The organism is Massilia aquatica, assembly GCF_011682045.1.
In the GTDB taxonomy this organism is placed as follows: domain Bacteria; phylum Pseudomonadota; class Gammaproteobacteria; order Burkholderiales; family Burkholderiaceae_D; genus Telluria_A; species Telluria_A aquatica.
In genome coordinates, this window is record NZ_VVIW01000003.1 from 114315 (window position 1) to 171985 (window position 57671).

Annotated in this window: 48 protein-coding genes (2 of these 48 cut by a window edge); 28 read left to right on the top strand and 20 right to left on the bottom strand. The window is 63.5% G+C overall.

What is annotated here, in order from left to right:
* The 4 genes in view from argJ to F1609_RS06585 are tightly spaced (at most 41 nt apart) and all read left to right on the top strand, a layout consistent with a single transcriptional unit that may run on beyond the window.
* Nucleotides 1-1021 carry the 3' portion of a bifunctional glutamate N-acetyltransferase/amino-acid acetyltransferase ArgJ gene (argJ, locus tag F1609_RS06570; RefSeq protein ID WP_167075694.1) on the top strand. It extends 218 nt beyond the left edge of the window, so the window shows 1021 of its 1239 coding nt (coding positions 219-1239); its start codon lies off the left edge, out of view; the stop codon is at nt 1019-1021.
* 8 nt (nt 1022-1029) lie between these two features.
* Nucleotides 1030-1908 carry an ATP-binding protein gene (locus F1609_RS06575; RefSeq protein ID WP_167075695.1) on the top strand — a complete coding sequence of 293 codons (879 nt, stop codon included), beginning with the start codon at nt 1030-1032 and terminating at the stop codon, nt 1906-1908.
* Nucleotides 1905-2315: an NUDIX domain-containing protein gene (locus F1609_RS06580; RefSeq protein ID WP_167075696.1), complete on the top strand. Its 411-nt coding sequence runs from the start codon at nt 1905-1907 to the stop codon at nt 2313-2315. Before F1609_RS06575 ends, F1609_RS06580 begins: the two co-directional genes overlap by 4 nt.
* A gap of 41 nt (nt 2316-2356) precedes the next feature.
* Nucleotides 2357-3613, top strand: coding sequence for a D-amino acid dehydrogenase (locus tag F1609_RS06585; protein ID WP_167075697.1), 1257 nt, complete (start codon nt 2357-2359; stop codon nt 3611-3613).
* A gap of 13 nt (nt 3614-3626) precedes the next feature.
* On the opposite strand, the gene F1609_RS06590 is transcribed toward F1609_RS06585, so the two are convergent.
* The 5 genes from F1609_RS06590 to F1609_RS06610 all read right to left on the bottom strand — a co-directional run bounded on the left by F1609_RS06590 (nt 3627) and on the right by F1609_RS06610 (nt 7457).
* A complete protein-coding gene (locus F1609_RS06590; protein WP_167075698.1) occupies nt 3627-4778 on the bottom strand; it encodes a sensor histidine kinase in 1152 nt (383 codons plus the stop codon).
* A 103-nt stretch (nt 4779-4881) separates the two neighbouring features.
* On the bottom strand, nt 4882-5067 hold the full coding sequence (yacG, locus tag F1609_RS06595) for a DNA gyrase inhibitor YacG (RefSeq protein WP_167075699.1): 186 nt from the start codon (nt 5065-5067) through the stop codon (nt 4882-4884).
* Nucleotides 5068-5095: 28 nt separating this feature from the next.
* The gene (gene zapD / locus F1609_RS06600) at nt 5096-5851 is read right to left on the bottom strand and encodes a cell division protein ZapD (RefSeq protein ID WP_166870635.1); all 756 of its coding nucleotides are present in this window, start codon (nt 5849-5851) and stop codon (nt 5096-5098) included.
* A gap of 79 nt (nt 5852-5930) precedes the next feature.
* A complete protein-coding gene (gene coaE / locus F1609_RS06605) occupies nt 5931-6563 on the bottom strand; it encodes a dephospho-CoA kinase (protein WP_167075700.1) in 633 nt (210 codons plus the stop codon).
* Nucleotides 6564-7457 (bottom strand): prepilin peptidase, encoded by an 894-nt coding sequence (locus tag F1609_RS06610; protein WP_167075701.1) that lies wholly within the window; start codon nt 7455-7457, stop codon nt 6564-6566.
* Nucleotides 7458-7641: 184 nt separating this feature from the next.
* On the opposite strand from F1609_RS06610, the gene F1609_RS06615 reads away from it, so the two are divergent.
* Nucleotides 7642-8733, top strand: coding sequence for an acyltransferase family protein (locus F1609_RS06615; RefSeq protein ID WP_167075702.1), 1092 nt, complete (start codon nt 7642-7644; stop codon nt 8731-8733).
* Between the two features lie 65 nt (nt 8734-8798).
* Here F1609_RS06615 and F1609_RS06620 read toward each other — a convergent pair whose 3' ends face one another.
* The 5 genes from F1609_RS06620 to uraH all read right to left on the bottom strand — a co-directional run bounded on the left by F1609_RS06620 (nt 8799) and on the right by uraH (nt 14599).
* Complete coding sequence (locus F1609_RS06620; RefSeq protein ID WP_167075703.1) at nt 8799-10025, bottom strand: type II secretion system F family protein; 1227 nt, start codon at nt 10023-10025, stop codon at nt 8799-8801.
* Nucleotides 10026-10036: 11 nt separating this feature from the next.
* On the bottom strand, nt 10037-11764 hold the full coding sequence (pilB, locus tag F1609_RS06625; protein WP_167075704.1) for a type IV-A pilus assembly ATPase PilB: 1728 nt from the start codon (nt 11762-11764) through the stop codon (nt 10037-10039).
* 223 nt (nt 11765-11987) lie between these two features.
* Complete coding sequence (locus tag F1609_RS06630) at nt 11988-13268, bottom strand: HlyC/CorC family transporter (RefSeq protein WP_167075705.1); 1281 nt, start codon at nt 13266-13268, stop codon at nt 11988-11990.
* A 176-nt stretch (nt 13269-13444) separates the two neighbouring features.
* Complete coding sequence (locus F1609_RS06635) at nt 13445-14005, bottom strand: ATP-dependent Clp protease proteolytic subunit (RefSeq protein ID WP_167075706.1); 561 nt, start codon at nt 14003-14005, stop codon at nt 13445-13447.
* Nucleotides 14006-14245: 240 nt separating this feature from the next.
* Complete coding sequence (gene uraH / locus F1609_RS06640; protein ID WP_167075707.1) at nt 14246-14599, bottom strand: hydroxyisourate hydrolase; 354 nt, start codon at nt 14597-14599, stop codon at nt 14246-14248.
* 121 nt (nt 14600-14720) lie between these two features.
* Between uraH and puuE the strand changes: the two genes are divergently transcribed.
* The 12 genes from puuE (at nt 14721) to F1609_RS06700 (ending at nt 34440) form a co-directional block, all read left to right on the top strand.
* Nucleotides 14721-15653, top strand: a complete 933-nt coding sequence (puuE, locus tag F1609_RS06645; RefSeq protein ID WP_167075708.1) for an allantoinase PuuE — start codon at nt 14721-14723, stop codon at nt 15651-15653.
* A gap of 92 nt (nt 15654-15745) precedes the next feature.
* Nucleotides 15746-17215, top strand: coding sequence for a xanthine dehydrogenase small subunit (gene xdhA / locus F1609_RS06650; protein ID WP_167075709.1), 1470 nt, complete (start codon nt 15746-15748; stop codon nt 17213-17215).
* A gap of 10 nt (nt 17216-17225) precedes the next feature.
* Nucleotides 17226-19562, top strand: coding sequence for a xanthine dehydrogenase molybdopterin binding subunit (gene xdhB, locus F1609_RS06655; RefSeq protein ID WP_167075710.1), 2337 nt, complete (start codon nt 17226-17228; stop codon nt 19560-19562).
* A complete protein-coding gene (gene xdhC / locus F1609_RS06660) occupies nt 19562-20575 on the top strand; it encodes a xanthine dehydrogenase accessory protein XdhC (protein WP_167075711.1) in 1014 nt (337 codons plus the stop codon). Before xdhB ends, xdhC begins: the two co-directional genes overlap by 1 nt.
* Nucleotides 20575-21900 (top strand): guanine deaminase, encoded by a 1326-nt coding sequence (gene guaD / locus F1609_RS06665; protein WP_167075712.1) that lies wholly within the window; start codon nt 20575-20577, stop codon nt 21898-21900. The genes xdhC and guaD overlap by 1 nt, the downstream gene beginning before the upstream one ends.
* A 173-nt stretch (nt 21901-22073) precedes the next feature.
* Entirely contained in the window at nt 22074-23573 is a 1500-nt protein-coding gene (locus tag F1609_RS06670) for an amidohydrolase family protein (RefSeq protein WP_167075713.1), read from the top strand.
* Nucleotides 23574-24235: 662 nt separating this feature from the next.
* Nucleotides 24236-27658 (top strand): TonB-dependent receptor, encoded by a 3423-nt coding sequence (locus F1609_RS06675; RefSeq protein WP_167075714.1) that lies wholly within the window; start codon nt 24236-24238, stop codon nt 27656-27658.
* 136 nt (nt 27659-27794) lie between these two features.
* Nucleotides 27795-29483: a bifunctional metallophosphatase/5'-nucleotidase gene (locus F1609_RS06680; RefSeq protein ID WP_167075715.1), complete on the top strand. Its 1689-nt coding sequence runs from the start codon at nt 27795-27797 to the stop codon at nt 29481-29483.
* Nucleotides 29480-30694, top strand: a complete 1215-nt coding sequence (locus F1609_RS06685) for a phospholipase D-like domain-containing protein (RefSeq protein ID WP_167075716.1) — start codon at nt 29480-29482, stop codon at nt 30692-30694. The genes F1609_RS06680 and F1609_RS06685 overlap by 4 nt, the downstream gene beginning before the upstream one ends.
* A complete protein-coding gene (locus F1609_RS06690) occupies nt 30694-31746 on the top strand; it encodes a S1/P1 nuclease (protein ID WP_167076035.1) in 1053 nt (350 codons plus the stop codon). Before F1609_RS06685 ends, F1609_RS06690 begins: the two co-directional genes overlap by 1 nt.
* A gap of 90 nt (nt 31747-31836) precedes the next feature.
* Nucleotides 31837-32667, top strand: coding sequence for a MipA/OmpV family protein (locus F1609_RS06695; RefSeq protein ID WP_167075717.1), 831 nt, complete (start codon nt 31837-31839; stop codon nt 32665-32667).
* Between the two features lie 909 nt (nt 32668-33576).
* Nucleotides 33577-34440 carry a CPBP family intramembrane glutamic endopeptidase gene (locus tag F1609_RS06700; protein ID WP_167075718.1) on the top strand — a complete coding sequence of 288 codons (864 nt, stop codon included), beginning with the start codon at nt 33577-33579 and terminating at the stop codon, nt 34438-34440.
* A 150-nt stretch (nt 34441-34590) separates the two neighbouring features.
* On the opposite strand, the gene F1609_RS06705 is transcribed toward F1609_RS06700, so the two are convergent.
* The 7 genes from F1609_RS06705 to F1609_RS06735 all read right to left on the bottom strand — a co-directional run bounded on the left by F1609_RS06705 (nt 34591) and on the right by F1609_RS06735 (nt 41620).
* Nucleotides 34591-35442 (bottom strand): alpha/beta hydrolase, encoded by an 852-nt coding sequence (locus tag F1609_RS06705; protein ID WP_167075719.1) that lies wholly within the window; start codon nt 35440-35442, stop codon nt 34591-34593.
* A 31-nt stretch (nt 35443-35473) separates the two neighbouring features.
* Entirely contained in the window at nt 35474-36442 is a 969-nt protein-coding gene (locus F1609_RS06710; RefSeq protein WP_167075720.1) for an ABC transporter permease, read from the bottom strand.
* 3 nt (nt 36443-36445) lie between these two features.
* On the bottom strand, nt 36446-37528 hold the full coding sequence (locus F1609_RS06715) for an ABC transporter permease (protein WP_167075721.1): 1083 nt from the start codon (nt 37526-37528) through the stop codon (nt 36446-36448).
* Complete coding sequence (locus F1609_RS06720) at nt 37525-39054, bottom strand: ABC transporter ATP-binding protein (RefSeq protein ID WP_167075722.1); 1530 nt, start codon at nt 39052-39054, stop codon at nt 37525-37527. Before F1609_RS06720 ends, F1609_RS06715 begins: the two co-directional genes overlap by 4 nt.
* A gap of 95 nt (nt 39055-39149) precedes the next feature.
* The gene (locus F1609_RS06725; RefSeq protein ID WP_167075723.1) at nt 39150-40145 is read right to left on the bottom strand and encodes a BMP family lipoprotein; all 996 of its coding nucleotides are present in this window, start codon (nt 40143-40145) and stop codon (nt 39150-39152) included.
* A gap of 79 nt (nt 40146-40224) precedes the next feature.
* A complete protein-coding gene (tal, locus tag F1609_RS06730; protein ID WP_167075724.1) occupies nt 40225-41304 on the bottom strand; it encodes a transaldolase in 1080 nt (359 codons plus the stop codon).
* Nucleotides 41291-41620 (bottom strand): hypothetical protein, encoded by a 330-nt coding sequence (locus F1609_RS06735; RefSeq protein ID WP_167075725.1) that lies wholly within the window; start codon nt 41618-41620, stop codon nt 41291-41293. Before F1609_RS06735 ends, tal begins: the two co-directional genes overlap by 14 nt.
* Nucleotides 41621-41787: 167 nt before the next feature.
* On the opposite strand from F1609_RS06735, the gene F1609_RS06740 reads away from it, so the two are divergent.
* The 5 genes from F1609_RS06740 to pcp all read left to right on the top strand — a co-directional run bounded on the left by F1609_RS06740 (nt 41788) and on the right by pcp (nt 46976).
* The gene (locus F1609_RS06740) at nt 41788-44079 is read left to right on the top strand and encodes a TonB-dependent receptor (RefSeq protein WP_167075726.1); all 2292 of its coding nucleotides are present in this window, start codon (nt 41788-41790) and stop codon (nt 44077-44079) included.
* A gap of 70 nt (nt 44080-44149) precedes the next feature.
* Nucleotides 44150-44626, top strand: coding sequence for a hypothetical protein (locus F1609_RS06745; RefSeq protein ID WP_167075727.1), 477 nt, complete (start codon nt 44150-44152; stop codon nt 44624-44626).
* A 60-nt stretch (nt 44627-44686) separates the two neighbouring features.
* Entirely contained in the window at nt 44687-45379 is a 693-nt protein-coding gene (locus F1609_RS06750) for a DUF969 domain-containing protein (protein ID WP_167075728.1), read from the top strand.
* A complete protein-coding gene (locus tag F1609_RS06755; RefSeq protein WP_167075729.1) occupies nt 45376-46335 on the top strand; it encodes a DUF979 domain-containing protein in 960 nt (319 codons plus the stop codon). The genes F1609_RS06750 and F1609_RS06755 overlap by 4 nt, the downstream gene beginning before the upstream one ends.
* Entirely contained in the window at nt 46332-46976 is a 645-nt protein-coding gene (gene pcp, locus F1609_RS06760) for a pyroglutamyl-peptidase I (RefSeq protein WP_167075730.1), read from the top strand. Before F1609_RS06755 ends, pcp begins: the two co-directional genes overlap by 4 nt.
* On the opposite strand, the gene F1609_RS06765 is transcribed toward pcp, so the two are convergent.
* The 3 genes from F1609_RS06765 to F1609_RS06775 are packed head-to-tail and all read right to left on the bottom strand — an operon-like array spanning nt 46973 to nt 49971.
* A complete protein-coding gene (locus F1609_RS06765; protein ID WP_167075731.1) occupies nt 46973-47872 on the bottom strand; it encodes a LysR family transcriptional regulator in 900 nt (299 codons plus the stop codon). The two genes, pcp and F1609_RS06765, sit on opposite strands and share 4 nt — an antisense overlap.
* Before the next feature lie 21 nt (nt 47873-47893).
* Nucleotides 47894-48823 (bottom strand): pseudouridine-5'-phosphate glycosidase, encoded by a 930-nt coding sequence (locus F1609_RS06770; protein WP_167075732.1) that lies wholly within the window; start codon nt 48821-48823, stop codon nt 47894-47896.
* A gap of 2 nt (nt 48824-48825) precedes the next feature.
* Complete coding sequence (locus F1609_RS06775) at nt 48826-49971, bottom strand: carbohydrate kinase (protein ID WP_167075733.1); 1146 nt, start codon at nt 49969-49971, stop codon at nt 48826-48828.
* Nucleotides 49972-50259: 288 nt separating this feature from the next.
* On the opposite strand from F1609_RS06775, the gene xapA reads away from it, so the two are divergent.
* The 6 genes from xapA to F1609_RS06805 form a co-directional block, all read left to right on the top strand.
* Nucleotides 50260-51102 (top strand): xanthosine phosphorylase, encoded by an 843-nt coding sequence (gene xapA, locus F1609_RS06780; RefSeq protein ID WP_167075734.1) that lies wholly within the window; start codon nt 50260-50262, stop codon nt 51100-51102.
* 202 nt (nt 51103-51304) lie between these two features.
* Nucleotides 51305-52498, top strand: coding sequence for a phosphopentomutase (locus tag F1609_RS06785; protein ID WP_167075735.1), 1194 nt, complete (start codon nt 51305-51307; stop codon nt 52496-52498).
* On the top strand, nt 52495-53451 hold the full coding sequence (gene deoC, locus F1609_RS06790; RefSeq protein WP_167075736.1) for a deoxyribose-phosphate aldolase: 957 nt from the start codon (nt 52495-52497) through the stop codon (nt 53449-53451). Before F1609_RS06785 ends, deoC begins: the two co-directional genes overlap by 4 nt.
* Nucleotides 53452-53468: 17 nt before the next feature.
* Entirely contained in the window at nt 53469-55847 is a 2379-nt protein-coding gene (locus F1609_RS06795) for an aldehyde dehydrogenase family protein (RefSeq protein WP_370661599.1), read from the top strand.
* A 51-nt stretch (nt 55848-55898) separates the two neighbouring features.
* A complete protein-coding gene (gene deoA, locus F1609_RS06800; RefSeq protein ID WP_167075737.1) occupies nt 55899-57221 on the top strand; it encodes a thymidine phosphorylase in 1323 nt (440 codons plus the stop codon).
* A gap of 164 nt (nt 57222-57385) precedes the next feature.
* Nucleotides 57386-57671, top strand: partial view of a cytidine deaminase gene (locus tag F1609_RS06805; RefSeq protein ID WP_167075738.1) — the 5' portion only. 119 nt of this gene lie beyond the right edge of the window; the window shows 286 of its 405 coding nt (coding positions 1-286); the start codon lies at nt 57386-57388; the stop codon falls past the right edge of the window.

Here is a 57671-nt window from a genome sequence, read left to right on the forward strand (position 1 = left end):
CGGCGGCGCGCCGATCCGCGCGCTGGTGGTCAACACCGGCAACGCCAACGCCGGCACCGGCGAGACCGGTCTTGCCAGCGCCAACGCCACCTGCGCCGCGCTGGCCAGGCTGCTCGCCTGCGAGCCGCACCAGATCCTGCCGTTTTCGACCGGCGTGATCCTCGAGCCGCTGCCGGTCGACAAAGTCGTCGGCGCGCTGCCGGCCGCCATCGGCAACCTGAAAGCCGACAACTGGTTCAACGCCGCCGAGGCGATCATGACCACCGACACCCAGCCCAAGGCCGCCTCGCGCACGGTCGACATCTGCGGTCACAGCGTGACCATGACCGGCATCAGCAAAGGGGCCGGCATGATCCGCCCGAACATGGCCACCATGCTCGGCTACCTGGCGATCGACGCCAAGGTCTCGCAAGAGGTCTTGAATGAACTGGTCAAGCACGCGGCCGACCATTCGTTCAACTGCATTACTATCGACGGCGACACCTCGACCAACGATTCGTTCATGCTGATCGCCACCGGCACCGGCAGCCTGGCCATTGCCAACACCGATTCGACCGAATACGCCGAACTGAAAACCGCCGTGACCGACATCGCCCGTTCGCTGGCGCAGATGATCATCCGCGACGGCGAAGGCGCCACCAAGTTCATCACCGTCACGGTGGAAGAGGGCGGCAACATGGAAGAATGCCGGAAAATCGCCTACTCGATCGCCCACTCGCCGCTGGTGAAAACCGCGTTCTTCGCGTCCGACCCGAACCTAGGCCGCATCCTGTGCGCGATCGGCTATGCCGGCGTGGACGACCTCGATGTCACCAAGCTCGATCTGTACCTCGACGACGTGCTGGTGGCAAAAAGCGGCGGGCGCAATCCGGCCTACCAGGAAGCCGACGGCCAGCGCGTGATGCAAAAGAGCGAAATCACGGTGCGCGTGCGTTTGGGTCGCGGCGCCCACAGCGCCACCGTCTGGACCTGCGACCTGTCGCACGAGTACGTGACCATCAACGCCGACTACCGTTCCTGAGCCGCGCCTTGACGACGCCACTCGACCAATTCCTGCGCCGCGCCGAAGCCCTGCTGCAGCGGGTGGAGGCGGTGCTGCCGCCGGCCTATCCGCGCATGCCGGACTGGCGCTCCGGCACCGCGTTCCGCTGGCGCAAGCGCCCCGGCAGCAATGTCAATTACCTGCAGCCGGTGCAGCATGCGGCGAGCATCGCGCTGTCGGACCTGCATAAGGTGGGGCCGCAAAAGCAGCAGATCGAGCGCAACACGCGCCAGTTCGTGCAGGGGCGCCCGGCCAACAACGTGCTGCTGACCGGCGCGCGCGGGACCGGCAAGTCGTCGCTGATCAAGGCGTGCCTGAACCAGTTCGCCGCCGACGGCCTGCGCCTGATCGAAGTCGACAAGGCCGACCTGGCCGAACTGCCCGACATCGTCGACCTGGTGGCGGGGCGCCCCGAGCGCTTCATCATCTTTTGCGACGACCTCTCGTTCGAGGAAGGCGAGGCCGGTTACAAGGCGCTCAAGGTAGCGCTCGACGGCTCGATCGCGGCGCAGTCGGACAATGTGCTGATCTACGCCACCTCCAACCGGCGCCACCTGCTGCCGGAAAAAACCAGCGACAACGCCAGCTACAAGCACGGCGACGATGGCGACCTGCATCCCGGCGAAACGGTGGAAGAGCGCATTTCGCTGTCCGAGCGCTTCGGCCTGTGGCTCTCGTTCTATCCGTTCAAGCAGGACGACTACCTTGAGATCGCGGCGCACTGGCTGGCCAGTTTCGGCTGCACTGCGCAGCAGATCGAAGCAGCGCGCCCGGAAGCGCTGCAATGGGCCTTGCAGCGCGGTTCGCGCTCGGGCCGGGTGGCGTGGCAGTTCGCGCGCGACTATGCGGGAAGGCTGCCGGAATGACCGAATCAACAAGCAAAAAACCGATCGATGTCGCAGTCGGCATTTTGATGAAACCCAATGGCGACGTGCTGCTTGGCCAGCGTCCGGCCGGCAAACCGTACGAGGGCTATTGGGAATTCCCGGGTGGGAAAGTGGAAAACGGCGAAGCCCTGCTCGACGCGCTCAAACGCGAATTCGTCGAGGAGCTTGGCGTTCATATCCTGAGCGCGAGCCAATGGTGCGGGGTCGAGCACGTGTACGAACACGCGCACGTGCGCCTGCACTTCTTTATCAGCCGCGAGTGGCGGGGCGAACCCCAGAGCCTCGAAGGACAGGCCTTTGCGTGGCAGGGCGTGGTGGGCGTCGCGCCGCTGCTGCCGGCCACCATTCCGCTGCTCGCATGCCTTGACCAGGTGCGCTACCCCTAAACTTTTCAGCTCCGGCAAGCCAACGCAGCGCAAGGAAGTCCGTGAAAATTATTGTCCTCGGTAGTGGCGTGGTCGGTACCACGTCGGCCTATTTCCTGGCCAGGGCCGGCCATGAAGTGAGCGTCGTCGAGCGCCAGGGCGGCGCCGCGCTGGAAACGAGCTTCGCCAACGCCGGCGAAGTCTCGTCGGGCATGGCCGCGCCCTGGGCCGCGCCGGGCATCCCCATGAAAGCCTTGCGCTGGCTGGCCATGCAACACAGCCCGCTGGTAATCCGTCCCTCGTTCGATCCGCGCATGTGGCGCTGGCTGTTCCAGATGCTGGGCAACTGCAATCCGGCCAGCTACGCCGTCAACAAGAGCCGCATGGTGCGCCTGGCCGAATACAGCCGCGATTGCCTGATCGCGCTGCGCGAGGAAACCGGCATCGCCTACGACCACCGCAGCAAGGGCACCTTGCAGGTGTTCCGCAATCCGCGCCAGTTGGATGAAGCGCAGGACGACATCGCGGTGCTCAAGCGCTACGGCGTGCCGCATGCGCTGTTCGATGCCGCCGGCTGCGAAACGGTGGAACCGGCGCTGGCGCGGGTGCGCGGCAAGATCGTGGGCGGCCTGCACCTGCCGGGCGACGAAACCGGCGACTGCTTCAAGTTTACCCAGGCCCTGGCGCGGATGGCGCAAGACCTCGGCGTGGTTTTTCGTAACGGGGTCGAGATCCGCCGCCTGCTGCACGAGGGCGACGCCGTCACGGCGGTCGATACCTCGCTGGGAGAACTCAGGGCCGATGCCTTCGTCATGGCGCTGGGGAGCTATTCGCCGCTGATGCTGGCGCCTTTGGGGATCAAGATCCCGGTGTATCCGGTCAAGGGCTATTCGATCACCTTGCCGATCATCGATGCGGCCAGCGCGCCCGAGTCGACCATCATGGAAGAAACCTACAAGGTCGGCATCACGCGCCTGGGCGAGCGGATAAGGGTCGGCGGCACCGCCGAAATCGCCGGCTACGACCTGCGCCTGCACCCGTCGCGCCGCGCCACCCTGGTGCATGCGGTGAGCGAGCTGTTTCCGGGCGGGGGCGATGTGGAGCAGGCCACCTTCTGGTGCGGCCTGCGGCCGATGACGCCGGACGGCACGCCGCTGATCGGGCCGACCCGCTACCGCAAGCTGTTCCTCAACACCGGGCATGGCACCCTGGGCTGGACCATGTCGTGCGGTTCGGCGCGGGTGCTGGCCGACCTGGTGTCGGGACGCGCGCCCGAGATCGATACCGAAGGTTTGTTCATGAGCCGCTACGGGGATTGACGCCGCCGGCGGATCAGGCGTCGGCCAGCTGCGCCTTCGGCGCGCGCGGCAGGTGCGCCGTGAAGGTGGTGCCGCACTCTTCGCTGGAGCTCACCTTCAGGGTGCCGCCGTGCGCCTCCGCGATTTCGCGCGCGACGAACAAACCCAGTCCCAGGCTGGTGCGCGGGCGTGCCTCGGCTTCGCCCTCGCCCGGCAATTGAATCAGCGGACTGAAAATGCTTTCCAGCGAAGACGGCGGAATCACCGGGCCGTCATTGGTCACGGCCACCGTCAGCGCGTCCGGATGGGCGCGCGCGACGATGCGCACGGCGGTGCCGCGCGTGCCGTACTGGGCGGCGTTGACCATCAGGTTGGTCAGCAACTGGTGCAGGCGCACGGCGTCGTACTGGCCTTTGATATCCTCGTCGGCCTCGATCTCGAAACGGGTGGCCGGATGGGTGGCGTGGGCGTCGGCCAGCGCGGCGCGGCAGACGTCGCCCAGGTCGACCTCGCGCAGCACGGTCGGCATGCCGCCGCCGAGCTGGGTGCGGGTGTAGCCGATCAGGTCGTCGACCATGCTGCTCATCAGGCGGGCGCCGCGCTTGACTCTGGCGCCGATGTCGGCGGCCTGGGCCGGGTCGACCTGTTTGCGGCTGAGCAGGTCGCCCGCCATCGACATGCTCGACAGCGGCGCGCGCAGGTCGTGCCCGAGAATGGCCAGGAACAGTTCGCGCATGTGGTCGGCGCGCGCCGAATAGGTCACCACCGATTCGGCCAGGGCCTGGTCGATGGCTTCGTTAAAGCGCACCATTTCGTCGGCCACGTCGGACGTCATGCGCTGCACCTGCGGCAGCCACAGGCGCAGCACGGTGGCGCGCAGGGCGCGGAATTCGGCGCTCAGCTGGAGCAGGGAAAAATTGCTGGCCTGGCGCAGCGCGCCGTGGATCGAGGCCGCGCTCTCGCCGTCGACGGTGTCGGGCGCGAGGCCCTGCGACTTGGCGATCTGCTGCTGCGCATTTTGCGAGGTTTCGATGTCGAGCGCGATCGCCTGCAGGATCTGGCGCGCGTGGTCGCGCAGCGCCAGGTCGGTCATCTGGCTGGCCGCCGGCAGCAGGGTCTGGGCGAATGCCTCCCACTCCGTCAGGATTTCTTCCATGCGCTCGTTAATGAAACGGTCGAGTCTCATTGGAATGCCCGCGAGGTTGACATGGTGTTGCATCCTTTACATGGTGGGCGGTCAGTCATTGTAAGCCCTTTTGCCGCCACTGCGGCAAAAGCGGGCCATGCCGCTATTGCGGCAGGTTGTCGTCGTCCAGCAAGGGGTCGGACGGGGCGGCGCCGGGAATGGTGTATTTCTCTTCGGCCCAGGCGCCCAGGTCGATCTGTTTGCAGCGTTCGGAACAGAAGGGGCGGAACTTGTTGGCCTCGGTCCATTCGACTTTTTTGGAACAGGTGGGGCAGCTGACGACGGTCATGGCAACATCAATGAGTGAAGGATACGGGTTAAAAATTACAGAGCGTGAGCTCGAACGGGACGTCTTCTTCCAGCGGCTTGGGTTTCAGATCGCCGCCCTGCGTGGTGAAACGCACCCACAACATGTACTTGTTGGCGGAAATCTCGGGGATCGCTCCCATCGCCTCGTCCATGGTCAGGCGCAGCATCTGGTAGACCTTGCCTTGCAGCATTTGCTGGTAGCTACCGGCGATGGCGATCATCTTGACCGGCCCGCCCGAGTCGCGCAGCAGGCGCAGCACCAGGGCCAGGGCGTCGAACAGGGGCGCCAGCGGGGCGAACCAGTTGACGATATCGTTGAAGCGCTGTTCGGCCGGGCGTTTTTGCCAGGCGTAGTAGGACGGCAGGTCGAATTCGCAGGCGCCGCCGGGAATGATGGTGCGCCCGCGAATGCTCATCAGCCATTCGTTGTCGCGCACGTTCTGGCCGGTCTTGCCCTGGGCCGCGACCAGCGCGGCGCTGACGGTTTCGACTTCGAGCAGGACGGCGTCGAGCATGTCGGCCGCCACGTTCGGATTGGACCGGTAGCTCAGCAAGCTTTGCTTCTGGCGTTCGAGTTCCTGCAGCAGGTCGCTCTTGAGATCGGCGCGGCCGGCCACTTCGAGCATGTCGAAAATGGTGGCCAGGGCGACGTGATGCTGCATTGCATGTTCCTGGTGCACAAAGAACTTGAATTTCTCATACAGGTCTTCCAGCCGCAACAACGTGCGTATGCGCTCGTTGAAAGGGTATTCGTAGACGATCAAAATGACATCCCTTTACATGGCAGGAGAAGAATCCCGTGATTCTGAACCAAGCGAGGCAAAATTACAAACGCCGCACCGGTTATCGTGCCATTCTCCCGCAAAATGCCAGATATTGGGCATGCAATAGAGCAATTTGACGGTCCAGGGCCTCCAGGCCGCCATCGTTCTTGATCACATCGTCGGCTGCCGCCAGCCGTTCGGCGCGGCTGGCCTGGGTGGCCATGATGGCGCGCACCTGGTCTTCGCTCATGGCGTTGCGGCGCATGACGCGCGCGATTTGCATTTCTTCTGGGCAATCTATGACCAGCACGCGGTCGATCCGCTCGCGCCAGCCGCCGGACTCGACCAGCAGGGGCACCACGTACACCAGATACGGGCCGCTGGCCATTCGCGCCGCAGCCGCAGTGGCGGCGCGAATGCGCGGATGCAGGATCGCTTCCAGGCGCGTCTTGGCGGGCGGGTCGGAAAACACCAGTTCGCGCATGCGTACGCGGTCGAGGGCGCCGTCGGCAGTGACGAAGGCCGGGCCGAACTCTTGCAGCAGGGCATCCATGGCGGCGCCGCCGGGGACGGTGAGGGCGTGCGCGATGACATCGGTATCGATGATGCTCGCCCCCAGCGCGGCAAAGCGGTCCGAGACGGCCGTCTTGCCGCAGCCGATGCCGCCGGTCAGGCCGACGCTGAATTTGCCGCTGTGCGCCGCGCTGGCCACTTATTGAACCCAGTGCTTGATGACGACATCGGTCACGCCGGCGATTTGCTTGCCGTACAGCATCACGATCAGGCCGGCAGCCGCCAGGTAAGGGCCGAAGGGAATTTTCACGTTGCGCTCGCGCCCGCCGAACACGATCAGGCAAATGCCGACCACCGAGCCGACCGCCGACGAAATCAGGATTACGCTCGGCAGCATGCTCCAGCCCATCCAGGCGCCCAGGGCGGCCAGCAGCTTGAAGTCGCCATGGCCCATGCCGACCTGGCCGCGCAGCTTCTCGTACAGGGTCGCCACCGACCACAGCGCCAGATAGCCGACGGCGGCGCCGATGACGGCGTCCTGCAGCGGCACGAACATCGCCTGCGTATTGAGCAGCAGGCCGATCCACAGCAGCGGATAGGTCAGCTCGTCGGGCAGCAGCTGGGTGTCGGCGTCGATGAAGGTCATCGCGATCAGCAGGTACAGGAACACCAGCGTCGCCAGCCCGGCGTAGCCGCTGCCGAAGGTCCACACCAGCAGGGCCGACAGCAGGCCGGACACCAGTTCGATGATCGGATAGCGCGGCGAAATCTTCGCCTTGCAGCCTTTGCACTTGCCGCCCAACATCAGGTAGCTGATCACAGGGATATTTTCCAGGGCGCCGATCTTGTGCCCGCAATGCGGGCAGGCCGAGCGCGGCACCATCAGGTTGAAGGTGTCGGTGTGCGCCTTGCGGGTGCCGCAGCCGCAGCCGTATTCGCCCGCCAGGTAATCGTTATAGTCGCGCTCCATCATCTTGGGGAGGCGGTAGATGACGACATTCAGGAAGCTGCCGACCAGCAGGCCGAACAGGCCGGCGGCGAGGGCCGGGCCCAGGGAGCCGGAGGCGGCGAACAAGAGTGTTTCCGGTAGCATGATGCTCCACGTTATGAATTGATCAAGCAGTTCTGTACAACAATCTATTTTAGGGGTTTCACCCGTTTTAAGGAAGGACGATGGCCTTCTGAGGGGGCGCAAGGCCGATCTTGTCGCATTTGGAGAGCCGCCGGCGGCACCCGCCGATACTGGATGGCCGCCCGCGTACCGTTTCGAGGTCCCTATGATTACCAAAGAGCACTACTTCCACTTGCTCGACGGCTTGCGCGGGATCGCCGCGCTGATCGTCATGTGGCGCCACACCGGCTATTTTTGGAGCGGCTGGACCATTCCGCAGAGTTATCTGGCGGTCGATCTGTTCTTCGTGCTCAGCGGCGTGGTGGTAGCCAACGCCTACGAGGCGCGCTTGCGCGCCGGCCTGGCGCCGGCCCGTTTCGCGCTGCTGCGCCTGATCCGCCTGTATCCCCTGTACCTGCTGGGCAGCCTGCTCGGCTTGATTCCGGTCGCCGCCGCGCTGCTGGGACTGTGGCCGCCGTCGCTCGCGACGCCCCTGCCGCTGGTGCTGCTGGCCGCCGCGCTGCTGCTGCCGCTGGTGTCGGAGCCGAACCTGTTCCCCCTCAATTCGCCGGCCTGGTCGCTGTTCTTCGAGCTGGGCGCGAACCTGGCGTATGCGGCCGTGCTGCGCTATCTGGACAGCGCGCTGCTGGCGGCCATCCTGCTGGCCTCGGCGCTGGGGCTGGCGCTGGCCTTGCAGGCGGCGCCCGGGCAGGGCTTGCACGGCGGCTATTCGCCCGCCACCATGGCCGTCGGCCTGTGCCGGGTGGGGTATGGATTTTTCGCCGGGGTGGCGCTGCTGCGTTACTTCAACAGCGGCAGGCGGGCGCCGCTGCGGCGCGGCGCCCGCGCCTGGCTGTGCGGCGCGCTGGTGCTGGCGGGTTTGCTGGCCGTGCTGCTGGCGCGCCCGTCGGCCGCGCTGCGGCCCTGGTTCGATCTGGCGGCTGTGAGCCTGGCCTTTCCCCTGCTGATTTACCTGGCGATGGGCTGCCGCGTGTCGGGCCGCGCGGCGCAGGCTTGCGCGCTGCTGGGCGCGATCTCGTATCCGCTGTATGTATTGCATGTGCCGCTGGGCCGGCTGGTCAACGGCGCGCTCGGCCTGCTGCTGCCTGCGGCGTCGCCACCGGTCATGGCGGTGGCCGGGCTGGTCTTCGCGGGCCTGCTGTTGCCGCTGTGCTGGCTGCTCGACCAGCGCGTCGATGCACCGCTGCGCCGCTGGCTGATGCGGCGCAACGGCATTTCCCAAAGAAAATCGCCGTAGCGGCTTGCTGTGAACGCAAACGGCTACGGCGACGGGAGCGGATCGGCCCTTGGCGGGCCGGGCGATTACACCACCGCGCCCAGTTTGAAGATCGGCAGGTACATGGCTACTACCAGGCCGCCGATGATCACGCCCAGAATCACCATGATCAGCGGCTCCATCAGCGAGGCCAGGGCCGCGACCGCTTCGTCGACTTCATCTTCGAAGAAGCCGGCCACTTTGCCCAGCATCGAATCGAGCGCGCCCGATTCTTCGCCAATCGCCACCATCTGGGTCACCATTGGCGGAAACACATTGGCGTTCTGCATCGCCACGGTCAGGCTGGTACCGGTGCTGACCTCGTTCTGGATTTTCTTGGTCGCTTCCAGGTACAGGGCATTGCCGGCCGCGCCGCCGACCGAGTCGAGCGCTTCGACCAGCGGCACGCCGGCCGCGAACATGGTGGCCAGGGTGCGGGTCCAGCGCGCGATCGCCGCCTTGCGGACCACCGAGCCGAAGATCGGGGCCTTGAGCAGGGCCAGGTCCATGAAGCGCTGCATCTTGGCCGAGCGTTGCCAGGCCTGGAAGAAGAAATATCCGCCGGCAAACATGGAGCCGAAGATCGCCCACCAGTACGAGACAAAGAAGTCCGAGATATCCATCACGATGACGGTCGGGGTCGGCAAATTGGCGCCGAAGCTTTCGAACACCGTTTTAAATGCCGGCACCACCCAGATCATGATCACCGCGGTGACGATGAAGGCGATACCCAGGATCGACACCGGATAAATCAGCGCTGACTTGATCTTGGCCTTGATGGCCAGGGTTTTTTCCTTGTAGATCGCCAAGCGTGTAAGCAAGTCTTCCAGGATACCGGCCTGTTCGCCGGCGCCGACCAGGTTGCAGAACAACGGGTCGAAGTAGAGCGGATACTTGCGGAAAGCATTGTTCAGGCTGGTACCGGTTTCGATGTCGCCGCGCAGTTCCATGATCAGCTTGGACATCGATGGATTCGAGTGGCCCTTGCCGACGATGTCGAACGATTGCAGCAGCGGCACGCCGGCCTTCATCATCGTGGCCAGCTGGCGCGTGAACAGGGAAATATCCTTGTCGGTAATTTTTTTACCGCTGCGATAGCGCTTTTTCTTTACCTTGGTCACCATCACACCCTGGCGCCGCAAGGTCACGTTGACCACGGCTTCGCCCCCGGCGCGCAGTTCGCCGCGCACGGTCTTGCCGGTCTTGTCCTTGCCTTCCCAGGCGTAGACCGACTCCTTGACGGCGGCGGCGGTTTTGGTTTGTGCGAGTGCCATACTGTATTTTCCTATTCGTTGGTGCAGCCGAGAACTTCTTCAAGACTGGTCAAGCCTTGCTTTACTTTCATCAGGCCGGAGCGGCGCAGGGACTTGACGCCCTCGAGCTCCGATTGCGCGGCGATTTCCATCGAGTTGCCGTGCGCCAGAATGATTTTTTCGATCGCCGCGGTGATCGGCATGATCTGGTAGATACCGACCCGTCCCTTGTAGCCGCCGCCCAGGCAGCGGTCGCAGCCGACCGGACCGTAAGGCTTCCATCCGCCTTCCAGCTCGTCCTCCCTGAAGCCGGCCGCGAGCAGGATTTCGCGGCTGGTCTCGACTGGTTTCTTGCAGGTGCACAGGCGCCGCGCCAGGCGCTGCGCCGTGATCATGATCACCGACGAGGCGATGTTAAAGGGCGCCACGCCCATGTTCATCAGGCGCGTCAGGGTCGACGGCGCATCGTTGGTGTGCAGGGTCGAGAACACCATGTGACCGGTTTGCGCCGCCTTGATGGCGATGTCGGCCGTTTCCAGGTCGCGGATCTCGCCGACCATGATGATGTCCGGATCCTGGCGCAGGAAGGACTTGAGCGCCACCGGGAAGGTCAGCCCGGAGCGTTCGTTGATGTTGACCTGGTTCACGCCGGGCAAGTTAATCTCGGCCGGGTCTTCCGCAGTCGAAATATTGATGCCCGGCTTGTTGATCACGTTCAGGCAGGTGTACAGCGACACCGTCTTGCCGGAACCGGTCGGGCCGGTCACCAGCACCATGCCGTACGGACGCTGGATCGCTTCCATCAGCAATTCCTTCTGGTCCGGATCGTAGCCGAGCGCGTCGATGCCCATCTGGGCCTGGGTCGCGTCCAGGATCCGCATCACGGTCTTTTCGCCGAACAGGGTGGGGCAGGTGCTGACCCGGAAATCGATGGCCTTGGTGGGCGAGAGGATCAGGCGCATGCGGCCATCCTGCGGCACCCTTTTTTCGGAGATGTCGAGCTTGGAGAGCACCTTGATGCGCGAGACCAGCTTGTCGCGGATGGTGATCGGCGGCTGCGCATGCTCCTTGAGCATGCCGTCCACGCGCAGGCGGATGCGGTAGAATTTTTCGAACGGTTCGAAGTGGATATCGGACGCGCCCAGGTTGATCGCGTCGGTCAGGATCTTGTTGAGGAACTTGACGATCGGCGCGTCTTCGATGTCGGCCGCGCCCTGGTCGACCACCGGGGCTGGCGCGTCGTCCTCGCCGAACTGGATTTCTTCCTGGTCGCCCACCATGTCGTTGAGACTGGTTTCGGCGTTGCGGCCCAGGCTGGCCAGCAAGGTCAGCAGCACGTCGTGCAGCACGATCACCGGCTCGACCGACGCTTCGCTCTGGAACTTGATCTGGTCGAGCGCCTGGATATTGGTCGGGTCGGAAATGGCCACCGACATCTTGTTGCCGCGCTTGGCCAGGGCGATCACGCGCTGGCTCTGCATCAGCTTGCCGTCGATGGCGTTGGCCGGCAGGGCGTCGACATTAAAGCTCTGCAAGTCCATCAGCGGGTAGCCGAAGGTTTCCGCGCAAAAGGCGGCCAGGGTACGCGAGTCGAAGGTGCCCGTCAGCAGCAGCGTATCGATGAAAGGACTCTTGTCCGCCAGCGATTTCTTGTGCAGCGAATCGGCCTGCTGCGCGCTCAGGCGGCCCGCCTGCAGCAAGGCGCGGGCCAGGCCCGGCATCGGGGTTCCGGGGGTCGTGTTCGGGAGGACTGCAGCCATATGCGCGCTTGGTTTAAAGAGGTCGGGGAACGACAAAGCGCCGTCCAGTAGTGACTGTTGCGGCGAACTGCCTTGGATCATGCCTCCGAGCATCACATTTGTAAAGTGTTTGCTGCATGGGGGAGGCAACCATACCACGTAGGTAAAATGGAACGTTTCGTTGCGATTTAGAACTTCTGTGGCTGGAGTGGAATTGTTGGTGACAGTCTGATTAGGGACTGTCTCAGCGCGCCGGCGGGCGGGTCAGCTTGACGACCTTGATCGCCTGGTTTTGCACCTGGATGACTTCGATCGCCACGTTACCGATTTTCAGGCTGATCGGGGCCTCGGGAATTTCCTGCAACTGCTCCAGCATCAGACCGTTGACGGTCTTGGGGCCGTCCAGCGGAAACGCCAGTCCCAGCCGTTTATTGATCTCGCGCAGGGGCGCCGTGCCTTCCAACAAACATTCGCCGCGCGCATCCCAGCCGAAGTTGTCGCTCGGCGCGGCGCCGGGCGCGGAGCTGGTGAAGTCACCGATCATTTCCTCGATGATATCGTCGAGTGTGACCAGGCCCTGCACTTCGCCGTACTCGTCGACGATGATGCCCAGGCGTTCTTTGTTTTCTTGAAAATATTGTAGCTGAGTAAAGACGCTGGTGTCCTGGGGAATGAAGTACGGTGTTGTAAGCAGCCCACGGAAATGGCCGATGCTCAGCTCGTCGTCCTCGTTGAGCAGGGCGACCGCATGGCGCACGTGCAGGATGCCGATGATGTGGTTGATCTCGCCTTCATACACCGGCAGCTTGTTGTGGCGGCACCTGGTCAGCTGGGCCTTGAGTTCGGCGACCGGCACGGCCAGGTTGAGCGCCTCGATCTGGGCGCGCGGGGTCATGATGTCTTCGATCGAGGTCGTGTCGAGGTCGAACAGGTTGAGCAGGATGCTCTTGTGCTTTTGCGGAATGAAATTGCCGCCTTCCAGCACGATGGCGCGCAATTCGTCGGGCGAGACGCGGTTCTGGGCGGCGCTGTCGGCCGGCTTGACCCGCAAGATGGTGAGGAACAGGCGCACGAACAGGTTGACGAACCAGATCAGCGGCTTGGCCACCGCCATCAGCGGTTTGAGCAGGGTGCTGGCGACCAGGGAGATGGTTTCCGGATAGGTGGCGCCGATGAACTTGGGCGCGATTTCGGCGAACACGATCAGCACGAACACCAGTAGCGCGATGGCGATCACGATCACGCTCTCTTCATAGCCGAACAGCAAAATCGCAATCGCGGTCGCCAGCACCGTCGCCATGGCGTTGACCAGGGTATTGGCAATCAGGATCAGCGAGAGCAGCTTGTCGGTACGCTCGAGCAGCCACAAGGTGGTGATGGCGCCGCGGTGGCCGCGCTTGGCCAGGCTGCGCAGGCGGAATTTGTTGGCGGCCATGAGCGCCGTTTCCGCCATGGCGAAAAAGGCCGAACACAGGATCAGGAAGACCAGCGCGGCGACAAGCACCCAGGGTGACACGGTATCCAAGGGTCAGCGTGCGGCAGCGGTAGAAGAACAGGGAAGCATCTTGAGTGGGCCAGGCCCAGAATGGTGCGTCGCCGGAACGGCAACCGCAGAGCTGCTGATTCTAAGTCAAGGTCCGTTTCCGTGCAAGTTTGACCAGAATTATGTGCAGCAACTTTTAGCAGCGTCTTGTCGCGGCATCAGCCGTTCCACCAGTGCGAGGTTGCCCCCGCGCCCGGCAGGCGCGCCTGCACCGCCTTGTCGATGATGCCCGCTTCTACCGCTTGCGTGGCGTCGTAGATGCGCGCGTTGCCGAACAGATTGGTACGGATATCGCCCTGCACTCCCGCCGCTTTGGTTGCTTCCTCGAAAATACAGGCATAGCGCTCGGCGTCGAAATCGAGGCAGTCGCGCCACTCGCTCACGCGCGAATGGTCGGCCGCGACCAGGCTGCCGAAGCCCCAGTGCAAGGGGTGGACCAGGAAGCGCGTGCCCGGACAGGCGTAGCGCTTGCTGCCTGCCAGAAAGATCACCACACCGACCGACTCGACGCTGCCGATATTGTGGGTGGTCAGGGGCAGGGGCAGCGACTTGAGGAAGAAGTACAGCGCGAAGCCGGCGGTCATGTTGCCGCCTTCGGTCGACATGTGCAGCTCGATCTCGCTGGCGCCGCTCTGCAGCGCTTGCAGGCACAGGTTGCGGACGGCGCACACCGCGCTGTGATTGATGGGGCCGATAAAGTGAACGATGTGCAGTGACATTTTCTCTCCTGGACGCAGTTACCTAGGTAAGTGCCCATAAATTCTTGTCATTTCCAGCTTCCATAAGCGGCGCCTTGCTGCGTTGCCCACCGCTAGCAGTGCTCGCACTGCGTCGCGGCGTGCGCCTTGCCAGGCATCCGCTTCTGTTCGCTATAAATGACAATAATTTCTGCACACTTACTTAGCGCTATCCGCCCAAGAATAGCAAGTTTTTGCCGCCCGCACAGTTCTGTTTGATCGTCAGCTGCCCCGGTAGGTCGAATACGACCACGGCGTCACCACCAGCGGCACGTGGTAATTCTGGGCCGGATCGGCAATGCCGAAGGCCAGGGTCACCTGGTCGATGAAGCGCGGTTCCGGCAGCTTCACACCCTGGGCGGCAAAATAGTCGCCGGCGGCAAACACCAGTTCATAGCGCCCGGCCTGCATGGCGTCGCCTTCAAGCAGGGGCATATCGACCCTGCCGTCGCGGTTGGTGGTGACAGTCTTGATCAGGGTGCGCGCGCCAGGCGTGACCGCGTACAGTTCGACTACCACGCCGTTGCCAGGTTTGCCTTGCGTCGTGTCAAGCACGTGCGTACTAAGTTTTCCCATAATCCTTCCTATATCATCAAAATGAGGCATGTTATCTGGCTGATCATATACCGGCGTGCGAACGCCACTATATGATGCGAACTATACCCTCCATGCATTCCCTTCCATCCCGAGCCCATTCATGACGACTTACGACAACTATCCACGCGACCTGGCCGGCTACGGGCGCACGCCGCCCCATCCGCAATGGCCGGGCCAGGCGCGGGTAGCGCTGCAATTCGTGCTCAACTATGAAGAGGGCGGCGAAAACAATGTGCTGCACGGCGATGCCGCCTCCGAAACCTTTCTGTCCGAAATCATTGGCGCTGCGGCCTTTCCGATGCGCCACATGAGCATGGAGTCGCTTTACGAATACGGTTCGCGCGCCGGCCTGTGGCGCCTGCTGCGCATGTTCGAGGAGCGCAAGCTGCCGCTGACCGTGTTCGGCGTGGCCATGGCGCTCAAGCGCAACCCGGAGGCGGTGGCCGCTTTTCAGGAGTTGGGCCACGAAATCGCCTGCCACGGCCTGAAGTGGATCTCCTACCAGAACGTGGACGAAGCGACCGAGCGCGCCCACATGATTGAGGCCGTGCAGATCATGCGCGAACTGAGCGGGTCCGCGCCGCTGGGCTGGTACACCGGGCGCGACTCGCCCAACACGCGCCGCCTGGTGGTCGAACATGGCGGCTTTGCCTACGACGCCGACCATTACGGCGACGATTTGCCATTCTGGCAACAGGTCGCGCACGCCGGCGGCGTCACGCCACATTTGGTGGTGCCATACACGCTCGACACCAACGACATGCGCTTTTGCGCCATGCAGGGCTTCAATTCGGGCACCCAGTTCTTCGATTATCTGAAAGACGCCTTCGACGTGCTGTACGCCGAAGGCAATCCGGATGGCCTGAACCAGCCGAAAATGCTCTCCATCGGCCTGCATTGCCGCATCGTGGGCCGTCCGGGGCGGGCGGCGGCGCTGGCGCGCTTCCTCGACTACGTGCAAAGTCATGATCGGGTCTGGATCACGCGCCGCATCGATATTGCCGAGCACTGGAAGGCCGTTCACCCGTACTAGTTCGTTTGGCTGATAAGCCACATCTGCAAATAGATATAACTGCGGATGCCGTCGGTGTTAACCTTGCACACTGGGATAAAGCCGAGGCAAGAATGTCAACACCGATCCGTTTCTACTATCAGGGCGCCGTGCGCGAGGTTACACAGGCCGCGCCGACGCAGACCATTCTCCAGCATTTGCGCGAGGACCTGCACTGCACCGGTACCAAGGAAGGCTGCGCCGAAGGCGACTGCGGCGCCTGCACGGTCGTCATCGGCTCGCTCGGCGTCGGCGGCCAGGTCGAGATGAAGGCGGTGAACTCCTGCATCCAGTTGACGCCCACCCTGGACGGCAAGGCCCTGTTCACCGTCGAAGATGTGCAGCAGTCGAACGGCCTGCTGCACCCGGTGCAGCAAGCCATGGTCGAATGCCACGGCTCCCAGTGCGGCTTTTGCACCCCCGGTTTCGTCATGTCCCTGTGGGGCATGTACCTCAAGCAGGAAGGTCGCGAGCCGTCGCGCTGCCAGATCGACGATGCCCTTTCCGGTAATCTGTGCCGCTGCACCGGCTACCGCCCGATCATCGACGCCGCCAAGCGCATGGGCGAACTGCCGCCCGTGCACTTCGACCGCGCCGCGCTGGCCGCCCGGCTGGCGCCCCTGCAACGCGGCGTCATGGCCACCTACAGTGCCGCCGGCGCCTGCTTCTACGCTCCACGCACGCTCGATGAACTGGTGCGCATCCGCGCCGACAAGCCCGGCGCCGTGCTGCTGGCCGGTTCCACCGACATCGGTCTGTGGGTCACCAAGCAGATGCGCGAACTGGGCGACATCATCTACCTCGGCCACGTCGACGCCCTCAAACAGGTCACGCAAGATGGCGGCATGATCGACATCGGCGCCGGGGTCACGCTCGAAGAAGCCTACAAGGCGGTCAGCGCGCACTATCCGGCCGAACTTTCGAGCATGTGGCAGCGTTTCGCCTCGCTCCCGATCCGCAACGCCGGCACCCTGGGCGGCAACGTCGCCAACGGCTCGCCGATCGGCGACTCGATGCCGTGGCTGATCGCCCTGGGCGCGCGCGTGGTGCTGCGCGGCGCCGCCGGTGAGCGCGAGCTGGCGCTGGAAGACCTGTACCTCGGCTACCAGAAAAAGGACCTGCAGCCCGGCGAATTCGTCCAAGCGGTGCGCGTGCCGCTGCCGCGCGCTGGCGTGCAGTTCCGCACCTACAAGCTGGCCAAGCGCTTCGACCAGGACATTTCCGCCGTGTGCGCCGCCTTCGCGCTGCGCTTCGAGGGCGACTTGGTGCTTGAGGCACGCATCGCTTTTGGGGGCATGGCCGCCACGCCCAAGCGCGCCGCCCAGACCGAAGCGCTGCTGCTCGGCCAGCCGTGGAGCGAGGCGACGGTGGACGCCGCCATGGCCATGCTGGCCCAGGATTACGCGCCGCTGTCGGACATGCGCGCGTCGAGCGAGTACCGCATGAAGACGGCGCAGAATCTGCTGCGCCGCTTCTGGTTCGAGACCCGTCAACACAACCCGCTGGCGGCAGATGCCGTCAACGCCTTTGCCGTGCGCGCGTAAGGAGAACACCATGAACGACGCAGCTATCCCAGCGCTCAAAGCGGCGGCATGGACCGGCGTGGGCGTCTCGCGCGCGCACGAATCGGCCGCGCTGCACGTGCTCGGCCAGGCCACCTACACCGACGACATCCCGGAAGTGCAGGGCACCCTGCATGCGGCGTTGGGCTTGTCCAGCAAGGCGCACGCGAACATTTCCGCCATCGACCTTGACGCGGTGCGCGCCAGCGTTGGCGTGGTCGCCGTGCTGACGGTGGCCGACATCCCCGGCACCAACGACTGCGGCCCGATCATCCACGACGACCCGATCCTGGCCGATGGCCTGGTCATGTACGTCGGCCAGCCGATCTTCATTGTCGTCGCCGACACCCACGACCACGCGCGCCGTGCCGCGCGCCTGGGCCAGGTGACGTACGAAGAACTGCCGGCGATCCTCACCCCGCAAGCGGCGCGCGCGGCGCAATCGTATGTGCTGCCGCCGATGCGCCTGGCGCGCGGCGACTACCAGGCTGCGTTCGACAAGGCGCCGCGCTCGGTCAAGGGCGAGCTGTATGTGGGCGGGCAGGAGCAGTTCTACCTGGAAGGGCAGATTTCATACGCCATTCCAAAAGAAGACAAGGGCATGCTGGTGCTCTGCTCGACCCAGCACCCGAGCGAAATGCAGCATGTGGTGGCGCATGCGCTCGGCCTGCACTCGCATAACATCGTGGTCGAATGCCGGCGCATGGGCGGAGGCTTCGGCGGCAAGGAGTCACAATCGGCGCTGTGGGCGGCCGCGTCGGCCATCGCCGCCTCAAGACTCAAGCGCCCGGTCAAGCTGCGCGCCGACCGCGACGACGACATGCTCGTCACCGGCAAGCGCCACTGCTTCCATTACGAATACGAAGTCGGCTACGACGACGACGGCCGCATTGTCGCCGCCAAGGTCGACATGGTCACCCGCGCCGGCTATTCGGCCGACCTGTCTGGGCCCGTGGCCACGCGCGCGGTCTGCCATTTTGACAACACCTACTATTTGTCGGACGTCGACATCCGCGCCGCCTGCGGCAAGACCAACACGCAATCGAATACCGCCTTCCGCGGCTTCGGCGGCCCCCAGGGCGCAATCGCCATCGAGTACGTGATCGACGAAATCGCCCGCGAACTCGGACGCGACGCGCTCGATATCCGGCGCCTCAATTTCTACGGCCGCGAAGAGCGCAACGTCACGCCGTACGGCCAGGTGGTGGTCGACAACGTGATTCACGCGCTGTCCGCCGAGCTGGAAGAAACCAGCGAATACCGCACCCGCCGCGCCGCGATCAACGCTTTTAACGCCACCAGCCCGGTGCTCAAGAAAGGGCTGGCGCTCACGCCCGTCAAATTCGGCATCGCCTTCAACGTCACGCACCTGAACCAGGCCGGCGCGCTGGTGCACGTGTATGTGGACGGCTCGATCATCGTCAACCACGGCGGCACCGAAATGGGGCAGGGCATCAACACCAAGGTGATGCAGGTGGTCGCGCATGAACTGGGCGTGGACATCGTCAACGTGCGCGCCACCGCCACCGACACCAGCAAGGTCTCGAACACCTCGGCCACGGCCGCATCGACCGGCGCTGACTTGAACGGCAAGGCGGCCCAGGACGCGGCGCGCCAGATCCGCGAGCGCCTGGCCGATTACGCGGTCAAGCTGTATGGCGGCGAGGCTGCCGACGTGGTGTTCGCCGGCGACACGGTGTTCGTCAACGGTCACGAAGTCGCCTTCCCGGTACTGGTGCAAAAAGCCTACCTGGCGCGCGTGCAGCTGTGGTCCGACGGCTTCTACGCCACGCCCGGCCTGCACTGGGACCCGAAAACCATGAACGGCCGCCCGTTCTCGTACTACGCCTACGGCGCCGCCGTGGCCGAAGTGGTGGTCGATACGCTTACCGGCGAATGGAAGCTGCTGCGCGCCGACGCGCTGTACGACGCCGGCAAGTCGCTCAACCCGGCCATCGACATCGGCCAGGTCGAGGGCGCCTTCATCCAGGGCATGGGCTGGCTCACCACCGAAGAACTGTGGTGGAACCCGGCCGGCAAACTCATGACGCATGCGCCGTCGACCTACAAGATCCCGGGCGTATCGGACTGCCCGGAAGACTTCCGTGTGCGCCTGTTCGACAACCGCAACGTCGAAGACAGCATCCACCGCTCCAAGGCCGTGGGCGAGCCGCCGCTGCTGCTGCCGTTCTCGGTGTTCTTCGCCATCCGCGATGCCGTTTCCAGCGTCGGCGGGCACAAGGTCCAGCCGCCGCTCAATGCGCCGGCCACCAGCGAAGAAATCCTCAAATCCATTTGCGCTGTCGAAGCGGCGCTCAAGGCGGCGTGATGGACGACTGGCTCAGCGCCACCGCCGCTACCCCTACGCCTGCCATCCTGGTGACCGTGGCCATCGTCGAAGGCTCCGGCCCGCGCGAGTGCGGCGCGAAGATGCTGGTCGACGCCACCCGCGTGCTTGACACCATTGGCGGCGGCCACCTGGAACACCGCGCCATCGAGACCGCCCGCGCCATGCTGGAAGGCGGCCGCGCGCGCCACTTTGAACGCTACGCGCTCGGCCCGAGCCTGGGCCAGTGCTGCGGCGGCGTGGTGCACCTGTCGTTCGAATTGTTCGATGCGGCGCAGGCCGCGCTGCTCGGCCAGCGCCGCCAGGACGACAGCTGGCGCGTGGTCGCCATCGATGGCGCGCCGGAGAGCGCGCTGTTCGACGGCGACGGCCGCTGGCTCGCCGGCAGCCGTCCACCGGTCTTCGCGCGCGACCGCGGCGCCTACGTCATGCAGGAGCCGGACGGGCGGCGCTGGCTGGTCGACCCGCTGTTCGCGCCGCGCGCGCACCTGGTGCTGTTCGGCGCCGGCCACGTGGGCACGGCCATCGTGCGCGCACTGGCGCATTTGCCATGCACGGTCACCTGGGTCGACGAGCGCGACGACATGTTCCCCCCATGGGTCCCGGCCAACGTCACCGTGGAGGCGACCGACGTGCCGGAAGCGCTGGTGGCTTGCGCCCCGGCCAATGCCAGCTACCTCGTCATGACCCACAGCCACGCGCTCGACCAGCGCCTGACCGAGGCGATCATGGCGCGCCCCGGTGTCGGCTGGTTCGGCCTGATCGGATCGAAAACCAAGCGCCGCCAGTTCGAACACCGCCTGCGTGCGCGTGGCGTGGACGCGGCGCGGATTGATACAATGGTCTGCCCGATCGGGCTGGCCGGCATTACCAACAAGGCGCCGGCGGTCATCGCCGCTTCTGTCTGCGCGCAATTACTGACCGTCTGGGAAACCATGCAAGGAACGCCCAGCGCGTCCAGGCTGCCCCGGGCCGCAATCACCGAAAGAGTCTGATGTCTACCGTACCACCAAGCACCGTGCAAGCCTACCGAGCCAGCTTGCTGCATTTTCACGCCGACCCGGCCTTCAGCCAGGATGCCTGCCTGTGGCACGAAGATGGCCTGTTGATCGTTGCCGACGGCAAAGTCCGGGCGGCCGGCGACTACGCGCAGCTGCTGGCGACGCTGCCCCCCGGCGTGCAGGTGGTCGATTATCGCGGCAAGGTGATCATGCCTGGCTTTATCGACACCCACCTGCACTTCCCGCAGACCGACATGATCGCCTCGCCGGCGCCGGGCCTGTTGCCGTGGCTGGAAACCTATACTTTCCCGACCGAGCGCCAGTTCGGCGACCCGGCGCATGCGCGCGAAGTGGCCGATTTTTTCCTCGACGAGCTGCTGCGCTGCGGGACCACCACGGCCATGGTGTACTGCACCGTGCACCGCGAGTCGGTCGACGCGTTCTTTGAGGCCAGCGCGGCGCGCAACCTGCGCATGGCGGCCGGGAAGGTGCTCATGGACCGCAACTGCCCCGAGTTTTTGCGCGATAGCGCCGAGGGCGGGGTGCGCGACAGCGAGGACCTGATCAAGAAGTGGCACAACAAGGGCCGCGCCATGTACGCGATCACCCCGCGCTTCGCGCCCACGTCCACCGAAGCGCAGTTGCGCCTGACGGGTGAACTGGCGGCGGCGTATCCGGACACGTATATCCAGACCCACGTGTCGGAAAACGCGGACGAGTGCAGCTGGGTCAAGTCGCTGTTTCCGGATGCGCGCAGCTATCTGGACGTGTACGATCACTATGGGCTGATGCGCGAGCGCGCCATGTTCGGCCACTGCATCTGGCTCGACGACGCCGACTTTGCGCGCATGGCCGAGACCGGGTCGGCGGCGGCGGTCTGCCCGACCTCCAACTTCTTCCTCGGCAGCGGCTTGTTCGATTTCGAAAAGGCCGACGCGGCGCGGGTTTCGCTGTCGCTGGCGACCGACGTGGGAGGGGGGACATCCTTCTCCATGTTGCAAACTATGAATGAAGCCTATAAAGTAGCGCGATTGAAAGGCAGCTATCTGCCGGCCGCGCGCATGTTTTACCTGGCGACCCTGGGCGCGGCGCGCAGCATGCAACTCGAAGGGACCATCGGCAGTTTCGTGGCGGGGGCGGAAGCCGATTTCATCGTGCTCGACCCGAAAGCGACGCCCTTGCTGGCGCGCCGCACGGAGCGTTGTAACAATCTCGAGGAGCTGCTGTTCGCGCTGGCGCTGCTGGGCGACGACCGCTGCGTGGGTGCGACCTATGCGGCTGGGCGCAAGGTGCATGAGCGCACGGGGGTGATGTTGTAAGTACCGCCGCATTTTGAACCGTCGTTCCCCAGCAGGCGTTGTAAGTACCACCGCATTTTGATTCGTCTTCCCCGCGCAGGCGGGGATCCATGGCACCTCTGAGCATCGGTGCTATGGACCCCCGCCTTCGCGGGGGCGACGGCGTTACTCAACGACTAGAGAAGAAGAAATCCATGATCCGTAAAACGAGCAGCCTGTTGATCGCCCTGGCCCTGGCCGCCAGCGCGTATGCCGCGCCACCGACCGCCACGTCCAGGGCCAACGAAGCGGCCACCGCGCGCCACCTGGCGGGCCTGATCGCCGGCGCCGAACCGAAGCTGTCCGAACTGACCCTGTTCTTCTCGCAGATGCCCAAGGGCGCCGACCTGCATCACCATTACTCCGGTTCCGTCTACGCCGAACAATACGTCGACTTCCTCGACAAGCAGGGCCTGTGCGTCAACAAGCAGACCTACCGCATCGAAACCGACAAGGCCGTCATCGCCGCCCAGCGCGCGCTGCCCGCCGCCGAACGCACCTGCCTCTCGTCCGCCGAGGTGCTGGCCGACGACTTCACCTACCGCGAACTGCTGCAGCGCTGGTCGAGCAAGGACTTCGACAACCACGGCGCGATCCAGCCGCCGCCGGACCGCCAGTTCTTCCAGACCTTCGGCTTCTTCGGCCCGGTCTCGAACGACAACTTCAACGAAGGCTTGCTGGAGCTGAAAAAGCGCGCCATCGCCGAAAACGTCGGCTACATCGAAACCATGTTCAAGCTCGCGCCGATGACCGGCAACAGCGACGCCGATACGGCCATGTGGAAGGCCCGCGACGACGCCGCGCTCACCGCCGCCATGCGCGGCTGGATGGAAAAGCTCGACAAGGACCCCGCCTTCAACAAGGGCCTGGACGACTACGTCGAGCGCATCAAGACCAACCACGCCAACATCGACGACGAGCAGTTCACCATGCGCTACCAGGCGTATGTACTGCGTCTTGTGAACCCGTCGCTGGTGTTCTCGTCGATGCTGGCCGCCTTCAAGGCGTCCAGCCAGAGCGACTTGATCGTCGGCGTCAATATCGTCGGCCAGGAGAGTCTGGCGCCATCGATGCGCGACTACGAGCTGCACATGAAGATGTTCCGCTTCCTGAAGACCCAGTACCCGAAAGTGAAGCTGGCGCTGCACGCGGGCGAGCTGGCGCTGGGCGACGTGCCGCCGGAAGGACTCAAGTTCCACATCGAGCAGGCCCTGAACGTGGCCGGCGCCGACCGCATCGGCCACGGCATCGACCTGGCGCACGAGTCGAATGCGATCGCCATCATGAAAACCATGCGCGAGAAGGATATTCCGGTCGAGATCAACCTGACCAGCAATGCCTTCATCTCCGGCATCAAGGGCGCCAACCACCCGGTGACCCTGTACCGCAAGTTCGGCGTGCCGTATGTGATTTCGACCGACGATGCGGGCGTCACGCGCCACAACCTGTCGCAGGAATACACGCTGTTCGCCAGCCGCTACCAGCCGTCCTACGCCGAAATCAAGAAGGTTTCGTACAACGGCGTGCGCTACGCCTTTTTGCCGCAGCAGGAAAAACAGCGCCTGACGCGCCAGCTCGACGAGCGCTTTGCCCGCTTTGAGGCGCAGGTGGCCTCGTGGCCAACCGCCGCCAGCGTCGCGCCGCGCGCCCGCTGACCCGCCCCCGCCGTTCCCGCGCTCGCGGGAACGGCACCTTCTGCCGTTCCCCCCTGCCTGCCTCCCAAACTCAGCACAATATCTGCCGTGCCATCTTGAGTTAGCTCCAACTCTTCCGCTTTAGTTGCAAAAAATGATTTACGTAATGGAAAGTGTGTGGCCGTCCCGCTACACATTTGCGCGTCCGGGCAAACGTTTGTCGAAATTCTGTATGAAAGGATTTCACCTCATAACCTAGGATTTATAATCCCGCCAAGGCCACAAGCCCGGAAACACGCCTCAGGAACCCCATCTAGCACTACTTTATGCATGAATTTATATGATCGATATATAAATGCATAAACGAAATGGTATTTGTCAGCGTCGCAGCCACTGCTGCATAGTGACCTGAGGATGATCCACGAAGCAATCTTGCCAGTCGCCACTTGGTCATGCTGGTGACATATTCGGCCAGTAGACTTGCGCGCTGCGCAGGGCATTGTCGCGGTCGGGCGCACTCGCTCGACGGACCTGGAAGGCAAAGAATAACGACGGCCGCGCATGGCGTCGACTGGTTTTTTCGTGGCGGCGCCATCAGCGCCGCCAGCGCAGATTTGCAGCAAAGTACAGAGGAAAGGCTTCGCCGCCTTTCACCATAACATGTCTTTTTTTGGGGTTACACAATGATCAAACATAATCGGATGCAGGTCACCAAGCTGGCGCTGGCGCTGTCAATCGCGCTGGCGACCTTGCCGGCCATGGCGCAGAACACCACGTCGGCTATCGGCGGGCGTATTTCCGCCGCCGACGGCAAGCCAGCCGGCGGCGCAACCGTATCCATCGTCCACGCCGAATCCGGTTCCGTCAGCAATGTCGTCACCGATGGCGAAGGGCGCTATGTGGCACGCGGCCTGCGTTCGGGCGGTCCGTACACGATCATCATTACCAAAGACGGCATCACCGAAAAACGCGAAGGCGTGTTCATCCAGCTGGCCGAGACCGCTTCCGTCGACGCCACCCTGGGCGCGCCGATGCAGACCGTGACCATCGCCGGTTCGGCTGCCCGTTCGGAAAAATTCTCGAAATCGAACATGGGTTCCGGCACCAGCCTGAGCTCGAACGAAATCGCCACCCAGGCATCGATCCAGCGCAACCTGCAAGATTACGCCCGTGCCGACCCGCGCGTGGCCCAGACCGACAAGGAACGCGGCGAAATCTCCGTGGCCGGCCAGAACTCGCGCTACAACTCGCTGACCATCGACGGCGTGGCCGTGAACGACACCTTCGGCCTGGAATCGAACGGCAGCCCGACCGCCAAGCAGCCGATCTCGATCGAAGCGATCCAGACCGTGCAGGTCAACGTCGCCAACTACGACGTGACGCAAAAGGGCTACACCGGCGGCAACATCAACGCCGTCACCAAGTCCGGCACCAACACGCTCAAGGGCAGTGTTTACTATGTGTTCCGTAACGACAAGCTGTCGGGCGACCGCTACAACAACGCCAACGACACCTACTACGCGCCACCGTCGACCAAGGACACCACCGCCGGCTTCACCCTGGGCGGCCCGCTGATCCAGGATAAGCTGTTCATTTTCGCTAACTACGAGAAGCTCGAATCGAGCCGCGCCGCGCCAGCCTTCGGCCCGCTGGGCAGCTCGCTGACCAACGTCGGCCTCACGCCAGCGTTCATTTCCAACGCGCAGACCATCGCCAAGGACAAGTTCGGCATCAACGCCGGCACCACCGACGTGCCGGCTGGCGCCAAGCTGAACGTGGAAGACGCGCTGGTCAAGGTCGACTGGAACATCAACGACGACCACCGCGCCATGTTCCGCTACTCGAAGACCTCGCAGTCCGAGCCGCAATTTGCCGGCATTTCCGCCACCGGCCTGTCGCTCAACTCGCAGTGGTACGCGCAAGACAAGTCGATCGAAACCTTCGTCGCCCAGCTGACGTCCGACTGGACCCCTAACTTCTCGACCGAATTCAAGGTATCGCAGCGCGACTACGACAGCGTGCCGACCCTGAATTCGCGCCTGCCTGCGATCAGCCTGTCGATGTCAGGAGCGAACCCGGCCGGTACGCCGGCATCCGTGCCGACCACCAACCGCTCGCTCAACTTCGGTACCGAGAACAGCCGTCACCGCAACATTCTCGGCACCAAGACCGACGACATCTACCTGGGCGCCAACTGGGCCCTGGGTGACCACGAAGTCAAGTTCGGCACCGACTACAGCAACAACAAGGTCTACAACGCCTTCCAGCAAAACATTTTCGGCAATTACAGCTTCAGCTGCCAGAATCCAAGCAACACCTGGACCTACAGCTTCGCGTTTGCCACCTGCGCCAATGCCACCCCGGCCCAGGTTGAGCAAGCCATCCTGGAAAACTTCAGCAAAGGCCGTCCAAGCTCGTACCAGTTGCAGGTTGCCGCCAAGGGCGTGAACCTGAACGACGCCGTTGCCGACTTCGCCCTGAAAAACTACGGCGCGTTTGTACAGGATACCTGGACCATCAGCCCGCGCCTGACCGTGACCGCCGGCGTGCGTCTCGATGCAGCGCGCATCAGCGACCGTCCACGCCGCAACAGCGCGATCGCCGCAGCGAAGATCGAAGGCGACTTCGCCAAGGGCATCCGCGAAAAAGGCGGTTATGGCCTGGACAACACCAACACCTTCGACGGCCAGAACCTGATACAGCCGCGTTTCGGCATCAACTACAACCTCGACACCACCCGCAAGATGCAAATCCGCGGTGGCGCCGGCCTGTTCCAGGGTAACGCTGCCGCTGTCTGGCTGTCGAACCCGTTCTCCAACCCTGGCGTGGCAACCACCACCGTCGGTTGCGGCACCGGTAACTTCGCTGCCTGCAATGGCGCAACCCTGTTCAGCGCCAATCCGGACCAGCAGCCAACCACCATTGGCGGCAACGCCTCGGCGCCGGCGGCCAACGTCGACATCCTGGCGCAGGGCTTGCGCCAGCCGTCGGTCTGGAAAGCCAACGTCGCCTTCGACATGGAACTGCCATGGTACGGCCTGGTCTTTTCTGCGGAATACCTGCACGTGAAGTCCAAGGACGCGATCTACTACCAGAACCTGAACCTCGGCGCCGCCACCCGCAAGGGCAGCGACGGCCGCGACCTGTTCTACACCGCGCAGGGTTACAACCCGTTGTGCTGGAGCGCGACCGGCAACTCGATCGCCAGCGGCACCGCTTGCACCGGCTTGCGTAACAAGGCACTGAGCAACGAATCGTTCGCCAACGTGCTGCTGGCGCAGAAGACCGACAAGGGCGGCAGCGGCATGGCCACCATGTCGATCAGCCGTCCATTGACCTCGGGCCTGGGCTGGTCGGTAGCGTACACCTACACCGATGCCAAGGAAGTCTCGCCACTGACCTCGTCGACCTCGAACTCGAACTTCACCGGCCGTTCGGTGTTCAATCCGAACGAAGAAGTCAACGCCAATTCGAGCTACCTGGTCAAGAACCGCGTGAACGCCATCGTCAACTTCCAGAAGAACTTCTTCGGCGCTTACAAGACGCGTTTCGGCATGTTCTACGAAGGCCGTTCGGGTAAACCTTACAGCTGGACCATCAACAACGACTTGAACGGCGACGGTTCCGCTGGTAACGACCTGATGTACATCCCGTCGGCGCCAGGTTCGGGCGAAGTGGTGTTCGCGGGCGACAAGCCAGGCAGCACTGTCAACGAAGACAAGTTCTGGAGCGTGGTCAACAGCAACAGCGTGCTGAAGAAAGCCGCTGGCGGCGTGGTTGGCCGTAACACGGACTTCTCGCCTTGGAGCAACAGCTTCGACATGCGCGTCTCGCAGGAATTGCCAGGCCTGTTCGCCAAGAACAAGGCTGTCTTCAGCCTCGACTTCTTCAACGTCGGCAACCTGCTGAACAAGAAATGGGGCCGTATCAATGAAGTCGGCTTCCAGGGCGCCGGCGCCCAGGCACGCAGCTTCGTCGACTACGTTGGTATGGAAAACGGCAAGTACATCTACAAAGTACGCGACAACGTCGAATCGCTCGACGTTCGCCAGACCAAGGGCGAATCGCAGTGGGCCATCCAGGCGACCGTCAAGTACGAATTCTGATGCATAGCTGAGTAATTCAAGGAACGGCCGGTGGCGACACTGGCCGTTTTTTTTCGTCCCGCCCGATACATTTCCGATACATATTAGAGGGCGTAGCATCCGCTGCGGCCTGCGCTCTTCGGTTATCCTACTACCTATGAATCTATACTCAAGGCCCCTTTGCGCCGCGCTCGCCGCGGCCTTCCTGTCGGCGGGCTGCGCCACGCGCCCGACGGCCCCGATCGAGATCAACCTGGTCGCCCTGAACGACTTCCACGGCCACCTCGACGCCACCAAATTCCAGTACACCAGCATCCACGCCAGCGGCCAGCAAACCGCGCAGGCGGGCGGCGTGGATACCATCGCCGCCGCCGTCCAGGCCTGGCGCCGCGAAGACAAGGACCTGCTGTTCGTCGGCGCCGGCGACCTGATTGGCGCCTCGCCGGCCATGTCGTCGATGTGGGCCGACGAACCGGCGCTGGAAGCCTTGACCATGGCCGGCATGCGCATCTCCTCGGTCGGCAATCACGAATTCGACAACGGCCGCGCCGAACTGCTGCGCCAGCAGCGCGGCGGCTGCGAGTCGGTGCGTCCCGAAAAGGCCTGCCAGTTCAGCAAGGACTTCCGTGGCGCGGGCTTTACTTACCTGGCCGCCAACGTGATCGACGACGCCACCGGTAAACCCTTCCTGCCGGCCTACCGGATCGAAGACGTCAAGGGCGTCAAGGTCGGCCTGATCGGCGCCGTGCTGCGCAACACCGCTTCGGTGGTGCTGGCCTCGGGCATCGTCGGATTGACATTCGAAGATGAAGCGACCGCGATCAACCGCGTCATCCCCGCCATGCGCGCCGAAGGTGCGCAGGTGTTCGTGGTGCTGATCCACGAAGGCGGCACCACTCCGGAACCGTTCGACAAGCCCGATTGCAGCGCCCTCAAAGGCCCGGTGGTCGACATCGTCAAGAAGCTCGATCCTGCCATTCGCGTGATCGTCAGCGGCCACTCGCACACGGGCTTTCAGTGCAAGGTGGACGGGCGCGTGGTAACCCAGGGCGAGATGGGCGGCCACGTCCTGTCGCGCATCAAGATGATGGTCGATCCGGCCAGCGGCGCGGTGGCCGACATCGCGGTGCGTAACGTGATCATGAAGCCGGGCGAATATCCACCCGATGCGCGCGTGTCGGCGTTTCTCAGGCAAGCCAAGGAACGCAGCGAAGCGGCCTTGGGGCGGCCGGTAGCGCGCGTGGCCGTGCGTTCGATCCACCGCAAGGAAAGCGCCGGCGGCGAAACCGTGCTCGGTGGCCTGATCGCCGACGCCGTGCTGGCCGCCACCAAAGCGCAGGGCGTGCAGATCGGCTTCATGAACATGGGCGGCATGCGCCAGGACCTCGACGTCGAAGCGAACCTCACCGCCACCTACGGCGACGTGCAGATCGTGCTCCCGTTCGGGAATACCATCGTGGTCATGGACATGAGCGGCGCCCAGATCCGCGCGCTGCTCGAACAGCAGTGGGCGCGCCCGGGCGCGAGCAGCGTCTCGGTGCTGCAGGTCTCCGACGGCTTCAGCTACCGCTGGAACAAGAACGCGCCGAAGGGCCAGCGCGTGGTGCGCGACAGCGTCACCCTGAACGGCAAGGCGCTCGACGACGCCGCCATGTATCGCGTGGCCGGCAACAACTTCCTGGCCGAAGGCGGCGACAGCTTCCCCGCCTTTGCCGCCGCCGCCAACAAGCGCGACACGCAGATCCGCGATATCGACGCCGTGGTGCAGTTCCTGGTCCAGCAGGACAAGGCGGGCAAACCGGCCGGCAGCGACACGCCGCCGGGCCGCATCGGGACGGTCCAATGACGCCGCTTCGGCGCGGCCTCGCCGCACTGCTTGCGCTGGTCCTGGGACCGCAGGCGCAGGCCGGCTTTTCCATTCCCGGCTATGAATTGGTGCAGACCGCGCCGGTGGAAACCACGCTGGTCAACCCGGACCTGCGCAGCAGTACGGCCGTGTGGACGCAGCTGTTCGACGAGGCGCGCAGCGAGATCGTGATCGGCCAGTTCTACGCCATCAGCAAGGCCGGCACGCCGTTCGACAAGGTGGTCGAGCGCCTGGAAGCGGCCGGCAAGCGCGGTGTGAAGATCCGCTTCTTGCTCGATAAAAAAGGCGTCGGCCTGTCCGACCCCGGCACCCTGGAGCGGCTGCGCAAGATCCCCAATCTGGAGCTGCGCGTGCTCGATTACGCGCAGCTGACCGGCACCGGCATCATCCACGCCAAGTACCTCGCGGTGGATAAAAAGGCGGCCTTTATCGGCAGCCAGAATTTCGACTGGCGCGCGTTTACCCATATCCACGAAACCGGCCTGTTGATCAGCGACGCGGCCATGGTGGCGCAGGTGCAGGCCGTGTTCGAGCGTGACTGGCAGGCGCAGTCGCTGCTGGCGTCAAAGCTGGCGGTGCCGCGCGCGGTGCCGGCGAACGTGCTTGCGCAGGCCGCGCAACTGGTCGCCAGCCCGGCGGCCTACAATCCGCCCGGCGTGGCCGATTCCGAAGTGGTGCTGCCGGCCTTGCTGGCCGATGCGAAGAACGAAGTGCGCATCCAGCTGCTCGACTACGCGCCGCTCGGTTACGGGCCTGACAACACGCGGCCGTACTACGGCGTGATCGACAACGCGGTGCGCGCAGCCGCTGCGCGCGGCGTGAAAATCAAGCTCATGGTCTCGAACTGGAACACCGACCAACCCGGCATCGCCTACCTCAAAAGCCTGGCGCTGCTGCCGAACGTCGAGGTGCGCATCGTCACCTTGCCGGTGGCGTCGAGCGGGCCGATTCCGTTCGCGCGCGTCATCCACAGCAAGACCATGACGATCGACGGCAAGCTGGCCTGGGTCGGCACCAGCAACTGGGCCGGCGGGTACTTCGACAAGTCGCGCAATCTCGAAGTCGTGCTGCGCAACGAGAAGATGGCGCAGCGCCTGGGCGCACTGCACGAGCAGACCTGGAGCTCGTCGTACGCGGCGCCGATCGAGATTGGCAAAGACTATCCAAAACCGAACAAGGGAACTGAATGATGAAGAAACTGGCTTGTGTACTGGCGCTCGCGGGCGCCTTCGTGTCGGCGGAAGCGCTGGCCTGGGGCGCCGAAGGGCACCGCGCGGTCGGCGCCATCGCCGAAAAACTGATCAAGGGCAGCAACGCCGAGAAGCAGGTGGCGGCCTTGCTGCTGCCCGGCGAAAGCCTCGAATCGATTACCGTCTGGGCCGACAGCGCCAAGGGTGGCGCCGGCTATACGCCGCCGACCGCCGAGATGAACGCCTACACGGCGGTCAACCCGCGCCACAATGAGTATCACTACACCGACATCCCGTTCCAGAACGAGCACTATCATGACGGCGCGGTCGGCACGGCCGACGTGGACATCGTGCAAACGCTCAAGCAGGCCATCGCCGTCTTGCAGGGCAAGACCGACCCGGCGCTTAATCCCAACAAGCTGACCCGCCGCCAGGCCTTGCTGCTGGTGGCGCACATGACCGGCGACATCCACCAGCCGCTGCACGTGGGCGCGGCGTTCGTCGGCAAGGATGGCAAGTTCGCGGTGCCGAAAAAGCACGAGGATGTCGACAGCCTGAATATCTACGATTCGCGCGGCGGCAACAGCCTGCTGCTCGACGACGACAAGCTTACGACGCTGAGCGCGAAGCTGATCGAGGGCGAAGCCAGGCCGCTGCCGCCGGGTGCGCAGAAGTGGACCACCCGGCCGTTCCACTCGTACTGGGACAGCACCGTGGTCGACTACGCGATGCGCCGCATCAGCACCAAGACCCCGGAGCAGTTCGCGCAGAAGGTCATCGACGGCAAACCGGTGGTGGCGAAGAACACGGGCGAGGCTACCAGCTGGCCGTACCAGTGGGCCGACGATGCGCTGGCTGCATCCAAGCTGGCGTATTCGGACGTCACGCCCGGTGCGATCGGCAAGCAAACCAACCGCAAGGGCGAAACCTACTACACCTTCGGGCTGGAGATGGGATCGAACTATCCGGTGCCAAGTTCCGCGCTGGCCAAGACGCAGCTGATCAAGGGTGGGTACAACCTGGCGTCGCTGCTGCAAACCATCTGGCCGTAAGCGCCATAGTTCAGTCATTCCCAGCCCCTTACCACGTCGTCCCCGCGCAAGCGGGGACCCAAGTTCGCTGATCCACCCGTGAGCATCCGAATGAAGCCAGCCGCAAAATTCGCCGCCATCGTTTTGGCTATCCCCATCGCCGCCTGCGCCGCACCGGCCGACAGCAAGCCGCTCCCGCTGTGGGAGGCCGGCGTCCTCGGCGGCGTCGCCTCCACGCCGGCCTATCCCGGCTCTGCCGACCGCTCATCGCGCGGCTTGCTGCTGCCATTCCTGATCTACCGGGGCAAGGTGTTCCGCGCCGACCAATCCGGCATCGGCGCGCGCCTGGTCAAGCGCGAGGCGGTCGAACTCGATGTCGGCCTGGCCGCCTCGCTGCCGGCCCGCTCCGACGACGTGGCGGCGCGTTCCGGCATGCCCAACCTGGGCACATTGCTCGAATTCGGTCCACGCCTGAAGGTGCGCATCGCCGAGCCGAGTGCGTCGAGCCGCATCCGCCTCGACATCCCGCTGCGCGCCGTGATCGAAGCGCGCGCCGGCGTGCGCACGCAGGGCTTCACGTTCGAGCCGAAGGTGGTGGTCGAAATGCGCAGCGCCGACGGCCTGTGGACGTTTGACGCCAACGCGGGCGTGGTCATCGGCGACAAGAAAGTGAACCGCTACTTCTACGAGGTGCAGCCGCAATACGCCACGGCCACGCGGCCCGGCTATCAGGCCGACGCGGGGTTGATGCTCACAAGGGTGGGCGCAAGCGCCTCGCGCATGATCAATGAAGACGTGCGCGTGTTCGGCTTTGTGCGTCTGGAGAGTTATGCGGGCGCCGCCAACGAAGACAGTCCGCTGATGAAGAAGAAGTCCGGCGCCTCGGCCGGCGTGGCGTTTGCCTGGACGCTGGGCCGTTCAACGCGTTTTGCCGGCGACTGAAGCCCGCCAAAGCACTGCTTACTCTCGGGTTCAGCGTCGTGCAATTTAACGCCGCGTTCGTTTGCTGTCTCCCGTCCAGGCGGGCATTTATCAAATCAAATGTCAAGGATGCTTACGCTAGCTCATTCCGACAGTAGAAATGGCAGAGGAGATCGAGTTGCGTCGCGCTACCTTCATCGCGCGACGCAATAGGGGCGGTTCGACATCTACCAGCAATTACGACGACCTTGGGCGTTGGTCTAGCAATACCCACTTGGGATTTTGTCGTATATGGCTCAAGGCATGTCCTTGTAATATTGCCGAATAGAATCTCCTCCGGATTAGGCAATAGGAATCGTGTTACGTTTCTTAACTGCACTATGCAGGGTGATCAAGCTTGAGCCTCTGCGATATTTCGCCTAAACGAGAAGTAATAGTCAATAAAGTTGTCATTGCGCAAAATGGATATGTAATTTGCATTTAGAGTACTATTTCGTAATCCGATTTGACGAGGGTATTGATGGCCGGTTTGCGGACTATGCCGATCCTGATCATGCAATACGGTGTGATTAACTTCTCTTAGGAGTAAACATGCAAGTTATCGACAATGATGCATTTCTTGACGCAGTTAATGGCGGTGGTGGTAGTCGTAGCGAGGGAAGTGACATCCAGATCAGTTGTACAATATCTACTAAAGAGGCTAGCTGCACCGGGGCGATAGGCGAATGGGGGAAATTGGCTTCGAGAGGGTTTAGAGAACTTCAGCGGCTGGGCGGTGATCTGGGATGTTGGATTTACGATGTCACTCACTAGACACCTGCGTTAGTACTTTATCGCGCTGGAATGTCGTGAACATGCGCGGATCGGCAAAGCGCTCCCTGACGCGCTTTGCCAGTCAGCTAAATTGTATCGTCGTGTATAAATGAAATCATGTCAACTATACGTCTTTTTCCCATTAAATTTCAGCGTCCTCCTGTTCCGGTTAGAGTTTATCAGGTCATATTTATTTGGGTGGCAGCTACGCTCGCGTGGCATAGTGCGTTGACATATCTGGGTGGCGACATTCCCAATGTAATATATTTGGAGTGGGGCGGGATTGCAATCACGATGGTTATTTGGACTAAATTTTTCGTCCGCTTGGAGAATCTTACGTTCGCGAAATTTTTAGGGAGCAAGCTTCCTGTTTCTTCAATTGGTGAGTTATCGTTCGCACTTGCCACAAGCGTATTGCTGGGCATAGCCTGCTGGGCGCTGTTGGTGATGTTGAGCGCGAAAGTCGATATTGATTGGACGTATAAGCACTGGGGCTTGCTAACTATAGATGAATTTCAAGCAGTGACGTGGCGCCCTAGCTGGCTGGTGCTGGATTTTTTGTGCGGTGTAATTCTTGTTCCGATTACCGAGGAAATCGTATTCCGAGGCTTCGTTCTTCGCCGTTTGAGTGAGAAATATAGACTAAGCAAGGCGATCGTTATCTCATCTCTATTGTTCGCTGTGTTCCATATTGATCAATCATTCTTGGGCAGCTTCATACATGGCGTATTTTTCGCGCTACTTGCCTTAAGGTTCGGCTCACTCTATGCCCCAATGATTGTACACGGAGGCTATAATGCGATCGTAAGTATGCTTCAGCGAGGAATTGGAATATCGATGGTCGTCGACAGAACGCGTGTTGACTCAATTGATTACTGGCTTCCAGAGATGCTCCTTCTCATAATGTGCATTATCGCGTTGCTCGGGTACTTTCGCTTTTGCCTGCGCAAAATCAGGATCGCAACAACAAAGCCTGAATAGTATTTTTTTCGTACTTAATACCCCCACTCTCTCAGTAAGTGTGCAGAAATTACAAGAATTATGCTCACTGACTTAATGCCAAGCGTTGAGGTAGTGTTAGGGCAGCCAAGCCGATTAGGCGCCGCCGCCGTTCCAACAACCCGTCATTGCTCAACGGCGTCCAATTCGGAGTTGCAGGGCTAAGAACTGCCCGATGCGCGTTTCATACTCGTGCTTCTCGAATCCATGAAAATCGGTATGTTCGGCCCCGGGCACAACCCACAGTTGTTTCGGTTCCGGCACGGCAGCGTAAATGCGGCGCGTTTCAAGCTCGCTGGTATGGCGGTCGAATTCTCCGCCCACCACCAGGGTAGGGCAGGCCAGGGCACCCACCGCGTCGATTGGCCGCAGCTGGTCCAAGGTCAGGTCAAGCCGCAACGGCACCTGCCATAGCAACAGCGGCGCCAGCCTGCCGCCCGCGTTTCCCAAATACAGGCGCAGGCGGTTCTCGATCGCTTCTTCAATCGTCGGGTACATCGCCTCGATCACCAGCGCGTCGATCGCGCGACCGGGTTTCGACAGCACCAGCGCGGCGGCGCCAAGCGACATGCCGATCACGCCGATCCGTTCGCCGGGCTGTTCGCGCTTGAGGAACGCCAGTGCGGCACGCACGCCATCGGCCTCGCGCACGCCGAAGCTGATGCGCTCACCGGCGCTTTCGCCATGCGCCTGCTGGTCGATCAGCAAAACACCATAGCCGAGGCGCGACAGAAAACGCGCGCGTCCCAGCATCTGCAGGCGGTTGCCGCGCACGCCGTGCAGCAGCAGGACCGCACCGGCGCCCTGCGCGCCGCGCATCATCCAGCCCTGAATCGGACCGGCTGCGGTGGGTATGGTAACGGAAGAAGCGGGAAAGCCGGGTGGCGCGGCACCGATCTGGCGCCGCGCAGGAGAGCTGAGAAGTTCGCCGGCGCCGAACAGCGCCGCCAATCCCAGTAACAGAAGACAGGCGAAGGCGGCCAAGCCGCGCTTCGCCCTGCGGCTTGTCACCGCCTTAACGCGATTTGACGAACGGTTTGCCGATCGCTTTCGGCGCCACCGACTTGGCCATCAGGCCCGCCAGCACGATCACGGTGACCACGTACGGCACCATCTGGATCAGCGAGCCCGGAATGCGTCCGATGCCCGGCAAGTCCACGCCTTCGATCTGGATCTGCACCGCGCTGAAAAAACCGAACATCATGCAGCCGAGCGCCGTGTACATCGGACGCCAGTTACCGAATACCAGTGCGGTCAGCGCCAGGTAGCCTGCCCCTGCCGACATATCGCGCAGGAAGAAGCCGCTCTGCACGATCGCCAGGTAAGCGCCCGAGAACGAGCACAGGATGCCGGCCACCAGCATCGCCATGTAGCGCGTGGTGGCGACACTGACGCCGGCCGCGTCGGCCGCGTGCGGGTTTTCGCCGCAGGCGCGCAGGCGCAGGCCGAAGCGGCTGTGGTAGATCACCCAGTGCACCAGCGGGATCAGCGCGAAGGCCAGGTAGACCAGCGCCGAATGGCCGCCGATCACGTGGCCGTAGAACCAGCCGATGAAGGGAATGCCTTCCAGCGCCTGGGTGCCCGGCAGGACGATGTCGAACAGGCGCGCCTGGCCCAGGTCCGGCGTGCGGCCGCCCTGCTGGTAAAAGAACTGCGCCAGCACGAAGGTCAGGCCGCTCATGGCGATGTTGATCGCAATGCCGCCCACCAGCTGGTTGCCCTTCTGGGTGATGCTCACGTAACCCTGCAGCAGCGCCAGTGCGGCCGATACGGCCACGCCGGCCGCCACGCCGTACCAAGCGTTCTGCGTGGTGAAGGCGACAGCGGCCGAGACGAACGCGCTGGCGAGGATCTTGCCTTCCAGGGCGATGTCGACCACGCCGCTGCGTTCGGCGAACAGGCCGGCCATCGCGGCGAAAATCAGGACCGGCGCATTGCGGATGGTGGAGACGACAATGCTGGATAAATGGAGGTCTTCGAACATGGCTTATCCTTTGCGAATGTTAAGCAGCTTCAGGACAGCGGGCGCATACAGGTTTTCCATCGCGCCGCAGAACAAAATGATCAGCCCCTGGATGAAGATGAAGGTCTCTTGCGGGATGTTCGGTTTTTCCAGCGACAGGTCGAAACCGCCCTGTATCAGTGCACCGAACAAGACGCTCGACAGGAAAATGCCGACCGGGTGCTGGCGTCCCATCAGCGCAATCGCAATGCCGATAAAACCGGCGCCGGCCGGGAAGTTCAGGCTCAGGTAATGGGTCGAGCCCATCACCGAATTGACCGCGGCCAGGCCGGCCAGCGCGCCCGAAATGAGCATCGCCACGATGATCATGCGGCTGATCGACACGCCCGCATAATGCGCGGCGTTTTGATTGAGGCCGGTGGCGCGCAGCTGGTAGCCCCACGAGGAACGCCATACCATCATGCCGTAGATGACCAGGGCGGCGATGGCGATCAGGAAGCTGACGTTCAGTGGCGTGTCGCCCAGCACCGGGAACCATTCGTTCAGGCGCGGCATGGCGCCGGCTTCCGAAAACACGCGGCTGGCCGGGTTTTGCTGGCCTTCCGGGATCAGGTACTTGACGATGATGAAGTTCATCAGGCTGGCCGCGATGAAGTTGAACATGATGGTCGTGACCACCACGTGGCTGCCGCGCCTGGCCTGCAGGTAGCCGGGCAGGAATGCCCAGGCCGCGCCGAACAGCGCGCTGCCGATCATCGCCGCTGGAATGAGCAGCCAGGCCGGCAGGGAGTGGTCGAGCGTGAGCATGACCACGGTCAGCCCCAGGCCGCCGAGGTACATCTGGCCTTCGCTGCCGATGTTGAACAGGCCGGCCTTCATGGCGATCGACACCGACAGGCCGGTGAAGATGAAGGTACTGGCGTAGAACAGCGTGTAGCTCAGGCCCTCGGGGTTGATGACGGCCGAATCGATCAAGATGCCGAGCGATTCGGTCGGGCTTTCGCCGAGCAGGTGGATCACCAGCGCGGCCACCAGCAAGGCCGACAGCAGGTTCAGTACAGGCAGCACAAACGCGCTTGCCCAGCGTGGGAGTTCGGTCGTTTTCATGTTTTGTGCATCCCGCCCATCAGCAAGCCGATGCGGGTAGTGTCGAATTCTTCAATCTTGAGTTCACCGGTAATGCGTCCGCCGGACATGACGATGATGCGGTCGGCCAGCGCCCGCACTTCTTCCAGTTCCACCGATACCAGCAGGATCGCCACGCCTTCGTCGCGCATCTTGAGCAGCTGGGTGTGGATGCTTTCGATGGTGCCGATGTCGACCCCGCGGGTCGGCTGGCCGACCAGCATCAGCTTCGGCCTGGCCGACACTTCGCGCGCGATCACCACCTTTTGCTGGTTGCCGCCCGAGAGCAGGCCGATACGCAGGTCCGGATTGGCCGGCCGCACGTCGAAGGCCTTGAGCAGATCGCCGCAGCGCGCCGCGATGGCCTTGAAGTCGAACAGGCCCCAGCGGTTGCAGACCCGGTCCTGGTAGCCGAACACGGTGTTCTGCATGACCGAAAAATCCTTGATCACGCCGTCGCGCAGGCGGTCTTCCGGCACGTGGCCGATACCGAGCTTGCGGAAGGTGGCCGGCAAGCCGTCGGCGTCGGAGCGTCCGCTGTAGGGCAGGGCAGTGCCGAGGAAGTCGACCTTGCCGCTACTTGGCAGGCGCATGCCCGACAAAATCTGCATCAATTCGCTCTGGCCGTTACCCGATACGCCGGCAATGGCCACGATTTCGCCGGCGCGCAAAGTGAAGTCGATATCGGCCAGCAGGCGCACCCCGGCGGCATCCTGCAACTGCAGGCCGGCCACTTCCAGCACGGCGGCGCCGGGGTTGTATTGGGCCCGCGGCAGTTCGCCCTGGATCGGGCGGCCCACCATCATGTTGGCCAGTTCTTCTTTCGAGGTGGCGGCGGTGTGCACCGCACCCACCACGCGCCCGGCGCGCATCACGGTCACCTGGTCGGTGATCTCCATGATTTCGCCCAGCTTGTGGGTGATCAGGATGATGGTCTTGCCCTGTTCCTTGAACAGGCGCAGGATCTCGAACAGCGACGCGGTCTCCTGCGCGGTCAGCACGGCGGTCGGCTCGTCCAGGATCAGGATATTGGCGCTGCGGTAGATCTGCTTGAGGATCTCGACGCGCTGCTGGGCGCCGACCGACAGGTCTTCGATTCTCGCCAGCGGGTCGATGTCGAGCCGGTAGCGGGTGCAGATCTCGCGCAGCTTCGCTTCGACGGTGGCGCGCTGCGAAGACAGCTTGAAGCCGCCCTCGGAGCCCAGCATGACGTTGTCGAGCACCGTGAAATTCTCGACCAGCATGAAGTGCTGGTGCACCATGCCGATACCGAGGGCGATCGCCTGTTGGCTGGTGCGGATGTCCTGGGCCTGGCCGTCGATCAGCAGGGCGCCGCTGTCGGCATTGTAGTAGCCGTACAGGATGCTCATGAGGGTCGACTTGCCGGCGCCGTTCTCGCCGATCACGCCATGGATCGAGCCCTTGGCGATGGAGAAGCTGACGTCGGCGTTCGCTTGCACCGCCCCGAAGGCTTTGCAGATATTGCGAAATTCTACAGCTGGCTGCATAGCGGTCAGTGGTAAGAGATAAAGGTAAATGAGTTCAAAAGCGCGCCGGGCTGGTTCTCACCAGCGCGGCGCGCTTTTCTGGAGTGCAGGGAAAATCAGACCGGGCAGCTGCTTCCAACGCGGTAGTCGACGACCTTGACTTTGCCGCTGATGATATTGGCCTTGGCTTCATTGACGCGTTTTTCGATTTCCGGCGTGACGACCGCGCGGTTATCCTTGTCCAGCGCCCAATCGACGCCGCCTTCTTTCAGGCCTTTGTAGGTAACGCCGGCTTTCCAGGTGTTGTTCTTCATCTGCATGAAGGACTCGTAGATCGCCAGGTCGACGCGCTTGACCATGGAGGTGAGCATGGTACCCGGATGCAGGTAGTTCTGGTTCGAGTCGACGCCGATGGCCAGCTTGCCTTTTTCCTTGGCCGTCTGCAGGGTGCCCATGCCGCTGCCGCCGGCAACGGCGAACACCACGTCCACGCCGCGGTCGAACTGCGCACGCGCCAGCTCACCGCCCTTGGCCGGATCGTTCCAGGCTGCGGCGGTGGTGCCGACCATGTTCTGCATGATCTCGATTTTCGGGTTGGTCGCTTTGGCGCCCTGGCTGTAGCCGCAGGCGAACGTGCGGATCAGCGGAATATCCATGCCGCCCACAAAGCCGATTTTTTTCGACTTCGATGCGATGGCGCCAGCCACGCCGGCCAGGTACGAGCCTTCTTCTTCCTTGAACAGGATCGAGTTGATGTTGTTACCCTTGGCCACAGCGTCGATCAGCACGAAGCGCACGTTCGGGAACTCCTGCGCGACCTTTTGCACGGCCTGGGTCTGCGAGAAGCCAACCGCCGCGATCAGGTCCATCTTCTTGCGCGCCAGGCCGCGCAGCACTTGCTCGGCCTGGGTATCGCTGCTGGCCTGCGCCTCGATGTATTTGATATTGGTCTCTTTTTTAAAGCGCTCGGCGCCTTCAAAAGCGGACTGGTTGAACGACTTGTCGAACTTGCCGCCGGCGTCGTACACGATGCCCAGTTTTGGGTCGGCAGCCGTGGCGCTGGCCGCGACGCACAGCGCCGCGATCGTGATACTAAGTTGCTTTAATTTCATGACTTAACTCCTGGAAAGCGATATTGTACCCGGCACACCGGCTGCGATGGGGCGAAAGGAATGCGTAAGCTTAACGACACTAAGCAAGCAAAGCCAGCAAATTGGCGTGTGCTTGCTCGAATTGTGTCAGGCCGGCGCGCAAGAGGTCGTTACCAATTGTATCGAGTGCGATGCCGTGGCGGGTCAATTGCGTCAGTACGGCGCGCGCGCCATCGACATCGTCAATGAGCGACAGGCGCGCTTCGCCATGGTCGCGAAACGCCGCCAGGGTCGCATCGGGCACGGTATTGACGGTCTCCGCACCGATCAATTCTTCAACGTAGGTCACGTCGCGCATGTCCGGATTCTTTACGCCGGTGCTGGCCCACAGCAGCCATTGCGGGGTGGCGCCGAACGCGCTGAAAATCGCAAAGCTGCCGTCGTTGCGGAACTCGTGATACGCCACGCGCGCGGCGGCAATGGCCGCCTTGCCGCGCAGGCTAGATGCGGCCGGCGGCAGCAGCGCGTCGACGGCGGCGTCGACCCGGCTGATAAAGACACTGGCCACGCTGGCGATGCGCTGCACCGAGAGCTTGGCTTCGAGGCGGCGCGCCAGGCCGCGCCGGTGCGCGGCGCGCACGGCGGCCAGCTGGGCGGCGCTGAAAACCAAGGTGACGTTGACGTTGATGCCGGCGTAGATCACTTCTTCCAGCGCCGCGATGCCCGCTTCGGTGGCGGGAATCTTGATCATCGCATTCGGCCGGCCGATGGCGGCCCACAGGCGCTGTGCATCGGCCACGGTGCCGGCGGCATCGTGCGCCAGGCGCGGCGCGACCTCGAAGCTGACAAAGCCCGCATGGCCGTCGCTGTCAAGGTACAAGGGCGCGAACAGGTCGCACGCGGCCTGCACGTCGGGCAGCACCAGTGCTTCGAAACGCGCTTCGGGGTCGACGTGGGCGGCGCGAAAAGCCGGCAGCGCGGCCTGGTAGGCGGCATCGCTGCGGATCGCGTTGTAGAAAATCGAGGGATTCGAGGTCACGCCACAAATGCCGTCGTCGGCGATCCAGCGCGCCAGCTGGCCCGAGGAGATCAGTTCGCGGCTGAGCTTATCGAGCCAGATTTGCTGGCCCAGCCCGGCCACGGCCTTGAGGCGGCTGGCGGATGCACTAAGTTGGTTCATGGCAATCTTCCTGGCGAACTATGTCGTATTGTTGCAACAACTCATGTGGCGAAAATGACGCGCCGCATAGCGCGTCTTTTGGTGCGGAGCCTGCTCGTCCGGTACCTGTGGCGGGGCCGGTTTTGTCGCCATGTTCGCCACGCCCGGGAGTACATACGGCTAGGGAATATTGCGCTGCGCCAAATCGCACAGGCACAGCTTCAGAACTATGCATCAGCCCTAATATGTATGACAAATACGATTTTGCTTCGGCATTTATATGATCGAAATATAAATGAAAACGCAATTGCCATGATTTCGGGTCAATTCTTTTCATGCTACGATGCCCAGGCAACAACAAAATACGGACGGAAACGCAGTCGCAGCAGGGTGATCGGGGCCATTTTGTGCGCTGCAAAGCGCTGAGCGCCGAGGTTGTCATGCCGATGCGAACCGGGACGCAGGTTTCATCAAAATGGTTCATCGACCTAAGGAAATACCTTCATGACAATCAAGAGCAAGCAGTTCGCCACCCGTTCGCTGATCGCCCTGGCCGTCGCCAGCGCCTTTCCGCTGCACGCTGCGATGGCACAGGACAAGCCAGCCGCAGAAGCCAGGCCGCAAGCCGGCCAGCTGGAAACCGTCATCGTGACCGCGCAGCGCCGTTCCGAGAACATCAAGGACGTGCCGATGGCGATCACCACGCTCAAAGGTGAAAAGCTCGACGTGCTCACCTCGGGCGGGCAGGACATCCGCTTCCTGTCGGGCCGCTCGCCAAGCCTGAACATCGAATCCGACTACGGCCGTTCGTTCCCGCGTTTTTACATCCGTGGCCAGGGTAATACCGATTTCGACCTGAACGCATCGCAGCCGGTCGGCCTGGTGGTGGACGACATCGTGCAGGAAAGCCCGATGTTGAAGGGCTTCCCGGTGTTCGACGTCGACCAGGTCGAAGTGCTGCGCGGCCCCCAGGGTACCCTGTTCGGCCGTAACTCGCCGGCCGGCGTGATCAAGTTCGACTCGGCCAAGCCGGTCATCGGCAAGCAGGAAGGCTACGCCACCGTCGGCATCGGCAACTACCGCGCGCGCAACCTGGAAGGCGCGATCAACCTGCCGATCAGCGACACCGTCGCCGCGCGCGTTTCGGTGCAGTCGCAGAACCGCGACGACCGCGTTCACAGCGGCCGTCCGGGCAACGGCACCAAGAGTTTCGAGGGCTACCACGACGACGCGCTGCGCCTGCAAGTGCTGGTCAAGCCGACCAGCGCCTTCAGCGCCCTGTTCAACGTGCACGCGCGCGACATGGATGGCAGCGCCACCCTGTTCCGCTCGAACATCCTCAAAAAGGGCAGCAATGAACTGGTCGACGGCTTCGAATACAGCCGTTACGACACCGATGGCGTCAACGAACAGCGCCTCAAGACCGAAGGCGCCAGCATGCGCCTGCGCCTCGACCTCTCCAGCGTGACGCTGCACTCGATCACCGGCTACGAGTCGGCCGATTTCTACAGCCGCGCCGACGTCGACGGCGGCTACGGCGCCGTGTACGCGCAGCCGATGGGCCCGAGCTACGCCAACCAGGCCGCGTTCATCCCGTTCGTGGTCGAAACCGCGGACGTGCTGCCGAAGCACCGCCAGTTCACCCAGGAGTTCCGCGCGGAGTCGGTCAACAGCGGCCCGCTGCAGTGGATCGCCGGCCTGTTCTACTTCAACGAAGACATCCAGATCGACAGCATCAGCTTCGATTCGCTCGCACCGGGCAATCCGCTCAACCCGTTCTACGCGACCCAATTCCAGGACACCAAATCGTGGGCGGCCTTCGGTTCGCTGAACTACACCGTGTCCGACAAGTTCAAGCTGCGCGGCGGCCTGCGCTACACCAACGACAAGAAGAACTTCGCCGCCAAGCGGGTTGAGTTGACCACTGCCGGTCCGTTCGGGATCAGCAACGAGTCGACCAACGTGAGCTGGGATATGTCCGGCACCTACGCGCTCAGCGCCGATTCGAACCTGTTCGCCCGCGTCGCCACCGGCTACCGCGCGCCGAGCATGCAGGGTCGCCTGAACGGCCTGGCCGATCGTCCATCGTTCGCCGAAGCCGAAAAAGTGCTGTCGTACGAAGCCGGCATCAAGCAGGACCTGTTCAACCGCCGCGCGCGTCTGTCGGCCAGCGTGTTCCAGTACCGCGTCAAGGACAAGCAGCTGACCGCCGGTTCGGGCCAGATCAACATGAACCAGTTGATCAACGCCGACCGCGTGACCGGCCAGGGCGTGGAACTGGACTTCCAGGCCAACCTGTCGGACGCACTGCGCATGACCCTCGGCGGCAGCTACAACAACACCGAGATCAAGGATTCCGACCTGTTCGTGCAAACCTGCGGCAATGAGCCGAACACCAAAGGCGTGAACGGTTGCACCCCGACCGGCGTGGCAGGCCCGTTCGCGTACACGCAAAAACTGAACGGCAACCCGCTGCCGCGCGCACCGAAGTGGCAGGGTAACTTCACCCTGCGCTACAGCGTGCCGGTGGCCGATGGCGAATTCTTTGCCTACACCGACTGGGCATATCGCAGCACCTACAATATGTTCCTGTACGAAGCCAAGGAATACAAGGCCAAGTCGCTGGTCGAAGGCGGCCTGCGCATGGGCTACAAGTGGGATAACTACGAAGTGGCGGCATTCGCGCGTAACATCACCGACAAGGTGCAGTCGGTCGGCGCGATCGACTTCGACAACCTGACCGGTATCGTCAACGAGCCGCGCACCTTGGGCGTGCAGATGAAAGCGACGTTCTGAGCATCGCTCTGACGTAGTCACCGGCCCCGCGTGTCGCAAGATGTGCGGGGCTGTTTTTTTTGGGAAGAACATGAAATCAATCCATGCCCTGGTCGGCGGCGCGGCGCTGTGCGGCGTATGCTCGCTCGCCGTGGCGCAGGCCAAGCCAGACGGGATGTGCGCGGTGATCGACAGCTTTGCCGAAGGCATCGCGGTCGGCGAAAAGCGCTCGCTGGAACTGGAGACCAAATACGCCGCCGGCAGTATCGTGCCGTCGAAGAGCTGCAAGCCATCCGCCATGGATGCGAAAGGCCGGGCGGTCTGCGAGTGGATGGCCATGCACACCTCGGCGGAATTCATGGGGCATAACATTTCGCGGGTGATTGCGTGCGTGACCAAAGGCACGCAGTTGATTCGCAAGGACGTCAGCGTCAATTCGATGTCCGGCGACTTTGCCGTCCATGGGCAGCAGGCCGACATTCAGGTCGAGTACCAGTTCAATTCGCGCTACGACAAGCGCCATTTCGTCGCTATCCGCATCACCGGTGCGGAGCCCGAAGAAGAATAGGGCGCCGCCCTGGTATCGGGTAAGATTCCCCGGCCCCCTGACGGGTCTACCGGAGAAACCATGCAAACAGCTGTCAACCTGTGGCCGCTCATCGGCGTCGCCGTCATCATCGCCGGCTTCGTGCTGCGCGTGCATCCCGTGCTGGTGGTGGTCGCCGCGTGCGGGGCCACCGGCCTGGCCGTGGCGATGCCAATCGACGCGCTGCTTGCCTCGCTCGGCACCGCCTTCATCAAAACCCGCAACCTGCCGATGATTTTGCTGCTGCCGCTGGCCGCCATCGGCCTGCTCGAACGCTTCGGCCTCAAGGAACATGCGCAAGCGAGCATCGCCAAAATCAAATCGGCCACCACCGGCCGCCTGCTGATCGTCTACCTGTTCGTGCGCGAAGTCTCGGCCGCCTTCGGGCTGACCAGCCTTGGCGGCCACCCGTCGATGGTGCGTCCGCTGGTGGCGCCCATGGCCGAAGCGGCCGCCGAAACGCGCAAGGGCACAATCAGCGACCAGCTGCGCTACCGCATCCGCGCCATGTCGGCCGCCACCGACAACGTCGGCCTGTTCTTCGGCGAAGACGTGTTTGTCGCTTTCGGGGCCATCGTCCTGATGCAAACCATTCTCGCGGCCGAAGGCATCCTGGTCAATCCGCTGCACATGGCGATGTGGGGCATTCCCACCGCGATCACCGCCTTCATCATTCACGCCTGGCGCCTGCACCGGTTCGACGCCGAAATCGCGCGCGACGGAGGAGCGAAATGATCATCCTGCTCGACTATTTTTATCTGGCGCTGGGCGCCATGCTGGCCGCTTCCGCCGTCATGTCGCTGCGCGACAAGGACAATCCGCGCCGCTATTCGAGCGCCTTGTTCTGGGGGCTGTACGCGGTGGTCTACCTGGTCGGCGAACGAATTCCACCGGCGCTGGTGGGCGTGATCATGATCGTGATGGCCCTCATTGCCGGTTGCGGCGGCGTCACCCTCGGCAAATACGGCGTGCGGTCAGCGGAAGAAAAAACCACCAGCGCGCGCCGCCTCGGCCACCTGCTGTTCATTCCCGCGCTGATCATCCCGGTCGTGACCATGATCGGCTCGACCCTGCTCAAAGATGTCCAGATCGGCGGCCTGCTGCTGCTCGAAACCAAGCACATCACCCTGGTCAGCCTGGGCTGCGCGTCGGTGCTGGCGGTCGGCGCGGCCTGCTGGCTGACCCGTTCCACGCCGCTGCAAGGCATGCGCGAATGGCGCCGCCTGACCGATGCCGTCGGCTGGGCGGTGGTGCTGCCGCACATGCTGGCCGTGCTCGGCCTGCTGTTTGCCGAAGCGGGCGTGGGCAAGGCGGTCGCGCACATCACCACCTCCTACATCAACATGGATTCGCGCTTCGTGGCGGTGGTGGTGTTCTGCGTCGGCATGGCGCTGTTTACGATCATCATGGGCAATGGCTTCGCGGCCTTTCCGGTCATGGCGGGCGGCGTCGGCATTCCCGTCCTGGTCCAGCAGTACGGCGCCAACCCGGCGGTGATGGCCGCCATCGGCGTGTTCAGCGCCTACTGCGGCACCCTGATGACGCCCATGGCCGCCAACTTCAACGTGGTGCCGGTGGTGCTGCTTGAACTGCCGGACAAGCACGCGGTGATCAAGGCGCAGATACCGACCGCGCTGCCGCTGCTGGTGGCGAACATCTTCCTGCTGTATTTTTTGATGGGCCAGAAATGAACAAGACAGTGCTGCTGACGGGCTTCGAGCCGTTCAACAAAGAGACCATCAACCCGGCGTGGGAGGCGGTGCGCGCGCTGGCCGGGCATGAGGGTGACGGCTACCGGATCGAGGTGCGCCAGTTGCCCTGCGTGTTCGGCGCCGCCGGCGAGGTGCTGCGCGCCGCGATCGATGAGTTGCGCCCCGACGTGGTGATCGCGGTCGGCCAGGCCGGGGGCAGGGTGGACCTGTCGGTCGAACGCATCGCCATCAATATCGACGACGCGCCCATTCCCGACAATGCGCAGTGCCAGCCGATCGACCAGCCGGTGGTTGAAGGCGGACCGGCGGCCTACTTTTCGACCCTGCCGATCAAGGCCATCGTGGCCGCCCTGCGCGAGGGCGGTTTACCGGCGTCGGTGTCGCAGAGTGCCGGCACCTTCGTGTGCAATCACGTTTTCTACAGCCTGATGCAGCGGACGGCGGGCATGGATATCCGGGCGGGCTTCATCCACATTCCCTACCTGCCGCAGCAGGCCGCCGCCCACCCGGGGGCGCCCAGCATGGCGCTGGCCGAGGTGGTGCGCGGATTGATTATTGCGCTGGAAGTGGCGCTGGCCGCCGGCCTTGATGTGTGCGAAGCCGGCGGCGCAGTTTCCTAAGCAGTCGGATTGAGGATGTTCAGGAATGCCCGCACCACCGGCGCGTCGTCCTGGGTGGTGTAGGTGATGTACAGATTGGCCGAGGGCGCGTTGGTCTTGATCGGCAAGAAGATCACGCCCGGCCAGCCGATGCGGCTGGTCGTCTCGGGCATCAAGGCCACGCCCAGGCCCGCACCCACCATCGCCAGCAAGGTTTGCGGCTCGGACGCTTCCTGGAAGATCGTCGGCTGGAAGCCGGCCTTGATGCAGCACTGGATCAGGTAGCGCGGGAAGGCCGACTTGTCCAGCGCCAGCGTGAGCATCGGCTGGTCGGCAATGTCGGCCAGTTCGATCCATGGCTGCGTGGCCAGCCGGTGGTGCTCGTTGACCGCCACGCAGACATTCTCGCGGAAGCACAATTCCTGGCGCAGGTTGTCGTGTTTGAGTTCATCTTCATCGAGCTTGGGCTCGCGCCAGAAACCGACGTCGATCTGCTTGGCGCGCAGCGCCTCGTACTGCACGTTCGGTCCCGACTCGTGCAAAGTCCAGGTCACGCGCGGGAACTTGGTCTGGAATTCTTCGAGCAGGCTGGGAATCGGTCCCCACATGGCCGAACCGACGATGCCGACCCGCAGGCGGCCCACTTCACCGCGGTCGATCTGGCGGATGGTGTCGATCGTCATGCGCATCTTGGCCAGCAGGTCCGATGCTTCCCCCATCAGCGCCTTGCCCGCCACCGTCAGCTCGAAGGTGCGGGTGGTGCGCGCGAACAGGCGCACGCCCAACTCGCTCTCGAGCTTCATGATCTGCTGGCTCAAGGGCGGCTGCGAGATGTGCAGCCGTTCGGCGGCGCGGCTGAAGCTTTTTTCTTCAGCTACCGCGAGGAAGTACTTGAGCTGTTTCAGGTCGATGGACATGGGGGCGGATAGGTGAGTGGGTCAGATCGGCTGCAGGCCTGGCAGGTCGCGCATGGCCACGGCCAGCTCGGCGCCAATCTGGGCGTTGTGCTTGACCAGTGCAATGTTGGTCATCAGGCTGCGCCCTTCGGTCAGGGTCTTGATGCGCGCCAGCAGGAACGGGGTAACGAGCTTGCCGGTCACGCCGCCATCGCGCGCTTCGCGCAATGCCTGTTCGGTGATGCTGTCGATTTCATCCTTTTGCATCGCAAACGCTTCCGGCACCGGGTTGCTGACGACGATGCCGCCATGCAGGCCTAGCTGCCATTTGGTCTGGATGAAGGCGGCTTGCTCCAGCGCCGAATCGAGCTGGAAGTCGGCCTTGAAGCCGCTGTCGCGCGTGAAGAAGGCCGGAAAACCCGGCTGCCCGACGCTGATCACCGGTACGCCATGCGTTTCCAGGTATTCGAGCGTGAGGCCGATGTCGAGGATCGACTTGACGCCGGCGCAGACCACCGCCACGTTGGTGCGCGCCAGTTCCTGCAGGTCGGCCGAGATGTCGAAGCTCGTTTCCGCGCCGCGGTGCACGCCGCCGATGCCGCCCGTTACAAAAACGTGGATGCCGGCCAGCTGCGCGCAGATCATGGTCGCGGCCACGGTGGTGGCGCCCAGACGGCCTTGCGAGAGCACGTACGGCAGGTCGCGCTGCGAGACCTTCATGGCGTCGGGCGAGGTGGCCAGCAGTTCGAGCTGCTCGGCCACCAGGCCAATGCAGATCTTGCCTTCGATGATGGCGATGGTGGCCGGTACCGCGCCGGCGGCGCGGATAACGTGTTCGACTTCCTGCGCCATCGTCACGTTTTGCGGGTACGGCATGCCGTGCGAGATGATGGTCGACTCCAGGGCGACGATGGGTTTGCCGGCGGTGCGGGCGGCGGCGACTTCGGGCGAGAACAAGAGATATTGGTGCATGGTCAGTCCTGGTAAAGAGCGTTGAACGGTTGCTGGGCGCCGGGGAGGGCGTCGGGATTCGGAATCTCGGCGAGCACTTCCGCCGTCAGGTAAGGGCACACGGTTTCTTCGCAGGCGAGCGTCATGGCTGACAACTGCAGGCCGCGCCGGCAGGCCAGCGTCATGTCGTCGCTGCCCTGGAACAGGGACCAGCATACCGCAGCGGCAAAGGCGTCGCCCGCACCGGTGACGTCGACAATCCGCGCCGCTTGCGCGTCGAGCTGCGCGATGCCGCCGGCGGTGGTGTAGACCACGCCGGTGGCGCCGCGCGTGACGATGACGTCCTGCGCGCCTTGCGCCTGGATGGCGCGGCAGGCGGCCAGGAAGTCGGCGTCGGTCAAGAGCTTCGCGCCGATGCGCGTTTCGAGTTCGCCCTGGTTCAGGATCAGCAGGCGCAGGCCGCGCAGGTCGTCCGGCAGGTGCGCCATTTTCGGCTGCGATACGGCGACGACCACCAGCGGCACCGCGCCGCGCGCGGCGTCGTCGAGCAGGACGCGCAAGGTCTCGCGCGGCAGGTTCAGGTCGGCCACGATCAGGGCGCCGCCGGCGCGCTGCGGCTGGCGCGTGTCCAGGAAGGCGGGGGTGAGGGCGTCGTACAGGGCCATGTCGGCCAGCGCCAGCAGCATTTCGCCATGGTCGTCCAGCACCGCGGTGTAGGTGCCGCTGCAAACCCCGGTCAGGTGCAGGGTGGCGCGGGTGTCGATGCCGGCCGCCTCGGCGTGCGCAAGCAGCGCCTTGCCGGACGAATCGTCGCCGATGGCGGTGATCAGCGCAACGGGGGCCGACAGGCGCGCCAGGTTCTCGGCGATATTGCGCGCCACGCCGCCGAACGATTCGTCCTGGCGCGCGGGATTCGAGGTGCCCATCTTCAGGGTGGCGATGGAACGCAGTTTGCGGTCGAGGTTGGCGGCGCCGAGGCAGACGATGGGACGGTTATCGGGCAGCACATAGGCGCGGCCGAGCACGCGCCGGTCGCGGATCAGGCCGGCGATGTAGCCGGCCACGGCGGAACGCGACAAGCCCAGCACGCTTGCCAGATCTTGCTGCGAAATGAAGGGATTGGCGCGGATCAGTTCGTACAACTGGTCTTTTTTGGAGAGTTCGGTCACAATAAGCAATCATTAAACAATTGTTTGCGATGTTAGACAAATGTCTTAGTGCTGTCAATCAATGATTGTGTCCTGCTCTCCTATAGTGTGCCTGAATCAAACTGAGTGGGCCAACTGATTCTAGCGTGGATTTATATCTTGCGCGTATAAATGAAGAAGAAAAATGGTATTTGCCATACATATCCTTGATCCTGCATAGTTATAATAGCTAGCGAACTCATTCTCCGCGCCGCCCGCACCATGCGCGCCGCGCGGCAGCGCCCTCTCCGAAACAGATAAGGAATCCACATGTCGAACAACACCCCCTTCGAAGCCGCCGATATCATCCGCGCCCGCAAACCTGGTTTTGAGCCGCGCGTGGCGATGATCCTCGGTTCCGGCCTTGGCGTGCTGGCCGAGCAGATGACCGACGCGGTCTCGATCGGCTTCGACGAACTGCCAGGTTTTCCGATCAGCACCGTGCACGGTCACGCCGGTGAACTGGTGCTGGGCACCCTGGCGGGCGTGAACGTGGTGTGCATGAAGGGCCGCGGCCACTTCTACGAAGGCTACGGCATGGGCGTGATGACCAGCGCCGTGCGCACCATGAAGCTGCTCGGCTGCGAGATGCTGTTCGTGACCAACGCCGCCGGTTCGCTGCGCACTGAAGTCGACGCGGGCAGCCTGGTGGCCCTGACCGACCATATCAACTGGCTGCCTGGCACGCCGATGGTCGGCCCGAATGACGACCGTTTCGGCCCGCGCTTCTTCAGCATGGCCAATGCCTACGATAGCGATATCCGCAACGTGGTCAAGGAGACCGCTGCGGCCAAGGGCATCACCTTGCATGAAGGCGTGTTCATTGCGTATCCGGGGCCGAACTTCGAGACCGCCGCCGAAATCCGCATGATGGCCAAGCTGGGTGCGGACGTGGTGGGCATGTCGGTGGTGCCGGAAGTGGTCTCGGCGCGCCATTGCGGTTTGAAGGTGGTTGGCGTGTCGGTGATTACCAACCTGGCCGAAGGGATGTCGCCGTTCCCGCTGTCGCACGAGCAGACCTTGAAGTACGCCGCCATCGGCGCCAAGGATCTGGTTGAGTTGATCCCGGCGTTCCTGGAGCGCGTTGCGCAACAACCGCGCGCCGCTGCCTGACTCGATTTGTCGCTGTCGCTGTCCCGATGCCACTAGCCCCAAGGCCGTCGTCCCCGGCCTGGGCGGCCCCCTTGGCGGGGATCCATAGCACCTGTAAGCATCGGTGCTATGGACCCCCGCCTTCGCGGGGGAGACGGAGGCAAACGGTAGCGGGCTTGTATTACATCTACCATACCTGAACCTTTCTGAAGCGAGCGATCCCATGTCACGCGCATTTATCCTCCTGCTTGATTCCTTCGGCCTTGGCGCCACGCCCGACGCCGACAAATTCGGCGACGTTGGCGCCAACACCTTCGGCCATATCGCCGCCTGGGCTGCCCAACAAGGTAAACCCATGCAGCTCCCGAACCTCGAACGCCTCGGCCTCGCCGCAGCCGCCCACCTGGCCAGTGGCGAGTGGGCTGCGGGCTTCAACCAGCGCGACGGCTTCACCGGCGCCTACGGCGCGGCGCGCGAGCGTTCCACCGGCAAGGACACCCAAAGCGGCCATTGGGAAATCGCCGGCGTCCCGGTCGAATTCGACTGGGGCTACTTCCCGCGCACTGTGCCTTCCTTCCCGGCCGAACTGACCGGCAAGCTGCAAGAACTGACCGGCGTGGCCGGCTACCTTGGCAACTGCCATGCGTCCGGCACCGACATCATTAACAAGCACGGCGACGAACATGTCGCCACCGGCAAAATCATCGTCTACACCTCGGGCGACTCGGTCATGCAGATCGCCGCGCACGAAGAACACTTCGGCCTCGAACGTCTGTATGCCGTGTGCGAAGCCGCGTTCGAACTGGTCAAGCCGTACAACATCGGCCGCGTGATCGCGCGTCCGTTCCTCGGCGAGAATGGCAACTACCGCCGCACCAGCAACCGCCACGACTACGCCGTGCCGCCTCCAAGCGCAACGCTGCTCGACCACGTGAAAAACGAAGGCGGAGAAGTCATTGGCCTCGGCAAGATCAGCGATATTTTTGCGACCCAGGGCATCTCGCGCGTGGTCAAGGGCGTGGACAACATGGCCCTGTTCGACGCGCTGCTCAAGGTGGCCGACGAAGCCGGCGACAAGTCGCTGACTTTTGTGAACTTCGTCGACTTCGACCAGGCCTTCGGCCACCGCCGCGACGTGGCCGGCTACTCGAATGCGCTGCACGAGATGGATGCGCGCCTGCCGGAATTCATGGCCAAGCTCAAAGAGGGCGACCTGGTGGTCATCACCGCCGATCATGGCTGCGACCCAAGCTGGCCTGGTTCGGACCACACGCGCGAACACATTCCGATGATCTTCTTCGGGCCGGGCGTTAGCGCGCGCGCGCTGCCGGTATCGAACACCTTCTCCGACATCGGCGCTACCCTGGCCAAGCATCTCGGCGTCACACCACTTTCCAACGGAACCGCTCTGCTATGACTCACAATCCCGCATTCAAACGCAACGAGGTGGTTGGCCTCGATCTCGGCTGGGTCAACCAGATCAAAGTCAATCGCAACGCGTCGGACCGCCGCGCCGCCAGCCTGGCCAATCGCCGCACCGTCAAGAAAGAATATCAGGCCGCGTGGCTGATCAAGGCGCTGCAATGCATCGACCTGACCACCCTGGGCGGCGACGACACGCCGGGCCGCGTCGAGCGCCTGTGCATGAAAGCCATGCGCCCGCTGCGCACGGACCTGATGGCCGCGCTGGGCGTGTCGAACCTGACCACCGGCGCAGTATGCGTGTACCACGAGATGATCACCCCAGCCGCCAAAATCCTGCAAGGCCGCTTGCCGATCGCCGCCGTGTCCACCGCCTTCCCGGCCGGCCTGGCCAGCATGGAAACCAAGGTGCGCGAGATCGAACTGTCGGTTGCCGCCGGCGCCACCGAAATCGACATCGTCATCACCCGCCAGCACGTCCTGATGGGTAACTGGCAGGCCCTGTACGACGAAATGGTCGCCTACCGCAAAGCCTGCGGCGAAGCGCACGTCAAGGCCATTCTCGCCACCGGCGACCTGCTCACGCTGGAGAACGTGGCCAAGGCTTCGTGGGTGTGCATGATGGCCGGTTCGGACTTCATCAAGACCTCCACCGGCAAGGAAGGCGTCAACGCCACCATTCCCGTTGCCCTGACGATGGTGCGCACGATTCGCGAATACCACGAGCAGACAGGTTTCCGGGTCGGCTTCAAGCCGGCCGGCGGCGTGTCGTCGGCCAAGAGCGCGCTGCAGTACCTGACCCTGATGAAGGAAGAACTGGGACGCGAGTGGCTGGAGCCGCATCTGTTCCGCATCGGCGCATCGAGCCTGCTGACCGACATCGAGCGCCAGCTCGAACACTACGTCACCGGGAACTATTCGGCCAACCATCGCCACGCGCAACCATAAACACCTACGGATTCGTCATGCCCACAATTAACGAGATTCTTCAAACTATGGACTACGGCCCTGCACCCGAGAGCACCAAAGAAGCGCAAGCATGGCTGGACCAGCATGAGCGCCGCTTCGGGCTGTTCATCGATAACGCCTGGACCGATTCTGCCGATACCTTCGCCTCGACCAATCCGGCCGACGGCAAGGAACTGGCGCAAGTCAGCCAGGCCAGCGGCGACGATGTCGACCGCGCAGTGGCAGCGGCGCGCCGCGCCCAGCCGGGTTGGGTGGCGCTGGGCGGCCATGGCCGCGCGCGCGTACTGTATGCGCTGGCGCGGCTGCTGCAAAAGCATGCGCGTCTGTTCGCGGTCCTCGAAACGCTCGACAACGGCAAGACGATCCGCGAAACGCGCGACGCCGACCTGCCTTTGGCCGCGCGCCACTTCTACCATCACGCCGGCTGGGCGCAGTTGCAGTCGGAAGAATTTGCCGACTACCGCGCCGTGGGCGTGGTGGGCCAGATCGTTCCCTGGAACTTCCCGCTGCTGATGCTGGCCTGGAAAATCGCACCGGCGCTGGCCGCCGGTAACACGGTGGTCTTCAAGCCGGCTGAATTCACGTCCTTGTCGGCGCTGCTGTTCGCTGAGATCTGCCAGCAGGCCGGCGTGCCGGCCGGCGTAGTCAACATCGTCACCGGCGACGGCCGCGTGGGCGAGGCCATCGTCAACCATGCGGGCATCGACAAGATCGCCTTTACCGGTTCCACCGAAGTTGGCCGCATTATCCGCAAGGCCACCGCCGGTAGCGGCAAGAAGCTCTCGCTCGAATTGGGCGGCAAGTCGCCGTTCATCGTATTTGAAGATGCCGATCTGGATGCCGCCGTCGAAGGCGTGGTCGATTCGATCTTCTTCAACCAGGGCCAGGTCTGCTGCGCCGGTTCGCGCCTGCTGGTGCAGGAATCGATTGAAGAACGCTTCCTGGCCAAGCTGCGTGCACGCATGGACAACCTGCGTCTCGGTTCGCCGATTGAAAAATCGGTCGATATCGGCGCGCTGGTCGATCCGATCCAGCGCCAACGCATCGAAGGGCTGGTCGACGCGGCCCGCGCCGAAGGCTGCACCATTTACCAGCCAGCGTGCGACATCCCGGCCACCGGCTCGTGGTTCCCGCCGACCCTGATTACCGGCGCTTCCACCTCGGCCGGCATCGCCCAGACCGAAGTCTTCGGGCCGGTGCTCGTTGCGATGAGCTTCCGCACGCCGGTTGAAGCGGTCCAGCTGGCGAACAACACCGTCTATGGCTTAGCTGCCAGCTTGTGGTCCGAGTCGATCAGCCTCGCGCTCGACGTGGCGCCGCAGATCAAGGCCGGCGTGGTGTGGATTAACACCGCCAACCAGTTCGACGCCGCCTGCGGCTTCGGCGGCTACCGCGAGTCCGGCTTCGGCCGCGAAGGCGGCAAGGAAGGCATGTATGAGTACATGACGGCGCTGTCGGAAGACGCGCGTCCTGCTTTGCCAGTCATTGAAGCGAAGGGCAAGGCCAAGCCGGCCGAGGCACCGGGTCCGTTCGCCATCGACCGTACCGCCAAGATGTACATCGGCGGCAAGCAGGCGCGCCCTGACGGCGCCTACACTCGCGCCATCGTCGGCGCCAGCGGCGCATTCGTTGGCGACGTGGGCGAGGGCGGCCGCAAGGATATCCGCAACGCCGTGGAAGCGGCGCACAAGGCGTCCGGCTGGGCCAAGGCCACCTCGCACAACCGCGCGCAGGTCTTGTATTACATCGCCGAGAACCTGGCGATCCGCGCCGACGAATTCGCGGCGCGCCTGGCGGCCATGACCGGCGCCAAAAATCCCGAGAAGGAAGTGCAGGCCTCGATCGAACGCCTGTTCTACTACGCCGCCTGGGCCGACAAGTACGACGGCCTGGCGCACCAGCCGCCGATGCACGGCATCACCGTGGCGCTGAACGAGCCGGTTGGCGTGATCGGCATCATCTGCCCGAACGAGTCGCCGCTGCTCGGCTTCATCTCGCTGGTGGCGCCTGCGCTGGCGCTGGGTAACCGCGTGATCGCGGTGCCGTCGGAAGCGTATCCGCTGGCGGCGACCGACCTGTATCAGGTACTCGATACCTCGGACCTGCCGGGCGGTGCACTGAACATTATCACCGGCAGCGCCGATGAACTGGCCAAGACCCTGGCGACGCACTCCGATGTGGACGCCGTGTGGCGTCACGACGGTTCGCTTGACGGCTGCGCCGAAGTCGAACGCCTGTCGGCCGAATCGCTCAAGCGCACCTGGGTGGGCGGCGGCAAAGGGCGCGACTGGTACGACACCAAACAGGCCGGCGGACGCGCAGTGCTGGCGCACGCGAGCCAGGTCAAGAATGTCTGGATTCCGTACGGCGTGTAAGCCGGCGGCCAGTGACGACAATATCAAGCAATTAGCAAATAAAGGCTTCACATGTTCTTAAACCAGGAAATCATCCGCAAAAAACGCGATGGCGGGGCTCTCTCTGCTGAAGAGATCCAGTTCTTCGTACGCGGCATCACCGACGGCAGCGTCACCGAAGGCCAGATCGCGGCACTCGCGATGGCCGTCTTCTTCAACGACATGAACATGGACGAGCGCGTGGCTTTCACCCTGGCCATGCGCGACTCCGGCCAGGTCATGGAATGGCGCTCGATGAACCTGCCGGGTCCCGTGGTCGACAAGCACTCGACCGGCGGCGTGGGCGACGTGGTCTCGCTGATGCTGGGACCGATGATCGCAGCCTGCGGCGGCTTCGTGCCGATGATCTCGGGCCGTGGCCTGGGCCACACCGGCGGCACGCTCGACAAGTTCGATTCGATTCCCGGCTACTGCACCGTGCCCGATCCGGAACTGTTCCGCAAGGTCGTCAAGGACGTGGGCGTGGCCATCATCGGCCAGACCGCGCAACTGGCGCCGTCGGACAAGCGTTTCTACAGCATCCGCGACACCACCGCGACGGTGGAATCGGTGGCGATGATCACCGGTTCGATTTTGTCGAAGAAGCTCTCCGCTGGCCTCGATGCGCTGGTGATGGATGTGAAGGTCGGCACCGGCGCCTTCATGCCGAGTTACGACAAGTCGGTCGAACTGGCCGAGAGCATCGTCGCTGTCGGTAACGGCGCGGGCACGCGCACCTCGGCGCTGCTGACCGAGATGAACGAGTCGCTCGGTCCGGTGGCCGGCAATGCGCTGGAAGTGCGCCTGGCGATGGATTACCTGACCGGCCGTTCGCGTCCGGCGCGCCTGCACGAAGTGACCATGGCGCTGTGCGCCGAGATGCTGGTGCTGGGCAAACTGGCCGCCAATGAAACCGATGCGCGCGCCAAGCTGCAGGCGGGCCTGGACTCGGGCGAAGCGGCCGAGCGCTTTTCGCGCATGGTGGCGGCATTGGGTGGCCCGGCTGACCTGGTCGAGCGTCCGGATGCGTATCTGGAAAAGGCGCCGATCATCGTGCCGGTACCGGCGCTGCAAGCCGGCTTTGCGACGGCGACCGATTGCCGTGGCCTTGGCCTGGCGGTGGTCAGCCTGGGCGGCGGTCGTCGTCGTCCGGAAGACGCGATCGACTTTGCGGTCGGGTTGACGGACCTGGTGGAACTGGGCGACGCAATTGCGGTCGGCCAGCCGCTGGCGATGGTACACGCGCGCACGCAGGCTGCGGCTGAACAGGCGGTGCGCGAGGTGCAGGCTGCGTACAAGGTTGGCGATACCAAGCCGGCTGCGAACCCGATCATCTACCGCACGATCCGCCCTTAAACGTCGCTTTACCCCCGTCTCCCCCGCGCAGGCGGGGGGCCATGGCACCTATGAGCAGCGGTGCTATGGATCCCCGCCTGCGCGGGGACGACGGTCTTGAGGGAGACGGTCCCAGTGGGGCCTGAACCCGGCGTGATAGTTAAACTGCCTTGTCAGGACCACTTATGAAATACGAAAAACTCATCACCGAAGCCACCGCAGCCCGTCTGCTGGCCTACACCCCGTACTCGAACTTCCAGGTCGGCGCCGCCCTCGAATGCAAGGACGGCCGCATCTTCCGTGGCTGTAACGTCGAAAACGCGGCCTACGGCTTGTGCAACTGCGCCGAGCGCACTGCCTTTTTCAGCGCCATCGCACACGGCTACAAACCCGGCGACTTCGCCGCGCTGGCCGTGATCGGCCAGACCGACGGCCCGATCGCTCCATGCGGCGCCTGCCGCCAGGTGATCC

What these genes read in the sequence shown, in the direction of transcription:
- F1609_RS06610 (WP_167075701.1), bottom strand. Translation starts at nt 7,457, where the DNA reads ATGCTACCGGAAACACTCTTGTTCGCCGCCTCCGGCTCCCTGGGCCCG.
- F1609_RS06720 (WP_167075722.1), bottom strand. Translation starts at nt 39,054, where the DNA reads ATGCAGCCAGCTGTAGAATTTCGCAATATCTGCAAAGCCTTCGGGGCG.
- tal (WP_167075724.1), bottom strand. Translation starts at nt 41,304, where the DNA reads ATGAACCAACTTAGTGCATCCGCCAGCCGCCTCAAGGCCGTGGCCGGG.
- F1609_RS06685 (WP_167075716.1), top strand. Translation starts at nt 29,480, where the DNA reads ATGACGCCGCTTCGGCGCGGCCTCGCCGCACTGCTTGCGCTGGTCCTG.
- F1609_RS06690 (WP_167076035.1), top strand. Translation starts at nt 30,694, where the DNA reads ATGAAGAAACTGGCTTGTGTACTGGCGCTCGCGGGCGCCTTCGTGTCG.
- F1609_RS06670 (WP_167075713.1), top strand. Translation starts at nt 22,074, where the DNA reads ATGATCCGTAAAACGAGCAGCCTGTTGATCGCCCTGGCCCTGGCCGCC.
- F1609_RS06590 (WP_167075698.1), bottom strand. Translation starts at nt 4,778, where the DNA reads ATGAGACTCGACCGTTTCATTAACGAGCGCATGGAAGAAATCCTGACG.
- xdhC (WP_167075711.1), top strand. Translation starts at nt 19,562, where the DNA reads ATGGACGACTGGCTCAGCGCCACCGCCGCTACCCCTACGCCTGCCATC.
- guaD (WP_167075712.1), top strand. Translation starts at nt 20,575, where the DNA reads ATGTCTACCGTACCACCAAGCACCGTGCAAGCCTACCGAGCCAGCTTG.
- F1609_RS06725 (WP_167075723.1), bottom strand. Translation starts at nt 40,145, where the DNA reads ATGAAATTAAAGCAACTTAGTATCACGATCGCGGCGCTGTGCGTCGCG.
- F1609_RS06770 (WP_167075732.1), bottom strand. Translation starts at nt 48,823, where the DNA reads ATGCACCAATATCTCTTGTTCTCGCCCGAAGTCGCCGCCGCCCGCACC.
- F1609_RS06750 (WP_167075728.1), top strand. Translation starts at nt 44,687, where the DNA reads ATGCAAACAGCTGTCAACCTGTGGCCGCTCATCGGCGTCGCCGTCATC.
- F1609_RS06765 (WP_167075731.1), bottom strand. Translation starts at nt 47,872, where the DNA reads ATGTCCATCGACCTGAAACAGCTCAAGTACTTCCTCGCGGTAGCTGAA.
- deoA (WP_167075737.1), top strand. Translation starts at nt 55,899, where the DNA reads ATGTTCTTAAACCAGGAAATCATCCGCAAAAAACGCGATGGCGGGGCT.
- yacG (WP_167075699.1), bottom strand. Translation starts at nt 5,067, where the DNA reads ATGACCGTCGTCAGCTGCCCCACCTGTTCCAAAAAAGTCGAATGGACC.
- xdhA (WP_167075709.1), top strand. Translation starts at nt 15,746, where the DNA reads ATGTCAACACCGATCCGTTTCTACTATCAGGGCGCCGTGCGCGAGGTT.
- F1609_RS06695 (WP_167075717.1), top strand. Translation starts at nt 31,837, where the DNA reads ATGAAGCCAGCCGCAAAATTCGCCGCCATCGTTTTGGCTATCCCCATC.
- F1609_RS06615 (WP_167075702.1), top strand. Translation starts at nt 7,642, where the DNA reads ATGATTACCAAAGAGCACTACTTCCACTTGCTCGACGGCTTGCGCGGG.
- F1609_RS06740 (WP_167075726.1), top strand. Translation starts at nt 41,788, where the DNA reads ATGACAATCAAGAGCAAGCAGTTCGCCACCCGTTCGCTGATCGCCCTG.
- F1609_RS06635 (WP_167075706.1), bottom strand. Translation starts at nt 14,005, where the DNA reads ATGTCACTGCACATCGTTCACTTTATCGGCCCCATCAATCACAGCGCG.
- F1609_RS06785 (WP_167075735.1), top strand. Translation starts at nt 51,305, where the DNA reads ATGTCACGCGCATTTATCCTCCTGCTTGATTCCTTCGGCCTTGGCGCC.
- uraH (WP_167075707.1), bottom strand. Translation starts at nt 14,599, where the DNA reads ATGGGAAAACTTAGTACGCACGTGCTTGACACGACGCAAGGCAAACCT.
- F1609_RS06715 (WP_167075721.1), bottom strand. Translation starts at nt 37,528, where the DNA reads ATGAAAACGACCGAACTCCCACGCTGGGCAAGCGCGTTTGTGCTGCCT.
- F1609_RS06745 (WP_167075727.1), top strand. Translation starts at nt 44,150, where the DNA reads ATGAAATCAATCCATGCCCTGGTCGGCGGCGCGGCGCTGTGCGGCGTA.
- F1609_RS06755 (WP_167075729.1), top strand. Translation starts at nt 45,376, where the DNA reads ATGATCATCCTGCTCGACTATTTTTATCTGGCGCTGGGCGCCATGCTG.
- deoC (WP_167075736.1), top strand. Translation starts at nt 52,495, where the DNA reads ATGACTCACAATCCCGCATTCAAACGCAACGAGGTGGTTGGCCTCGAT.
- F1609_RS06700 (WP_167075718.1), top strand. Translation starts at nt 33,577, where the DNA reads ATGTCAACTATACGTCTTTTTCCCATTAAATTTCAGCGTCCTCCTGTT.
- pcp (WP_167075730.1), top strand. Translation starts at nt 46,332, where the DNA reads ATGAACAAGACAGTGCTGCTGACGGGCTTCGAGCCGTTCAACAAAGAG.
- F1609_RS06795 (WP_370661599.1), top strand. Translation starts at nt 53,469, where the DNA reads ATGCCCACAATTAACGAGATTCTTCAAACTATGGACTACGGCCCTGCA.
- F1609_RS06710 (WP_167075720.1), bottom strand. Translation starts at nt 36,442, where the DNA reads ATGTTCGAAGACCTCCATTTATCCAGCATTGTCGTCTCCACCATCCGC.
- xapA (WP_167075734.1), top strand. Translation starts at nt 50,260, where the DNA reads ATGTCGAACAACACCCCCTTCGAAGCCGCCGATATCATCCGCGCCCGC.
- xdhB (WP_167075710.1), top strand. Translation starts at nt 17,226, where the DNA reads ATGAACGACGCAGCTATCCCAGCGCTCAAAGCGGCGGCATGGACCGGC.
- pilB (WP_167075704.1), bottom strand. Translation starts at nt 11,764, where the DNA reads ATGGCTGCAGTCCTCCCGAACACGACCCCCGGAACCCCGATGCCGGGC.
- puuE (WP_167075708.1), top strand. Translation starts at nt 14,721, where the DNA reads ATGACGACTTACGACAACTATCCACGCGACCTGGCCGGCTACGGGCGC.
- F1609_RS06680 (WP_167075715.1), top strand. Translation starts at nt 27,795, where the DNA reads ATGAATCTATACTCAAGGCCCCTTTGCGCCGCGCTCGCCGCGGCCTTC.
- F1609_RS06675 (WP_167075714.1), top strand. Translation starts at nt 24,236, where the DNA reads ATGATCAAACATAATCGGATGCAGGTCACCAAGCTGGCGCTGGCGCTG.
- F1609_RS06735 (WP_167075725.1), bottom strand. Translation starts at nt 41,620, where the DNA reads ATGAAAAGAATTGACCCGAAATCATGGCAATTGCGTTTTCATTTATAT.
- F1609_RS06620 (WP_167075703.1), bottom strand. Translation starts at nt 10,025, where the DNA reads ATGGCACTCGCACAAACCAAAACCGCCGCCGCCGTCAAGGAGTCGGTC.
- F1609_RS06580 (WP_167075696.1), top strand. Translation starts at nt 1,905, where the DNA reads ATGACCGAATCAACAAGCAAAAAACCGATCGATGTCGCAGTCGGCATT.